Annotated in this window: 52 protein-coding genes and 5 tRNA genes (1 of these 57 running past the window's edge); 17 read left to right on the top strand and 40 right to left on the bottom strand. The window is 42.9% G+C overall.

What is annotated here, in order from left to right; all coding sequences use genetic code 11:
* On the bottom strand, positions 1-212 hold the 5' portion of the coding sequence (locus tag J7384_RS15745; RefSeq protein WP_209115486.1) for an outer membrane protein transport protein. It extends 1078 nt beyond the left edge of the window; only the first 212 of its 1290 coding nucleotides appear in the window; its start codon is at positions 210-212; its stop codon lies off the left edge, out of view.
* A 201-nt stretch (positions 213-413) separates the two neighbouring features.
* Between J7384_RS15745 and J7384_RS15740 the strand changes: the two genes are divergently transcribed.
* The gene (locus tag J7384_RS15740; RefSeq protein WP_209115485.1) at positions 414-1448 is read left to right on the top strand and encodes an AraC family transcriptional regulator; all 1035 of its coding nucleotides are present in this window, start codon (positions 414-416) and stop codon (positions 1446-1448) included.
* Positions 1449-1523: 75 nt separating this feature from the next.
* On the opposite strand, the gene nfsB is transcribed toward J7384_RS15740, so the two are convergent.
* On the bottom strand, positions 1524-2174 hold the full coding sequence (gene nfsB, locus J7384_RS15735; protein ID WP_209115484.1) for an oxygen-insensitive NAD(P)H nitroreductase: 651 nt from the start codon (positions 2172-2174) through the stop codon (positions 1524-1526).
* Positions 2175-2322: 148 nt separating this feature from the next.
* Positions 2323-3372, bottom strand: coding sequence for a zinc-binding alcohol dehydrogenase family protein (locus J7384_RS15730; RefSeq protein WP_348523882.1), 1050 nt, complete (start codon positions 3370-3372; stop codon positions 2323-2325).
* A 107-nt stretch (positions 3373-3479) separates the two neighbouring features.
* On the opposite strand from J7384_RS15730, the gene J7384_RS15725 reads away from it, so the two are divergent.
* Positions 3480-4400, top strand: a complete 921-nt coding sequence (locus tag J7384_RS15725; RefSeq protein WP_209115483.1) for a LysR family transcriptional regulator — start codon at positions 3480-3482, stop codon at positions 4398-4400.
* Here the strand turns inward: J7384_RS15725 and J7384_RS15720 are convergent.
* Positions 4397-5317, bottom strand: a complete 921-nt coding sequence (locus tag J7384_RS15720; RefSeq protein WP_209115482.1) for a sensor domain-containing diguanylate cyclase — start codon at positions 5315-5317, stop codon at positions 4397-4399. The genes J7384_RS15725 and J7384_RS15720 overlap by 4 nt on opposite strands.
* 100 nt (positions 5318-5417) lie before the next feature.
* On the bottom strand, positions 5418-6260 hold the full coding sequence (gene yghU / locus J7384_RS15715) for a glutathione-dependent disulfide-bond oxidoreductase (protein WP_209115481.1): 843 nt from the start codon (positions 6258-6260) through the stop codon (positions 5418-5420).
* 205 nt (positions 6261-6465) lie between these two features.
* On the opposite strand from yghU, the gene J7384_RS15710 reads away from it, so the two are divergent.
* The 7 genes from J7384_RS15710 (at position 6466) to J7384_RS15680 (ending at position 12983) form a co-directional block, all read left to right on the top strand.
* A complete protein-coding gene (locus J7384_RS15710; protein WP_209115480.1) occupies positions 6466-7254 on the top strand; it encodes a TIGR00266 family protein in 789 nt (262 codons plus the stop codon).
* A gap of 62 nt (positions 7255-7316) precedes the next feature.
* Positions 7317-7790 (top strand): isoprenylcysteine carboxylmethyltransferase family protein, encoded by a 474-nt coding sequence (locus J7384_RS15705; protein ID WP_209115479.1) that lies wholly within the window; start codon positions 7317-7319, stop codon positions 7788-7790.
* Positions 7791-7912: 122 nt separating this feature from the next.
* On the top strand, positions 7913-8287 hold the full coding sequence (gene rcsF, locus J7384_RS15700) for an Rcs stress response system protein RcsF (RefSeq protein WP_209115478.1): 375 nt from the start codon (positions 7913-7915) through the stop codon (positions 8285-8287).
* A 34-nt stretch (positions 8288-8321) separates the two neighbouring features.
* Positions 8322-9092, top strand: coding sequence for a tRNA (N6-threonylcarbamoyladenosine(37)-N6)-methyltransferase TrmO (gene tsaA / locus J7384_RS15695; protein ID WP_247741826.1), 771 nt, complete (start codon positions 8322-8324; stop codon positions 9090-9092).
* A gap of 28 nt (positions 9093-9120) precedes the next feature.
* Positions 9121-10017: a DMT family transporter gene (locus J7384_RS15690; protein WP_209115477.1), complete on the top strand. Its 897-nt coding sequence runs from the start codon at positions 9121-9123 to the stop codon at positions 10015-10017.
* 1 nt (position 10018) lies between these two features.
* Positions 10019-10381: a hypothetical protein gene (locus tag J7384_RS15685; protein ID WP_209115476.1), complete on the top strand. Its 363-nt coding sequence runs from the start codon at positions 10019-10021 to the stop codon at positions 10379-10381.
* A 229-nt stretch (positions 10382-10610) separates the two neighbouring features.
* A complete protein-coding gene (locus tag J7384_RS15680) occupies positions 10611-12983 on the top strand; it encodes a TonB-dependent receptor (protein WP_209115475.1) in 2373 nt (790 codons plus the stop codon).
* Between the two features lie 55 nt (positions 12984-13038).
* Here J7384_RS15680 and J7384_RS15675 read toward each other — a convergent pair whose 3' ends face one another.
* The 10 genes from J7384_RS15675 to sbcD all read right to left on the bottom strand — a co-directional run bounded on the left by J7384_RS15675 (position 13039) and on the right by sbcD (position 25885).
* Positions 13039-13530, bottom strand: coding sequence for a hypothetical protein (locus tag J7384_RS15675; RefSeq protein ID WP_209115474.1), 492 nt, complete (start codon positions 13528-13530; stop codon positions 13039-13041).
* A 27-nt stretch (positions 13531-13557) separates the two neighbouring features.
* Positions 13558-14997: a peptidogalycan biosysnthesis protein gene (locus tag J7384_RS15670; RefSeq protein ID WP_209115473.1), complete on the bottom strand. Its 1440-nt coding sequence runs from the start codon at positions 14995-14997 to the stop codon at positions 13558-13560.
* Positions 14998-15054: 57 nt separating this feature from the next.
* Positions 15055-16443, bottom strand: a complete 1389-nt coding sequence (locus J7384_RS15665) for an amidohydrolase family protein (RefSeq protein WP_209115472.1) — start codon at positions 16441-16443, stop codon at positions 15055-15057.
* A 258-nt stretch (positions 16444-16701) separates the two neighbouring features.
* Positions 16702-16911, bottom strand: coding sequence for a hypothetical protein (locus J7384_RS15660; protein ID WP_209115471.1), 210 nt, complete (start codon positions 16909-16911; stop codon positions 16702-16704).
* 82 nt (positions 16912-16993) lie between these two features.
* Entirely contained in the window at positions 16994-17839 is an 846-nt protein-coding gene (locus J7384_RS15655) for a 2OG-Fe(II) oxygenase (RefSeq protein WP_209115470.1), read from the bottom strand.
* 192 nt (positions 17840-18031) lie between these two features.
* Complete coding sequence (locus J7384_RS15650) at positions 18032-18514, bottom strand: peptidylprolyl isomerase (protein WP_209115469.1); 483 nt, start codon at positions 18512-18514, stop codon at positions 18032-18034.
* Positions 18515-18614: 100 nt separating this feature from the next.
* Positions 18615-19499, bottom strand: a complete 885-nt coding sequence (locus J7384_RS15645; RefSeq protein WP_247741825.1) for a DMT family transporter — start codon at positions 19497-19499, stop codon at positions 18615-18617.
* Between the two features lie 105 nt (positions 19500-19604).
* Entirely contained in the window at positions 19605-20456 is an 852-nt protein-coding gene (locus J7384_RS15640; RefSeq protein WP_247741824.1) for a PhzF family phenazine biosynthesis protein, read from the bottom strand.
* 75 nt (positions 20457-20531) lie between these two features.
* On the bottom strand, positions 20532-24422 hold the full coding sequence (locus J7384_RS15635) for an AAA family ATPase (protein ID WP_209115468.1): 3891 nt from the start codon (positions 24420-24422) through the stop codon (positions 20532-20534).
* Positions 24419-25885 (bottom strand): exonuclease subunit SbcD, encoded by a 1467-nt coding sequence (gene sbcD / locus J7384_RS15630; RefSeq protein ID WP_209115467.1) that lies wholly within the window; start codon positions 25883-25885, stop codon positions 24419-24421. The genes J7384_RS15635 and sbcD overlap by 4 nt, the downstream gene beginning before the upstream one ends.
* A 134-nt stretch (positions 25886-26019) precedes the next feature.
* Between sbcD and J7384_RS15625 the strand changes: the two genes are divergently transcribed.
* Positions 26020-26394 carry a VOC family protein gene (locus J7384_RS15625; RefSeq protein WP_209115466.1) on the top strand — a complete coding sequence of 125 codons (375 nt, stop codon included), beginning with the start codon at positions 26020-26022 and terminating at the stop codon, positions 26392-26394.
* Positions 26395-26650: 256 nt separating this feature from the next.
* Here J7384_RS15625 and J7384_RS15620 read toward each other — a convergent pair whose 3' ends face one another.
* Positions 26651-27379, bottom strand: coding sequence for a glutathione peroxidase (locus tag J7384_RS15620; RefSeq protein WP_209115465.1), 729 nt, complete (start codon positions 27377-27379; stop codon positions 26651-26653).
* A 231-nt stretch (positions 27380-27610) separates the two neighbouring features.
* Between J7384_RS15620 and J7384_RS15615 the strand changes: the two genes are divergently transcribed.
* A complete protein-coding gene (locus J7384_RS15615) occupies positions 27611-27979 on the top strand; it encodes a hypothetical protein (RefSeq protein WP_209115464.1) in 369 nt (122 codons plus the stop codon).
* Between the two features lie 8 nt (positions 27980-27987).
* On the top strand, positions 27988-29802 hold the full coding sequence (locus tag J7384_RS15610) for a DUF4105 domain-containing protein (RefSeq protein WP_209115463.1): 1815 nt from the start codon (positions 27988-27990) through the stop codon (positions 29800-29802).
* 18 nt (positions 29803-29820) lie between these two features.
* Here the strand turns inward: J7384_RS15610 and J7384_RS15605 are convergent, their stop codons facing one another.
* The 22 genes from J7384_RS15605 to J7384_RS15500 form a co-directional block, all read right to left on the bottom strand.
* The gene (locus J7384_RS15605) at positions 29821-30069 is read right to left on the bottom strand and encodes a DUF3081 family protein (protein ID WP_209115462.1); all 249 of its coding nucleotides are present in this window, start codon (positions 30067-30069) and stop codon (positions 29821-29823) included.
* 17 nt (positions 30070-30086) lie between these two features.
* Positions 30087-31127, bottom strand: a complete 1041-nt coding sequence (locus tag J7384_RS15600; protein ID WP_209115461.1) for a zinc-binding dehydrogenase — start codon at positions 31125-31127, stop codon at positions 30087-30089.
* 170 nt (positions 31128-31297) lie between these two features.
* Positions 31298-33439, bottom strand: a complete 2142-nt coding sequence (gene pta, locus J7384_RS15595; protein ID WP_209115460.1) for a phosphate acetyltransferase — start codon at positions 33437-33439, stop codon at positions 31298-31300.
* Between the two features lies 1 nt (position 33440).
* Positions 33441-34649: an acetate kinase gene (locus J7384_RS15590; protein ID WP_209115459.1), complete on the bottom strand. Its 1209-nt coding sequence runs from the start codon at positions 34647-34649 to the stop codon at positions 33441-33443.
* A 206-nt stretch (positions 34650-34855) separates the two neighbouring features.
* Positions 34856-34943: transfer RNA gene (locus J7384_RS15585), tRNA-Ser, on the bottom strand.
* A gap of 105 nt (positions 34944-35048) precedes the next feature.
* The gene (gene nadA / locus J7384_RS15580) at positions 35049-36086 is read right to left on the bottom strand and encodes a quinolinate synthase NadA (protein ID WP_209115458.1); all 1038 of its coding nucleotides are present in this window, start codon (positions 36084-36086) and stop codon (positions 35049-35051) included.
* Between the two features lie 421 nt (positions 36087-36507).
* Positions 36508-36583: transfer RNA gene (locus J7384_RS15575), tRNA-Lys, on the bottom strand.
* Positions 36584-36744: 161 nt separating this feature from the next.
* A tRNA-Lys gene (locus J7384_RS15570) sits at positions 36745-36820 on the bottom strand.
* A 64-nt stretch (positions 36821-36884) separates the two neighbouring features.
* A tRNA-Lys gene (locus tag J7384_RS15565) sits at positions 36885-36960 on the bottom strand.
* A 254-nt stretch (positions 36961-37214) separates the two neighbouring features.
* A tRNA-Lys gene (locus J7384_RS15560) sits at positions 37215-37290 on the bottom strand.
* 144 nt (positions 37291-37434) lie between these two features.
* Positions 37435-38235, bottom strand: a complete 801-nt coding sequence (gene ybgF, locus J7384_RS15555; RefSeq protein ID WP_209115457.1) for a tol-pal system protein YbgF — start codon at positions 38233-38235, stop codon at positions 37435-37437.
* Positions 38236-38244: 9 nt separating this feature from the next.
* The gene (gene pal / locus J7384_RS15550; RefSeq protein ID WP_209115456.1) at positions 38245-38796 is read right to left on the bottom strand and encodes a peptidoglycan-associated lipoprotein Pal; all 552 of its coding nucleotides are present in this window, start codon (positions 38794-38796) and stop codon (positions 38245-38247) included.
* 45 nt (positions 38797-38841) lie between these two features.
* Positions 38842-40188 (bottom strand): Tol-Pal system beta propeller repeat protein TolB, encoded by a 1347-nt coding sequence (gene tolB, locus J7384_RS15545; protein ID WP_209115455.1) that lies wholly within the window; start codon positions 40186-40188, stop codon positions 38842-38844.
* 51 nt (positions 40189-40239) lie between these two features.
* Positions 40240-41175, bottom strand: coding sequence for a cell envelope integrity protein TolA (gene tolA, locus J7384_RS15540; protein ID WP_209115454.1), 936 nt, complete (start codon positions 41173-41175; stop codon positions 40240-40242).
* Positions 41175-41597 carry a protein TolR gene (gene tolR, locus J7384_RS15535; protein ID WP_209115453.1) on the bottom strand — a complete coding sequence of 141 codons (423 nt, stop codon included), beginning with the start codon at positions 41595-41597 and terminating at the stop codon, positions 41175-41177. Before tolR ends, tolA begins: the two co-directional genes overlap by 1 nt.
* Positions 41598-41604: 7 nt before the next feature.
* Complete coding sequence (gene tolQ, locus J7384_RS15530; protein WP_209115452.1) at positions 41605-42288, bottom strand: protein TolQ; 684 nt, start codon at positions 42286-42288, stop codon at positions 41605-41607.
* A complete protein-coding gene (ybgC, locus tag J7384_RS15525; protein ID WP_209115451.1) occupies positions 42278-42688 on the bottom strand; it encodes a tol-pal system-associated acyl-CoA thioesterase in 411 nt (136 codons plus the stop codon). Before ybgC ends, tolQ begins: the two co-directional genes overlap by 11 nt.
* Before the next feature lie 618 nt (positions 42689-43306).
* Positions 43307-44311, bottom strand: a complete 1005-nt coding sequence (ruvB, locus tag J7384_RS15520; RefSeq protein ID WP_209115450.1) for a Holliday junction branch migration DNA helicase RuvB — start codon at positions 44309-44311, stop codon at positions 43307-43309.
* An 80-nt stretch (positions 44312-44391) separates the two neighbouring features.
* Positions 44392-45009, bottom strand: coding sequence for a Holliday junction branch migration protein RuvA (gene ruvA / locus J7384_RS15515; RefSeq protein ID WP_209115449.1), 618 nt, complete (start codon positions 45007-45009; stop codon positions 44392-44394).
* A 199-nt stretch (positions 45010-45208) separates the two neighbouring features.
* The gene (gene ruvC, locus J7384_RS15510; protein ID WP_209115448.1) at positions 45209-45736 is read right to left on the bottom strand and encodes a crossover junction endodeoxyribonuclease RuvC; all 528 of its coding nucleotides are present in this window, start codon (positions 45734-45736) and stop codon (positions 45209-45211) included.
* Between the two features lie 167 nt (positions 45737-45903).
* Positions 45904-47664, bottom strand: coding sequence for an aspartate--tRNA ligase (gene aspS, locus J7384_RS15505; protein WP_209115447.1), 1761 nt, complete (start codon positions 47662-47664; stop codon positions 45904-45906).
* 172 nt (positions 47665-47836) lie between these two features.
* On the bottom strand, positions 47837-50668 hold the full coding sequence (locus J7384_RS15500; protein ID WP_209115446.1) for a transporter substrate-binding domain-containing protein: 2832 nt from the start codon (positions 50666-50668) through the stop codon (positions 47837-47839).
* Between the two features lie 100 nt (positions 50669-50768).
* Here J7384_RS15500 and cmoA point away from each other — a divergent pair, with 100 nt between their 5' ends.
* Genes cmoA through J7384_RS15485 form a run of 3 tightly spaced genes read left to right on the top strand, consistent with a single transcriptional unit; the run spans position 50769 to position 53406 of the window.
* Positions 50769-51503, top strand: a complete 735-nt coding sequence (gene cmoA, locus J7384_RS15495; RefSeq protein ID WP_209115445.1) for a carboxy-S-adenosyl-L-methionine synthase CmoA — start codon at positions 50769-50771, stop codon at positions 51501-51503.
* On the top strand, positions 51500-52465 hold the full coding sequence (gene cmoB, locus J7384_RS15490) for a tRNA 5-methoxyuridine(34)/uridine 5-oxyacetic acid(34) synthase CmoB (protein ID WP_209115444.1): 966 nt from the start codon (positions 51500-51502) through the stop codon (positions 52463-52465). The genes cmoA and cmoB overlap by 4 nt, the downstream gene beginning before the upstream one ends.
* A 32-nt stretch (positions 52466-52497) precedes the next feature.
* Positions 52498-53406: a LysR family transcriptional regulator gene (locus tag J7384_RS15485; protein ID WP_209115443.1), complete on the top strand. Its 909-nt coding sequence runs from the start codon at positions 52498-52500 to the stop codon at positions 53404-53406.
* Here the strand turns inward: J7384_RS15485 and J7384_RS15480 are convergent.
* Positions 53400-54149, bottom strand: coding sequence for a transporter substrate-binding domain-containing protein (locus J7384_RS15480; RefSeq protein WP_209115442.1), 750 nt, complete (start codon positions 54147-54149; stop codon positions 53400-53402). The two genes, J7384_RS15485 and J7384_RS15480, sit on opposite strands and share 7 nt — an antisense overlap.
* 107 nt (positions 54150-54256) lie before the next feature.
* On the opposite strand from J7384_RS15480, the gene J7384_RS15475 reads away from it, so the two are divergent.
* Together J7384_RS15475 and J7384_RS15470 are read left to right on the top strand one after the other, a co-directional pair.
* Positions 54257-55600, top strand: coding sequence for an anti-phage deoxyguanosine triphosphatase (locus J7384_RS15475; protein ID WP_209115441.1), 1344 nt, complete (start codon positions 54257-54259; stop codon positions 55598-55600).
* Between the two features lie 59 nt (positions 55601-55659).
* A complete protein-coding gene (locus tag J7384_RS15470; protein ID WP_209115440.1) occupies positions 55660-56739 on the top strand; it encodes a patatin-like phospholipase family protein in 1080 nt (359 codons plus the stop codon).
* Between the two features lie 10 nt (positions 56740-56749).
* On the opposite strand, the gene J7384_RS15465 is transcribed toward J7384_RS15470, so the two are convergent.
* Positions 56750-57163 (bottom strand): hypothetical protein, encoded by a 414-nt coding sequence (locus J7384_RS15465; protein ID WP_209115439.1) that lies wholly within the window; start codon positions 57161-57163, stop codon positions 56750-56752.
* Positions 57164-57671: the final 508 nt, after the last annotated feature.

The following is a 57671-nucleotide window of genomic DNA, read 5'->3' as shown; positions in this document are numbered from 1 at the left end:
ACACTCACTTGTGCTTGATCAAATTCGGTGATGGCCGCAGGGTTTGCCACTAATACACTGGCGTTTTCAGGCTTTGCTGCTTGGCCAGCAAATGCACGGCCCAAACCGTTTGCACTGTGTTCGTTAAGATAAAAGCCGGCAGCTAATGCTGATGATTGACAGGCGAGCACTGCGCTAGTAATGGCAACCGATAGTAAACTCTTTTTGTACATATAACACTCATAGGGGCAAACAACCTTCGACAACTGCGATAAAAGTTGTTTGCTAAATCAAAATTGGTCGCGGATTATTTCAAAAAACCACAGCGCAAATACAGACATTTAAGCTCACATAAATAATCTAAAAGGTTTAAAAATTAGCAGAAAACCAAATAAAGCAGTAAAATAGCACCACTATAGCGTGCAAATTAGCTCATGATTAAAATAATTACTCTAGAATCGCCTTCGTTTGCGTGGAATATTCACCCAATACAGCTCTACTTATTAGCTCAGAACTACCAAATCTCCGTAACAGAGCTCAATAAAGCACTAGCGCTCAGTTCAATTGAGCTGAGTGATTTGTCGTTAAAAATTAACTGGCAGCAGTACAGTGCGATGTTGGCCGTGGTTGAACAACATGCGCCAAAAAAATGGCCATTAGATTTAGCTAAGCGACTCGCGCAACCGGTCTACGGTTTGCTGAGTTTAGCGATTCAAAGTTGTGAAAACTGGCGGCAAGCTTTACAGCTACTGGTAAAATTCAAGCCATTAATGACCGCACTGTTTGAATTAAAGATTACTGAGACCAAACACTACATTATTGTCGATGTCTTACCGGAGTTGTCTCGCGATTCAATCATTGACCGTATGCACCAAGTCCTGGCCATAGTTTGTCATCAAGTATTTTGTTCAATTAGCCAATTCGAACGCAGCTCTTTGCGTGCTAGCGGGCATATCAAACTATTTCTAACCAGCTCAAAGCCCAGTTATCACGATGAAATTTGTGACTACATTGGCGACTCAGTAACTTATAACTGTCCTACCAATTTTCTTCGCCTAGACAAACGATTGATTGATGAAAAGTTGTTGTCTGCCGACCCCAATACAGCCCGCAGTATTGCAACCTTAATGACCACACAACTCGGTCAATTGCCATTAGCAAGTGGTTTATTAACCCTACTGCGCAGAGCATTTGATCGCGGTTTCTACCAACAATCAAAATGCGCTAATAGACTCAATATGAGTGTTGCCACTCTCAAGCGCAAGTTAACCCAGGCCAACACTAGTTTTAGTCGTGAACTGATGCATTATCGCTTGACTAATGCCTGCCATTTGTTGGCCTACAGTAGTTTAAATATCGACGATATTGCCGACAAACTTGGTTTTCAAGATCAAAGTAGTTTTCGACGTATGTTTAAACAGCAAACGGGTCAAACACCTTTGAATTACCGAAGCTGTAATCAACAATAAAAAAGGCAGAACCGCATTCGGCTCTGCCTTGTGTCAGTAATACGAGGTAAAAAGTTACCTCAAATTAACGGTTTTTTAGATAAGGGTAATAAGCTCATCTTGGTTAAGACGCGATTTTGGCAAACTGGCGTTAAAATCGGTCTCTTTTCGATAACCTAACGCGACGGCACAAACTGCGGTTAATCCTTTTTCTCGCAAGCCAAATTCTTGATCAAGCGCTTTCATATCAACACCTTCCATTGGTAGTGCGTCAATACCCAAAGCTGCTGCCCCCAGCAGTACACCACCAATATTGAGGTACACTTGTTTTTCCATCCAGTGCGGCAAGTCTTTTAAGTCATAACGGTGGATGTCGATAAACATTTTGCGAGCACCGTCCATCATGCCCTTAAACTCGGCATCCGCGTAACGACCGTCGCGGTCTTCTTGCTCAAGCACATGCGCTAAGTATTCATCATCAATGTCTGTCTTACTGCAAAAAACAATCACGTGTGAGGCGTCCAGTATTTTCGACGTGTTAAACGGATAAGCTTCGGTCGCCTTAGCAATACGCTCTTTACCCGCTTGGCTGTCAGCAATTAAAAAGTGCCAAGGCTGTAAATTGACGCTATTAGGACTTAACTGAAGTAATGCTTTAATTTGCGCCATGTCATCGGCAGAGATTTTTTTGCTGGTATCAAATTCTTTGGTGGAATAACGGTGTTTTAATACATTGATAAGGTTCATAATTTACTCTCATTTATAACTGCACTAGCAGGCTGAACGGTTAACCGCGAGCTGGTAACGCTGTTCAACAGGCTAGTAATAAACTCAAACTAACTGAGTAATGGGTTTGTATAGGTTGTGTCGTTGTGGCAAATTTCAATGGCTGAAATTAAAAACCAGCTAAAACAAGCTTGCCAATTGCCGTACCCGATTCAAGCTCGGCATGAGCACGGACTAAATTTTCGGCGTTAATGATGCCAATGTGCTTGCCTACCGTAGTTTTGATTTTGCCCTGTTCAATTAAGTCACTAACGCGATTCAACAACTGGCTTTGCTTGGCAATATCCTTGGCATTAAACATTGAGCGGGCAAACATAAACTCAATGTGCAATGACTGGCTTTTGGGCTTGAGTTTCATTATATCTAACGGCTTTTCAGGGTCGTCAATTAGGGCTACCTTGCCAAACGGCGCCAATATCTCAGGATACTGACCAAAGTAGTCTTGGGTATTGGTTAAGCTCGCGATGTGAGTCACTTGTTCAATGCCAAGCGTTTGCAATTGTTCAGCTAGTGGCTGACGATGATTAATTACATAATCAGCGCCCAACTCTTTCACCCAAGCGGCTGAACTTTCTCTCGATGCCGTAGCAACAACCTTGGCGTGAGTTAAGGTTTTGATCAACTGAATTAACATTGAACCTACGCCGCCAGCAGCGCCAATAATTAATACCACTGGCGCTGTTGCCAATTCGTTGGCACTCAATGACTCATCATTTTGTTCAGCAATAGCAAAGTGCTCAAACAACAACTCCCACGCGGTAATACTGGTCAATGGCAAGGCAGCAGCTTCAGCGCTGGTGAGACTTTTTGGCTTATTGCCGACCAAGCGCTCGTCAACCAATTGATATTCCGCGTTGCTGCCTTGACGATTTAAATCGCCAGCGTAATAAACCAAGTCACCCGGCTTAAAGCCCTTGGCCAGCTCACCAGCAGCAACCACTTCACCAACAGCATCCCAGCCAATAACCTTATGCTGGCCAAGCTCTGGAGCAACATTTTGTCTTATTTTAAAATCGACCGGATTGACCGCAATTGCCGACACTTTCACCAATAAATCACGACCAGTGGCGACAGGGACATCAACAACAATATCCTCTAATGCCTTTGCATCAGTAATCGGTAAACAACTTTGGTAACCAACAGCTTTCATCGTATTCATATCAAGACTCCAACAAATCTATTTCAGTAAGATGCGGTGATGATAGCGTTTGATTACTCATCCAAAAACAGGGTATTATTTGAATTATTTTCAAATATTTTTAGATAATGTTAATTGAAGACTTACAAGTTATTTTGAAAGTAGCGGAATTTAAAAGTATTACTGCCGCGGCAACTCACTTAGATATGCGCACGGCAACGGCGAGTGCTGCGGTAAAACGCGTTGAAAAAATGCTAGGGACCGAGCTATTTATTCGCACAACCCGTCAGTTACGGCTATCGCCAGCAGGTGAGCGCTACCTGCCCGAGTGCCAGCAAGCACTAAATTTACTCAACCAAGCAGAGCAAAACGCCAAAGGTGAGCAAGCCAATATTGAAGGTGAATTAAGAATCGCGGCATCGTCAGACTTGGGGCGAAATTTATTGGTGCCGTGGTTAGATGAATTTATCGAGTTGCACCCTAAAATCAGTGTTAAAGTAAATATTAGTGACAGCAATATCGACTTTTATCGCGACGCCGTTGATATGGCACTGCGCTATGGCTCGCCAACTGATAGCAATTTGTATGGCTTTAAGATTTGCGATGTTCCCGGTATTTTATGTGCCAGCCCTGATTATATCGCCAAACACGGTCAACCAAGCCAACCAAAAGACTTGGCAGAACACAATGGTTTGTTTTACCAGCTCTACGACATCATTCACGATATTTGGCAGTTTGATCGCGACGGTCAAACTACTAAAATTAAAATAAAAGGTGACCGCAGCGCTAACGACGGTGATTTAGTACGCCGTTGGTGTGTTGCAGGTAAAGGTGTTGCAGTGAAATCTGCGCTCGATATTGCCGATGACTTATTGTCGGATAAATTAGTGCAGCTGTTACCCGAGTATCAAGCGCGACAAACTGAACTTTGGCTGGTGTGTCCAAGCCGGCAATTGATTACGCCAGCAATGAGGTTACTACGTGATTTTCTACAAGAAAAGTGTCAATCACTGCAAAACCAACTTGAGCATAAGGTAAAATTGACCTAGCACACTTGATTGCGGCCAGACGCTTTGGCCTTGTATAGCCGTTTATCGGCACGCGAAAACATCAATAATTCTTCTTGGTCTGTTTTTCGATACTCACTGACACCAAACGATGCAGTCATCGACAAGTGTTGACCGTTATCGAGCAAAAATGGCGATTTTTCAATTTTTTGGCGTAAACGGTTGGCGAAAATACTGGCATCAGCTAAATCAGTGTTGGGCATTAAAATCGCAAATTCTTCACCGCCAATACGGCCAAGCATATCGGTGGTTCGAATCGCATTGGCAATGAGTGCTGCAAAGTGTTGAAGCGCTTTATCACCAATATCGTGACCATAAGTATCGTTAATCCGCTTAAAGTAATCGATATCTGCCAATACAATTGAAAATTCAGAGCGATAACGCTTAGCGCGGCGAAACTCTTCCTCAACTTTTAACATAAAATGGCGTCGATTGGGGATATCAGTTAAATCACAGGTATGCGCTAACGTATCGAGTTCAGATAACGCTTGTTCAAGCTCTACTTGTGTGTGTTTTAGGTCGGTAATATCGGTGCCAACAATCACATGTTCACCAGAAGACAAACGAATGCGGTTCATCTTGTAGTGCTTATCGTCAACCGTATGCGTAAAAAACTCGCTTTCTTCTAAATTGCGTAAACGGCACTCTTTAATTGACATCCACGTTTTGAAATCGCCTTGGTCAACAGCGATACCTTTGTGTTCATCATGCGCTTGGCGCAGCACTTGTGCTGGTGTTCGAGACAATATCTGCTCAATGGGTAAGCCAATCAAGTTAGCCATTTCGCTATTGCAATAAATGTATTGATATTCTTGATTGAGAACACAGACTGGGTTTAGCGAGCGTTCTAGCATTTCACTAAAAATTGCCACTAAATCTTCGGAGTTTTGACTAAACACTCAAGATCCCATTGTTATCTACTCAGTATAATATATATACTTTGGCATAAACTCAGTGAGAAAACACTATAGCACCGAGTTTATGCCTAAAATAACCGACTTAGTCTAAGTCGCTAGCATCGTGACGCTCTGGCACCTGCTCGTCTTCTTCGCCCCAAAAGCGATTTACTTTAATGCCGCGTTTTACCGCTTCACGGGCAGCTATTTGCTCAGTCCAGCGATTGAGGTGTTTATAGCTATCTACTGATAAAAATTCCGCTGCTTCGTAGAGCTTGCCTTGTACCAAAGCACCGTACCAAGAAAATACAGCAATATCGGCAATGGTGTAATCATCGCCACACAAGTAAGTGTTGTTAGCCAAACGCTTATCTAAGACATCTAGTTGACGTTTTACTTCCATCGCGTAACGGTTAATTGGGTATTCGTATTTCTCTGGTGCATACGCATAAAAATGCCCAAAACCACCACCCAAAAATGGCGCGCTGCCCATTTGCCAAAATAGCCAAGACAAGCACTCTGCTCTCGCCGCGCCATTGCTCGGCAATAACACATCAAACTTTTCTGCTAGATACATCATAATCGCACCAGACTCAAAAATGCGAGTTGGCGTTTCAGTGCTGTGATCCATCAAGGCTGGTATTTTTGAGTTAGGGTTAACATCAACAAACCCTGACGAGAATTGGTGGCCTTCGGTAATATCAATTAACCAAGCGTCGTATTCGGCTTCTTTGATACCAAGTGCCAATAACTCTTCCAACAGAATAGTAACTTTGACACCGTTTGGCGTGCCCATTGAGTAAAGTTGAAATGGATGCTTACCTACCGGCAAGTCTTTATCATGGGTTGCGCCAGAAATAGGTCGATTAATATTGGCGAACTTGCCACCACTTTCACTGTCCCAAGTCCATACTTTGGGCGGTGTGTATACTCTGTTATCACTCATGATGTTATTCCTGTAAAACGAAAAGTTACTATTTTTTATGGGTACCAAAAGAGACTATCTCAAGGCCAATAAAATTTCATTATTTATGACTACAGCTGACCAATTGTCGATTTAACACCCTGTAACACTAAAAGGCTATCTAAATCATCGAAAAAACATTAACGTATCAGCAGGATAAATCTAACTGCAACAACAGGAGCAGGTTATGCAATGTCACGAAATTGATTACGAAATTATTGGCCATTCCATGCAAATGGTCGAAATTGAACTCGACCCCGGTGAAACCGTGATCGCTGAAGCAGGCGCAATGAATTACATGGAAGAAGGCATCAGCTTTGAAGCAAAAATGGGTGATGGCTCTGAGGTCAACCAAGGCTTTATGAGCAAATTATTCTCTGCTGGCAAGCGCATGATCAGTGGCGAGTCGTTGTTTATGACTCACTTTACTCATTGTGGTCAAGGCAAAAAGCGGGTCGCTTTCGCCGCCCCTTTCCCTGGCTCAATTGTACCAATTAACATGGCAGAAATTGGCGGTGAAATTACCTGTCAAAAAGATTCGTTTTTGTGCGCAGCGCTAGGTACCAAAATAGACATTGCTTTTAATCGCAAACTCGGTAGTGGCTTTTTTGGCGGTGAAGGCTTTATTTTAGAGCACTTACAAGGCGACGGCATGGCCTTTATTCACGCTGGCGGTACCGTAATTGAAAAAGAGCTCAATGGCGAAACCCTGCGCTTAGACACCGGTTGCTTGGTTGCCTTCAGCAGTGGCATTGATTACGACATTGAAATGACCAAAGGCCTTAAGAGTATGTTCTTTGGCGGTGAAGGCTTGTTTATGGCGACACTTCGCGGTCACGGCAAAGTATGGATTCAAAGTTTGCCATTCTCTCGCCTTGCCGATCGGATTATAGAACACGCGCCAAAAGTTGGCGGCAGTCGCCAAGGCGAAGGTTCAGTACTCGGCAGTATTGGTGATATGGTGAGTGGTGACTGATCACACCGAAGTAACTATCAATAAGACGTAATTAACCAATAAACGAAAGATCAGGTAGTGATATGGCCAGCTCAGTTTTTGAATATTTGCAACTGAAAATACCCCCACTTGCAGTGCTAGTGCTATTCGCGCTGGTTGCATATGGTTTGGCATATTCACTACCTTATCCTTGGCTCGAACAGTCAATCGCTATCGTGCTGGCAATACTGTTGCTTTGCACTGGTGTGCTGGTTGCCCTTGCTGGCGTCTTGGCTTTTAACCAAGCAAAAACAACCGTCAACCCAACACAACCAGCACAAGCCAAACAGCTGGTGATCACTGGAGTTTATAAATTTACTCGTAACCCAATGTATCTCGGTTTTTTGTTAGTGTTAATGGCGGTTTGTTGCTATCTAAACAGCTTACTAGCCCTGCTAGCTTGTCCGCTGTTCGTCGTCTATATCAATGTTTTTCAAATCACTCCTGAAGAAGGCGTACTACGACAAAAGTTCTCGGATTTTGATGATTATTGTCGTCAAGTCAGACGTTGGCTATAACGGCTTGTTGCCATAATTTGCAAATATAATGACAAAAACCTTACTGTTTATTTTATCGATAACCGTTACAATTCTCGGCTATCGAGTTTCTTCATCACTTAATACACCGTACATAACACACTATGATCAAATCACTAGCCCTATCGGCTTTAACGCTACTGCTCGTCAGCTGTGCGCCAATAACTAAAGTGACCACTAATCTAGACGCAGAAAACTTTCGTCACTACTTTGCGCCAAGCCAAGTCACTATCTACGAACGTATCGCTGATTTGCCCACGCAGCACAAACTCATTGGTTTGGTTGAAGGGGATAATTGCCAAGAAAAGCCTCATCACGCAATACCAGATAAGCTTCAGGCGCGCACAATGGCAAGGCGCAACGCTTTCGAACAAGGAGCTAACGCCATTGTATTTTCGAGCTGCGTAGAGATTCAAACAAAAGCCTGCCACGCCAATATCGTCTGTTATGGTCAAGCATACCAAGTTGCTAGTGAGTAACGACCAAGCACCGAGCGATAAGATAACGAATAAGATGACGGATAAGATGACCAATCAAAACTGCGCTCAAGAGGCAGGTGCCGAGCCTTTAACCTTAACGCCAATTGCCTGCGTGCATTCCCCTTTTGCAGAGAAGTTCGCGATACCGCGTCAACCCGGCTTAGCGAATGCCGCAAAAGGCGAAATTATCTTTGAAAAAGGTTTTGACAACCCAGACATGGTCAGAGGTTTAAGTCAATTTAGTCACTTGTGGTTGGTATTTGTTTTTCACGGCACTCAGGCACAGGGCTGGAAACCCTTAATTCGGCCGCCTCGCCTTGGCGGTAACGAAAAAATCGGCGTATTGGCTTCACGCTCAACATTTAGGCCAAACCCTATTGGCATGTCGGTGGTTAAACTTGAACAAGTATTGCCAGCAACCAAACAAACACCGCTGAAATTAATTGTCTCTGGTTTGGATCTATTAGACCAAACGCCAATACTGGACATTAAGCCATACGTACCTTACAGCGATGCAATCGTCGACGCCAAAGCAGGTTACGCGCAAACTGAACCGAGTAGGCAAAAACAGGTCTCGTTTACCGAACACGCATTAACCCAGCTAGGTCAATATCACAAGAATCACCCTGAACTCAAAACATTAATTGAGCAAGTACTTTGTCAAGACCCAAGGCCGGCATACAAACAAGGTAAAATCGATGAAAAACATTATGGTATGCAACTTTATCAGCTCAATATTAGCTGGCACATGACGGGCTTAGAAGATATTCTAGTGACGGAAATCACGCCAATAACTAACTCTTAAAATACTAACGAATACACGCGCTTTTATTATGATCATGACTCGTTCGGCTTCTTTTGAACTTATGTTACTCGCTGCCATTTGGGGCGCGTCGTTTATGTTTATGCGCATTGGCAGTCCAGAGTTTGGCCCAATTGTTTTTATGGCATTGAGAACATCGATCGCGGCACTATTTTTACTGCCATTGCTGTTTATTCGAAAACAAGCCAGTGCATATCATGGTTACTATCGACATATTTTTATTGTTGGCCTGTTTAACACCGCAATTCCGTTTCTATTTTACGGCTACGCAACACTCAGTTTGTCAGCTGGCGTCAGTTCTATCCTCAACGCGACCACACCGATGTTTGGCGCTATTGTCGCTTATCTTTGGCTTAAAGATAAAATGTCCAAAACCGCGGTCGTTGGCTTAGTTGTTGGCTTTATTGGCGTTTACTTATTGGTCTTTGACAAGCTTCAAGGCGGCTCAAATAACACCAGTATATGGCCTGTGCTTTTTGTTTTGGGAGCCACCTTGTGCTATGGCATTTCAGCCAATTACACTAAAAAATACTTATCAGCGGTCAGTCCACTAGCGCTTGCAACCGGCAGTCAAATAAGTGGCAGTATAGTACTGGTACCACTGAGTCTATTTTTCTTGCCGCAATCAATGCCATCACAACAAGCAATTTGGTCGGCGATATTACTCGGCGTGGTCTGTACAGGTATCGCCTACATTTTATTCTTTAGATTAATCAGCCAAATCGGCCCAGCCAAAACCATGTCAGTGACCTATTTAATTCCAGCTTTTGGCGTTTTTTGGGGCTGGCTGATATTATCGGAAGCGTTTAATTTGTCGATGCTGTTAGGTTGCAGCTTTATTCTACTCGGTGTTGGTTTAACCACAGGTGTGATAAAACCAAGACTAAGCACGGCAAAATTATCTTAATATGCGGATCTGGGTTCACATTTTTCGCGCGCCAAAGCGCGTCATTGTTATTGGTAAACGACGACAAACGATTAAATTGCGTCGCCAATTAATTCGCGTAAAGTTTGCCCTTGCCCAAGAAACTGTCGAAACCAAAGAAATGCTCGATATTTATCGACGCTATACGGTAAAACAAGCAAGCGTTGAAGAGATGAAATTTGCTAATCAGCAATTTCTCGATGTCTTAAAAGGCTTAGGTATTGGCGTTGTAGCTGTGTTGCCATTTGCGCCAATCACCTTACCAATAATCATCAAAGCCGGTAAATGGGTTGGTGTCGACGTACTGCCCAGTTCATTTAACAACTCAGACAAAAAGTCTCAATAAAACAGCCCTCTCGTTAACTTTCCCAATAATTCCAAGTCAATAACGTACAAAATTCAACCAAACACCCATACATAAATATTTATTCACTTTTTTTATATAAAAAACCATTGAGTTTCACCTTTGATTATTTTATATATAGGTCGTTTTAAGAATTTACATAACAATAACAAGACATTCCTAAAATTATTTTTAAACAATAAAGAATTCAGAGACTCCCCAAGGAATAAACATGTTAAAAAAAGCTCGATTGCCTATATTGATCAGTGCAGCACTGGGTACGTTATCAACACCGTTATTTGCCCAAGACGCTAACGAGAAAGACGTTGAAAAGATTGTTGTCACAGCAACTAAACGGGCCGCAAGTATTAAAGAAGTGCCGTTTTCGGTAAATGCGCAAACTCAAGCCGATATTGAACGCGCTGGCGCAACTAATTTAGAAGAGTTATCTCGCAACGTTGCCGGTTTAACCATTCAAAACCTAGGTCCGGGTCAAAGCCAAGTGGCACTGCGCGGTGTTTCTGCTGGTCAAATCGTCCGCGACCAACCTGGGGTAAAAGAACAAGTCGGTGTTTATCTCGATGAAAGTGTTATTTCACTGTCGCTGTTTACGCCAGATCTCGACTTATACGATCTCAACCGCGTAGAAACTTTGCGCGGTCCTCAAGGTACCTTATTTGGTTCAGGGTCAATCGGTGGTACGGTTCGTTACATTACCAATCAGCCTGAACTCGACACCTTTGAAGGCAGTTTTGAAGCAAACCTCAACACCTTAACCGACGGCGAAACCGGTGGTCATGTTAAAGGCATGATCAACATCCCATTAATTGACAATACACTCGCCCTGCGCGCAGTTGCCTATTCAACTGAATATGCCGGTTTTATTGATGCCCACACCCCAAACGGCCTTGACGAAGACGTCAACAGTGGCAACCGCAGTGGTGGTCGTATCGCGCTGAAGTGGCAACCTCTAGATAACGTTACCATTACGCCACGTATCGTCTTTCAAAACATTGAAACCGATGGTTTCAATCGCCAAGAGGCGTTTAATGTTTTTGCTAATCCGTTCACCACCACAAGACCGGCCATTACCTTTAATGAGCGCGAGCAATTTTTATTGCTCAGTGAGAGCTTTGAAGACGAAACAACTATTTTTGACTTAACGTCTGAAGTCAATTTTGACAGTTTCGATGCGACCTTTGTTTATAGTTACACCGACCGAGACATTTTAGTGAGCCGCGATGCCAGTGCTCTTACTGGTAGTGTTAGTATTGATTTGGACTTTCCTGACCAAGCTGCGTTATTGCCGTCTAACTTGCGCGACAGGACCCAAATTGAACAAGACACGTACGAGCTGAGATTTAGCTCGAACACCGACAGCCCACTGCAATGGTTAGTTGGTGCTTTTTACTCAGACACCCAACGCGACTACAGCCAATTCTTGCCAACGCCTGGCTACGATGCAGTCGCCGATAGTGTCTTGGGCGCAGGTACCTCAGCAGGTGCGGCTAATGGTTTCCCATCTGACTCGCCGTTTAACTCGCGCTTGCCTTACGATTTAGAGCAAACGGCATTTTTTGCTGAATTCAATTACGATGTTACTGACAAGCTAGTAGTAACGCTAGGTAGCCGTTTTTACGATTACGAAGAAACCAGACGTTTTACCACAGGCGGCGTTTTTTCTAACGCGGATGATCAAACCGACACGACTGAATCCGATGGTTTTACCTCGCGTTTAATCGCCAACTATACCTTGAACGAAACCGTAAACTTAAATGCTCAAATCTCTCAAGGCTTCCGCCTTGGTGGTGTAAACGACCCGCTTAACCGAGGCTTGTGTAATCAGCAAGATTTAGCGGTATTTGGTGATTTTCAAGACTACGATGATGAAGAGTTAACGAACTATGAAGTTGGCGTAAAGGCACAAAAATCAGGTTGGAGCGCTAATGTTGCGGTATTTTATACCTCAATCGACAACCTGCAAGTGACCCTAGATGCCGGTTCATGTTCATCGAGAATTTCGTTTAACGTTCCTGAAGCTCACACTGGCGGTGTCGAGTTTGAAGTTACGCGTCAAGCAACTGAGCAGCTTTACCTAACCTTCGCTGGTTCATTACTAGAAGCCGAGTTCGACTCAACAGTGCTTGATTCATCTGGTGCAGTATTAGGTGGTGTTGAAGACGGAAATCGCTTGGCATCAGTACCTGAACTGCAATTTTCAATTGCTGGTACGTATGACTTAGCAACACCATTATTTGGCTCTGACTACACCTATGTTTCAGCGTCTGTACAATATGTTGGCGATCGCATTACTCAACCGAGTGACCAAGTTGCCGGTGCCGGTGACTTTCGCTCTGGTCTAGCATTTGGCGGCGCTACTGGCAATGAACTTACCAGCTTAGATTTGGAGCTTGATGCCTATCAAATCTTCAATATTAGTACCGGGTTGGTTTACGACGATTGGGAATTGGTCGCTTACATTAACAACCTTACCGATGAAAATGCCAACCTAGCATTAGATCGCGAACGCGGTGGTCGCGCCCGTTTAGGTTTTAGCACCAACCAACCTCGCACTTTTGGCGTTACCTTTAGAAAGACTTTCTAATCAAAGGCTGAGATTATAAACGATGACTTGGGAGCTCAATGAGCTCCCTTTTTATTTATTGGCTGTTAACAAAAGTATCTTCAAAGTATTTAACCCACTGGCCGTCAACTAAACGCTCTCCGTATTCTCGAAATCCGCCGTTTGCGGTGCTAGTAAAAATAAACCGATTGGTTTCGCTGCTATTTACAATAAATTGGCCATTTTGGTAGTTGGCTGGATATTTACCCGCGCCATTACTTGAGAATGGGTAGTAGTAATAGGTCTGGTCTTTTTCATCGTACCGAATCACAGTATGAAGCTGTAACAGCTCAGTATTTAATTCAATAACTAAAACGTGCTGATTTAGATCGTATTGAATATTTTGGTAAGCAGCCCCCTGTTTCGATACTTTGCCCTCTTGATAGACCCTAGTGGTGCCAATCCATTCTCCAACCATAAAACTGAGCTGTGCCATTTTTTGCTGCTTTATCGATTCAGCAAAAGCACTGCTCGATAGTGTAGTTATGACCAGTACCAATAAAATACATAAGTGTTTTTTAACATTCATCGCGTTTTACTCGATTGTTGAATTTAATTATTCAGATTCTGATTTATACGGCAGTTTTTTCTCTAATTCTTGTCGATATAAACAGTGGTGGTGTTTTTCACGCACTAAAAAGTCCTCTATCGCGGCCGAAAATGGCGAGTCATTTAATAAATAATGACCATAAGTGATGACAGGTTGAAAACCCCGTGCAACTTTGTGTTCACCTTGTGCTCCGGCATTAAAACAGCTCAGTTTGCGGTCAATCGCTAGTTCTATTCCGCGGTAGTAACAAGCTTCAAAATGCAAAAAATCAAATTCTTGGTCACAGCCCCAATAACGACCATAAAGGGTACTTTGATCGTGAAAGAACAAAGCACCTGCGATCATTTTTTCTGCTTGCTGATCAGCTGAGTTATCAGTTGAGGATTTTTTATAGGCGGCAACTAACGTAATGCGCTCTGCTAAGCGCTGGCCCCATAACCAAAAGCACTTAAAATTAAGGTAGCCCAAATGCCCCGAACGCTTAGCATAAGTCAGTTGATAAAAGGTAAAGAACTGTTGCCAAACTTCTTTAGTGATTTGCTGACCCGATAACTGACGAAAAACAATGCCTTGCTGCGTAACCCGTTGGCGCTCTTTTTTAATTGTCTTTCTCTTTCGAGCGGTTAAGCTCAACAAGAAATCATCAAAGCTTTGATAACCTTGATTAAACCAGTGAAATTGAACATCTTCTCGCTGCAGCCATTTAGGCTTAGTCTGCGGCTTCGATGAGCTATCGACGATTTCACCATCATCAGCATCACAGCAACGGTTAAAAAGACTTATATCTTCTGCTTGATTAAACAAGCACTGAATATTACTCAATGAAAGCTTGTTACTCGCTTCAAGCAGTGCCGCTTTAACTAAGGAAATAACGTTTGATTTTAATTTGAGATTGTCGGCAAGTGATTTAGCCAATGCCAACCGTTGGCCGCTCGCCGGTGTATATGGTATCGCATTAATCAACTTGGGATAGTACGCCAAGTTATGGCTTTGATAGGCCTCAGCCCAAGACCAATCGAACATATATTCGCCGTAAGAATGGGATTTAATGTACAGCGGCATTAAACCAACAACTTCGGCCTTTGGCTGGCAAAAGTTATCATTAACCGTGCCTTCGTTCGTTATATGTTCAATAACGAGGTGATAAGGTTGCCAGCCCTGCTCAGCGCCAACACAGTCACTTTGCTCTAGGCTCAACAAATAATCATAGTCGGTAAACGGTTGGCCTGAATCAAATAGCGCTTGCCAGTCGCACTTGGCAATTTTTTCAAGCGCAGTGACAAAGCGAATTTGCAACTGTTCAGGCCGAATATGCTTGCCTTGAAGTGATGATTGCGTATCTAGCTGATGTTTATCTGAATGGAGAGTGTCCGACTGAAGAGTGTCTGACTGCTGAAAATTTGACTGCTGATTGCCATCAGCAGTCGTTAGCTTGGCTTTATTCATCTACTTTGTCGTTCGCGTACAATTTGTACTATTGTACCGACTGTACTGATTAATAGCTTAATTCAATTGGTTTTTAACGATTTTGCCGGACTTCATGACAAAATCGACGTCTAATAGTGCTTTGATGTCAGTTAACGGGTTTTCATCAAGGGCAATAACATCGGCAATTTTACCTACTTCAAGTGTGCCTAAACTGTCGCTGTAATCAATCAATTCTGCAGCATTAACGGTTGCTGATAGCAAAATATCTTGATTGGTCATACCGGCTTGTTTCATCAAAACCGCTTCTTGGGCATTGATACCATGTTTAGAAACACCGCTGTCAGTACCAAAGGCAATATTAACGCCGGCTTTATATGCTTTGCTAAAGTTTTTCATCATGTCGCCGCCAACGCGAATCGCTTTTGCTTTGATTGCAGGAGACATAAAGTCTGAGCTTTTCGCCATGCCAACAACGGTATCGCCGGCAAGTAAGGTCGGCACCAAATAAGCGCCCGTTTGCTTAAACAATTTAATGCTTTCTTCATTGGCATAACTACCGTGCTCGATGCTGTCAACGCCAGCGCGCAAAGCGGCGTTTATGCCGGCAGCGGCATGTGCATGACTAGCCACTTTGCGCCCCAAACCATGAGCAGTATCAATCACTTCGCGAATTTCATCGTCATTCATTTGCTGGCCGGTACCTGTGTTCGTATCAGATAAAACGCCACCCGTTGAGGCAATTTTTATCACATCGGCACCAAATTTAATTGCGCGGCGCGTTGCCCGCCGGCAATCATACGGACCATCACAAACAGTTTTTTCAGTTTTTAATTCAAGTAAGTCAGGACTCATGCCATCAACGTCAACATGGCCACCGGTTATTGCTACTCGGCCAGAGGCGATCACTCTAGGGCCATCAACCCAGCCTTTTTCAATGGCGTCTCGAAGTGCATATAGCTGCTCTGGCGCCGCGCCTAAATCACGAACTGTGGTAAAGCCGGCATGTAAGGTTTTTTCAGCAAAATGAACACTGCGCATCGCGGTGTCGGCATCTGACATACGCAGCGCTTCACTGTCGTTTTTAGGGCCAATTTCACCTTGTAAATGAACGTGCATATCCATCAAACCAGGCATAACAAAAGCACTAGACAAATCCACCAGCGTTGCACTTTTGCCAAACTTACTGGCAGAAACAAAGCCTTTTTCAAGCGCGCTAACCTTGCCGTTTTCAATGACCAAGGTGTACTTATTTAATGGCTTTTGCCCTGGCACAGCCAATAATTTGCCGGCGTGGATGACTTGAACGTTAGCAACTGACAACGGCTGGGCTTGCGCACTAACATTGGCAAAGCCAGCCAAAGCCAAAGCGCTAATAAGCAACGTCCATCGGCGCTTAGCCCCGTGTTTATAACTTTGTTGACGACCTTGCTTAGTAAAGCCTGATTTCACTATGAAGCTGCTCATGTTGACACCTTAATTGACTGACAATTGTTATTATTGATTTAAGTTTAACGGTTCAAGACAAGTTAGCAGTTTGTTAACAAATTAAACAGAACAAACGAGATAAATTGCCAAAAATTAGCGTGGAGCAGCGTAAATAATAATTGCAAAAGGACCAATATTGGCGATATTGGTCGCTTTTGTTGTAGATAGTTTTGAGTTCAAGGACTAATTGTTGGTTATTTCTAAGATAAGTCTTAGAGAGTATTAGGCAGCTTGCATTTAACTATTTAAGTCAACTTTTGGAGCTAGTAAATTCATTATAGCCAAGTAGAGCCAGCCACCAAAGCCGGTAAAGCCTAAAACAAAACACAACACACCACTGGTTAGCGCCGACCGCTTCTGCTTTTTAGCCAAACGCACAGCAAGTAATGCAGGAATAATTGCGAAAAAAATAAAGAGATAAGGCACCATTGAAACATTGATATCCATTTGTTTTCCTTTGAACTATGATTCAATTATTTGCCCCATCATAGCTTCGATCACGAAATTATCAATGAGTTTTCACGGCTATCTAACCAGATAAATGTGGATTCTGTTTAGTTCTAAACCACTTGGTAATCACGTATTTTTCACCTTGTTCAACCGGCTTGGCGTGGTGAATGGTTTGAAAGTTAACTTCGCCATTGGCTTTTAAGTTGTTCCAAATCACAGCGGTGCCGCGTTTAGGCGAAAATTCAGCCCCTAAGCGAGTAAAATGAGTTTGGCCGCCCTGCTCGGTATCGTTTAAATAGACCATAAAGGTCCAAGTGCGCTGACCAAGTTCACTGGCAAATTTATTGTATTCGTCTGAATTGGGCTCAAAATAATCGGTATGGGCCTTAAACTCTTGACCTATTTGATACTTTTGGCCTTGAATAATTTCCGAGTAGCTCACTGGTATGCCAAGTGTATCGGCAATTTTATTGTCGAGTTCAACAATAAACTCACTGTCTTGAAAACCGAGATCACAGGTAGTGCTCGTGCGAAAAGCATTGTCGCCATTAAACACTGTCACTTCTGATGGTCTGAGCTTTTTATTCATTAAGTCAATGGTTTGTTGGCATTCCTCAGCGCTCATAAAGTCGGGCAAAATATAAAGCTGAGCATTTTGAGTTTGCAATTGCTGTGCATTTGCATTCTGCGTAATGGCAACGTTAGCCAGCTGCTGAAAATCAACGTTTTGGTCGGCCTTATCTATACCTTTATTGCTATGGTTGAGCACAGCAAAAGGCATGTTGGGAAAGTTACCTTTCATTTCAGCTTTAATACTGGCCAAGCTGAAACCGTGTTGCAGTAGTGTTTGTACCAACTGCTCTGGCTGACAGCCGCGTATTAAATTCTCTGTTAACCACTGACGCCAAGCGTGATCAAATTCCATTGCCTTCCTCTGTTATCGGTAAAACACATCACCATAAAATGCTGAAGTTATCAGTTTAGCCATTGGCTGTTCAAGTATAAGTTAAATAAGAATTGTTATTTTTCTTATCAAAACTGTAATACCAATGAATAACAAACAAAAAAGCCCTGCTAATTTGCAGGGCTTAAATAAACGCGATATTAAATTTGTGCGTTAGTGCTGGTGGCCGCCAACACCGTGCGCGTGGCCGTGAGACACTTCTTCTTCGGTCGCTTCGCGGACATTAACCACATCAATATCAAAAGTCAGTGTTTGTCCTGCTAATGGGTGGTTGATGTCAACCGTTACCATAAACTTGCCAACTTTAACAACACTGACTTGACGTTGACCTTGCTCAGTGTGAACGGTTGCAATCATACCCGGCTTCCAAACTTTTGCACCTTGCAAGTGCTTGGTTGGTACGCGCTGAACTGCATCTTCTTGACGCTCACCGTAACCTTCTTCAGGAGTTACAGTAACTGAAAAGCTATCGCCTTGTTCTTTGTCGGCAAGCGCTTTTTCTACGCCAACAATCATATTTTTGTGACCGTGTAGGTAAGCAACTGGATCGCCATCGCGCGAGCTTTCTACTTGCTCACCGGCTTGGTTGGTCAAAGTGTAGTGAAACTGAACAACAGTATTATCAGTAATTTTCATAACTTGGTTCTCTCAATAAAATCGGCGCAAGTCTACCAAAATCCGCCTCATAAAGCCTTATTTTATCGAACTAAAAAGAGCGGTAACCAAGCTCGAGAGTTTACGCCCAAAGCAACAGCACTAAAACGCTTAACAGTACTAACGCCATACCAATGTACTCTTGAATACTAATGCGTTCTTTAAACACCCGATAGGTTAAAATTAAGGTGATAAAGAACTCAACTTGACCAAGTGCCTTGACATAAGCAGCATTTTGAAAACTGGCGCCAGTAAACCAACCAATAGACCCTAATACGCTTGTGACACCAACGAACAAACACAAACGCCAATGTTTTACCACCAATGGTAATTGCGCGGGTTCACGCCACCATAAGTAAAGCACTGATAACAGACTTTGTACTGTTATCATAAAAACTAAGGTCACCGCGGCGCTTAACACTAAATCGGTATTTAACGCTAAGCTCGACTCGCGAATCAGTAAGGTGGTAATGGCTAGCCCTAAACCGGAAGCTAAACCAAAGCCAGCACCCGGATTAGCAATGATATCGGCAAGTTTGAATTTCACTTTTGACAGCAATAACACACCAACGACCCCAATAATCACAGAAAACCAACCGTAGAAGCTCAAAGGTGTAGCAAAAACAAGGGCACCGACAATTGCTACCTGAATAGCTTCTGTTTTTGCTAAGCTGGTGGCGACGGCAAAATTGCGATAACTAAACGCTGCCACTAAACAAACCGTGCCAATGATTTGCATCACACAAGCAATTAATGCATAGGTCAAAAACGATGAATTAAGTACCGGCAGCTCAATCCCTTGGTGTTGGTGAATAAACATCAAGTAAAGCCATGCAAACGGTAAAGCATATAAATAGCGCACGCCAGTGGTTGCCATTGCACTGAGTTTGCCAGAGAGCTGTTTTTGCCCAGCGGTTCGCACGGCCTGCATAAACGCAGCGAGCAAAGTGAAATAGATCCAGGTCAAGGTCCTTCCTTAATAACGTTTAGTCACTTAAGTGATTACTTTTATTTAAAAAGCCCTTTGAAAAAAGGGCTTTTTGTCGTTTCGCGTGTTATCTACAGGGTAAAATTAGCCTTGGCTTGGAATATAGATTTCACCTGCGAGATATTTAACGGCTTGGCCGGCAATTAATACGCGGTCTGCCACTAGCTGGCAGTGTAATTCACCGCTGCGAGCAGAGACTTGGCGCGCTAAAATTTGTGATTTTTCTATGCGCTCACCCCAGTATGGCGCGATAAAACAATGGGCAGAACCAGTGACTGGATCTTCTGGTACGTCAAAGCTTGGCAAAAAGAAGCGCGACACACAGTCGTATTCAAGTGCTGGGGCCGTTGTGATGACACCGTATGGATGTAACTGAGTCAATTTGGCCATATCAGGCGATAATGACACGACTTGATCGTGATCTTGAAAAACGACCAAATACTTATCAGCACTCACCCCTTGGTAGATCTCAAGCGGCATAATCCCCAAGCCATCGATCAATAGTTGTGGCCATTGGTCTTGCTCTAATGCGCGATATTCAATGCGAGGAAAGTTCAACTCTAGCAGTTGCTCGCGCTTGGCGACTTTCAACAAGCCAGATTTTGAGCTAAAGGCAATTTCTTGAACGTTGGCAAAATGCTCAGCCAATTCACCTGCTAACTCATTAAATAAGACAAACGCCGTTGCCAATGTTGCGTGACCACAAAGTGGTACTTCGTACTTAGGCGTGAACCAACGCAGAGTTAACGGTGCTTCTTCAGTACCTGCAGCTTCTGTTGGCACCACAAAAGCAGTTTCCGATAAATTATTTTCGGCTGCGATTAGCTGCAGCGTTTTATCATCAAGCCAATGGGGTAATAAGCAAACGGCAGCGGGATTGCCCCTAAAGGTTTCACTAGCAAAAGCATCAATTTGAAAAATTTTAATGGCTAACATTGGCTTTCCTTTTAACAGTTTGAAGTGGAACGGATAAATAGAATAAAACAAAATAATACAACAAAACTTTCTCAATTAGCGAGTAAATTCAAAGCACTTATCTAATCTGCTAATACCTAAACCAGCATTTTTGTGCACTTTAACTTGCACTGCAATGCGCTCTTTGAGTGAATCAATATGGCTGATCACCCCGATCATTTTGCCGCTGGCGTTAAGGTTATCTAAGGCATCAAGCGCCACTTCTAACGTATCGTTATCCAATGTGCCAAAGCCCTCATCGAGAAATAAGCTGTCGATACTGGTTTTATTACTGACTAAATCTGATAACGCCAGCGCTAGTGCTAAACTGACCAAAAAGCTTTCACCACCTGACAAGGTTTTTACATCGCGTTGGTTATCTGCTTGCCACGTATCTATCACCACCAAGGATAAACTCTCGCTGCTGTCTCTCGCCAACAAGTATCGACCGTGCAAACGCTCAAGTTGTTGGTTGGCTAGCGCTACTAAGTGACCAAGCGTAAGGCTTTGAGCAAAACGTCTAAATTTGGCGCCATCGGCAGAACCGATTAAGTGATTAAGCTCAGCAAGACTCACTAAGGCTTCGCGTTTTTGTTCGATTTCGCTCAGCAAAGTTTTTTGTTGAGTGCGCGCTTGTTTGTCTTGCTCAAGCTGCTGCTGCAGTTGCCCTTGTTGCTGTTGCAATTGTTTTAACGCCTGTTCGGAATTACTGAGCTCTGCAGCCAAAGCGTCATTGCTCAACGCCTGATGTTCGGCGTTTTTTTCTAATTTGCCTTGGTGCTGGCTTTGTTGCTCGCTAACTTGCTTAACTAACATCTCAGCCTGTTCAATTTCCTGCTCGATTGTTTTCGCCAGTTGTTCTAAGCGCTGCTGCTGGTCGGTGGGTAACAACGCGCGCTGAAACTCTTCAGTAGTAGTAAATACACTTTCTGCTAATGCTTGTTGCCACTGCGCTGTTGCTTGCTCAACTTGCTTGGCCAGCTTTTCTCGTTGCATTTGGTTAGCGCTGAGTTGCCCTTGGCTTTGCTCTTCAATTTGCTGCGCCGCTTGTAGCTGTTGTTGCCGATGGTCAAGTTGGCGCTGACTCTCAGTGATCAATTGTTTAAAGCGTTCGCGCTCTGCTGCCACTTGTTTGTCGGCAAATAACTGTTGTCGTGTTTTCAGCAAGGTTTGATATTGTGCTTGCGCTGTCTCTAACTCGGCTTTTTGTTGACCCAATTGTTCAGATAATTGTTTGAGTTTTTGTTCAACAACCGCTTGCTCTTGTAGCGTTTGATTAAGTGCCTGATTATTTTGTTCAAGCTCTAACTGTTTAAGACTGTATTGCTGCGCCGATTGGCTCATTTGTTCGAGCCATTCTTTGAATTGACTATAATTAAACTGACCAAGACTAAACTGGCTAACATTATCCCCATTAACATTAAACTCGTTGCTAGCAGTTTCCGTCATAAACTGGTCGATACTCACCTGATTGCTCTCGGTTAGTGACTGACGTAACTGGGCCACAATATCTTGTGACTGGGAATGGCTTTGCACCATTAACTTGCCAATTTGGTTTTGTTCTAACTGTAAGTTTTGCAGTTGCTGCTGCGCCTGCAAATCAGCCTGTTGCGCTTGGCTGAACGCCTGTTCGTGCTCAGCTGCGGTCTGTTGCAGTATTTGTATGCTTTGCTGGGCTTGCTGCTCTGCTCTTTGCGCCATGTTAATCACAGATAACTGTTGCTCTGTGCTATTTTTTACTTGCTCGAAAACCTCAGTCATTGATAAGACTAGATCGTGGCTAAGTAAGGGAGCTAATAGCGCTAATATAGTTTCTGGCACAGGCTCTGAGACAGATTCAGTGATAAGTTCACCTCGCTGACTGAGATCATTGCGCATTAACAATTGCTCAATTTTTGCCTTTGAATCCTGCCAGTGTTGTTCTAGCTCAGAAGCTCTGGTTTGATTTTGCTGATACTGCTGCGACAAACTTTGCTGTTGAGCATTAATTTCTAGCTCTTGCTGACTAAGTGCTTTACCTTCTAGCTCTAGCTGGCTAAGCATTTGTTTTGCCTGTTTGAGCCTGACTTCAGCATTACTGTCGGTTTGCGCTAACGACTTGTATTCTGCTATCGCCGGGTGTTGCTGGCTACCGCACAGCGGACACGCTTGTTCTGGCTGCAATTTATCGCGATGAGCAGCTAACGCCATAATGGTTTTTTCGTGACTAACTATGGTCTCTAAATCAGTAACGTGCTGCTGCTGAGTTTTGTAATCTCGTCGCTTGTCACTGAGCTGTTGCGTCACCTGAGTTTTTTGCTCAGCAAACTCGGTTAATTGTTGGTTGTAACCCTTGTTACTTTGGTTTAACTGGTCAAACTCAACGGCGTGCTGATGAGCTTGAATAACACTCGGCAATGCTTGCTGTAAAAGTTCGCCACAAACCAGCAGTGAAGATCTGCTAGCAAAGCCAAACTGTGCCAAACTAGCCTTGGCACTTTGCTCTGCGGTGACTATTTCTTGCTTTATTTCGTTAATGGTCGCTTGCGCATTCGTTAGCCTTGCTTGACTATCACTGACCCGTTTTTGATGACCAGCGATTTGTTCAGTAATATCACTGAGCGTATCTTGTTGAGATTGGTGATAACTCATTTGTTCAGAAAACTGCTGAGCAAGGTTTTGCCAAAGCGGCAATTGTGCCGCTGAGCTGTGCGCACTTTTGTGTTGCTCAAGCTCGTTTTGCAATGATGTTTGCGCTGACTTTTGCTGGTTCATTTGCTGCTCAAGCTGTTGCTGAGCGTCTTGCACTTGACTTACTTGCTGCTCAAGCTGCTGGCAATGCTGACTAATCTGCTGACCTTGCTCACTGAGTTGTTCGAGCTGATTATCGAGCGGGACGACTTGCTCATTAATTAATTGTTCACTCGTTTGCTGCTCGTTAACGAGTGCTTGATGGCTAGCTTGCTGCTCGGTAAACACTTGCTGTGCTCGCGCTTTGTCTTTTTTGAGCTCAGCTAATTGTTGATGGCCGTGTTCAACCGCTTGATCGAAGGCTTGTTGCTGCTCAGTTAACGTTTGTAGCGGTTGGAAAATCGCTCTGAGCTGCTCGGCTGGTTTGGCTTTTTCGAGCTTGGCAAGCTCATCTTGCTGGCGCTCTCGCTCAGCCAATGCTGTTTGTTGTTGCTGTTTAGCGTTTTCTAATTGCTGAGTAAGTTCCAGCTGACGCGTGCGCCAACTGGTTAATGCTTGCAGTGAGCGTAGCTGAACTGAGAGCCTTTTATCTTCGTCCTGTTGTCTTGTAATTTCTGCTGTTAATTCAGCAAGCTGCTCGGTGCTTAACAACTGCACCGCCGATTGTTTGGCCTCTAACAAAGAGAGCTGTTGCTGCTCCGCTTTGTAGTTTTGAAAAACTTGTTGTGAAACTACGCCATAAATTTCGCTGCCAGTCAGTTCTTCTAAAAGCTCAGCGCGATCATTCGCGCTTGCATTTAAAAACGCTGCAAACTGACCTTGCGAGAGCATCATAGATTTAGTGAATCGGCCAAAATCTAGTCCAGTAATTGAGGCTATTTGGCTGCGCACCGCTTGTAGTTTTTCAGCGATGATAGTGCCATCTAGTTTGGCAAGCTCCGCTTTCGGTGTTTGCAGATTACCATCAACGCTGTTTTTCGCTCGGCGCTGACTCCAAAAGGCGCGATAACCTTGTCCTTTAACCTCAAATTCCACCTCAGCTAAACAGCTGCTGGTACCGCGAGTCATCAACTGATTTTGTTTGTCAGATACCGTGAGCCTCGGTGTTTGGTGATAAAGTGCCAAACAAATCGCGTCTAAAATCGTGGTTTTACCGGCGCCAGTAGGCCCTGTGATGGCAAAAAGGGCGTTGTCATCGAATGGCACAGCAGTAAAATCGAGCCGCCAAGCCCCTTGCAGTGAATTAATGTTTTCAAAACGCAGGCTCAAAATTTTCATGATTTTGACTCCTGCCCGTTAGTTTGAACAACACTGCCTTGCCTTTCAGTTTGTCGAATTTGAGCTGATAGCTCCTCAGCCATGACGGCGACATTATTTTGCTCGCGAACTTGCGCAACAACTTGATTAAAAGCGTCAGACAACAGGGCGCGTTTGCTAGTGTTTTGCTCTGAAGACAATTCTGATGACGGCTCAGTTTCAAGCTCTAGTTCATCGAGTTTACTGCTAAACACTTCTTCAAGGCTGAGCTCCGACAACACTAACTTACTCGACGTTTGAGTCATTGCCTTACGCGCTTGTTTGCTGCGACGAACCAGCAAAATTTCAACCGAAAAATCAGCCAAAAGTTGATTTAATCGGCTTTGTAAATCACTTAAATAATCACTGGCACTCAACTCTATATCGAGCCAAGTGGTTGTCGCTTGCTCGGAACTCTTAGGTCGCTCAAGGCTGTTTACTTGCTCAGGGCTGTTAGCGTGCTCAGGGCTATTTTTTTGCTCAAGGCTGTCGGCGCGCTCAAGGCTGACAGCTTGTGATTGCTGTTCAAGCTCGGCAGCAACATCAGCAACTAAATTGGCTAAATCGGTTTTGACCATGGCAAGGGGCTGATAAACCGGAATTGAGATGCTCTCTACCTGCGTTAAACGCCCCTGTTCAAAGTTCGCAAGCAATACGGTTTTGGTTTGCTTGGCTTCGTCGAAACTCAAGGCAATTGGCGAGCCGCAATAACGAATATGCTCTGTTTTAGCTATTTTTTGCGGTTGGTGGATATGACCTAAAGCGAGATAATCGAACGCCGGCATCAGTTTAGCGGGATAAGCATCTAAAGTGCCAATATAAAGATCGCGCACTGATTCAGTGGTTTTAGCGCCAACCACGGTTAAATGTCCAGTGCCAATTATCGGCAGCGCTTGCTTATCAGTGGCGAGTTCATCCGCCAATTGTTGTGCCCGTTCATATAAACCTGAGTAACGAGCCGTTATCGCTTGTTGTAAATCCTGCTGTTTTTCTTGTGACGATTGCCCTGCCTTGCTAATTAGCACATCTCTCGGGCGAATATAGGGCAGCGCACAAATAACGGCAGCGGGCTCTCCATCTCGATTGTTGACGGCAAACACCATATCGTCGTCGGCTTGATTGGCTTGACTGACTACATGACAGCCCAGTGGTTTAAGCACTTGTTTAGCTTCTGACAACACCGCGACAGAATCGTGATTACCGGCAATGATCAGCAGCTGGCAACCGTGCTTATGTAGCTCAACAACAAAGTTAAAATACATTTCGCGGGCATAGCTTGGCGGTGTTCCGGTATCAAAAATATCGCCTGCGACAATCACTAAATCAATTTGTCGGGTGTCAACTTGGCTCAATAACCAATTTAGAAAATTTTGGTGCTCAACGGCGCGACTCTTGCCGTAAAAATTCTGCCCTAAATGCCAATCGGACGTGTGTAAGACTTTCATTGATAAGTATATTTAACCTGAATTCTGGTTAAGAAATTAATTAAATTGTATCGGAAAAATAAAACCCGCGCAGATTTACTTGTACAAATTATCCGTTTAGCTATGGTTATAAGTATTGATTCGGAGGCGTAAAAATGACAAATCAAATTGTTTGGGTGGACATTCCAGCGACTGACCTAGATCGCGCTATCGCATTTTACAGTGCATTACTTGGCACAACGGTAAAAAAAGAGTCCTTCAATGACTGTAGTTTTGGCCTACTCCCTCATGCCGATACTAATATATCGGGTTGTATTATTCCGGCACAGGCAGACGATATATCGACCAAAGGGCCTTTGGTATATTTAAACGTCAGTGGTCGAATCGATCAAGCGATAGCCGTCGCTGAAAATCAAGGCGGGCAATTATTAGAGCCTAAGCTAAATATGGGAAACCACGGTTTGAGAGCCGTGATATTAGATTCAGAGGGTAATCGAGTCGCCTTACACAGCGCGCCAACCAGCCAATGAAATTATACCAATTTCAATAAATATGTGTTCGTTCTAGCTGGTTATAATCGTCATTAACTGCGTTATTATTTTTGAAATTAGAACAACTAGTTACGAAAAATAATGCCTTGTTACTGAACAATTTTGCCTGCGCTATAATTGCTCGCCTAGTTAATTCAAATGGTATTACTAAAAAATAAGGCCGCTAGTTTAACAAACTAGCGGCCTTATTTTTACTGTTGGATGGTCATTCAGTGTCAGTGACTAAATGACAATATTAAGCGAAGTGCGCAGCTAAATCGTCGCTACCGCCGATGTGTTTACCATCGATAAACACTTGTGGCACAGTATCGCGGCCTGAAAGCGCGCGTAAGCTCGAGATAGAAACTTCTTCGCCCAAAGTTAATTCTTCGTACTTAAAGCCTTTTTCTGTCAATAGTGCTTTTGCTTTTGTACAGAATGGGCAGTTTGGTTTAGTAATCAAACTGACTTGTTCTTTTTGCACGGCGTCTGGGGCAAGGTAAGCAAGCATAGTATCAGCGTCAGAAACTTCAAACGGGTCGCCTTCAACTTCTGGTTCGATAAACATTTTTTCAATCACGCCATCATTAACCAGCATTGAGTAGCGCCAGCTGCGTTTGCCAAAGCCCAAGTTTTCTTTGTCGACTAACATGCCCATTTTTTCGCTAAACTCACCGTTACCGTCAGGTAAAAAGGTAATATTGTCAGCGTCTTGGTCTGCAGCCCAAGCATTCATTACAAAGGTGTCATTTACTGAAAGACAAATGATGTCATCTACGCCTTGTGCTTTAAACACATCAGCCAATTCATTGTAGCGCGGCAAATGAGTTGATGAACAAGTTGGCGTGAACGCGCCAGGTAATGCAAATAAAATGACTTTTTTACCAGCAAATAATTGCTCAGAAGTCACTGTTTTCCAATCGTCATTAACGCGAGTTGGAAAACTAACTTGTGGTACTGATTGTTGCTCTTTTGACACTAACATGGCTGTTCCTTTTGGATAAATATATAGGTGTTGTCTCAATCTCAAATAAGTATATCAATAAGACTTCACAGATAAAGATATATAAATTGATTAATTCTATAGTTTTTTTAGATTAGACGACGTAATTACCAATTTTTTTGAATAATTTGTTTTTAATTGTAAATTTTTTGTATAATCTTGAGCGGAATAAAACAGGAAACCCAATACTTGGGATTAAATATAGGAAAAATAATGAAAAAAGCAGTTATTACTAGTATTGCAATGGCAACGTCTCTTTTAGCTTCAGGTTGTGCAACAATTCTGACTGAAGATGAACATAAAATTAATGTTTCTACTAGCACAGGCCAAGAAGTTACCGTACAAGTAGATGGGAAATCATTCCAAGCGCCTGGTATCGTTAGTGTCAAGAAAGAGAAAAATGACAAAGTTCTAGTTACAGATGCTGAAGGCTGTACTAAACAAACTAACTTAAACAAAGAAGTTGAACCTACTTTCTTTGTTAACATTTTAAGTGGCGGTGCGTTTGGTTCAACGACTGACTACGCTTCTGACAAAATGTGGAAATACCAAGACTCAGTGACTATTACTTGTAAGCAGTAATAATTGCAATGCGTAAATCACTAACAGGAAGCATTTATGCTTCCTTTTTATTTTTTAGCCAATCACTATTTGCCTATTCCGCCGAAGAAATATCGGCACTTGCTATAGAAAAAAACTTACATCAATCGAAAACTTGGCGAGCTTTGTTGCACACCCAAAAAAATGAGCCTAGTATTCACGACCAAAAGTTCTTGTTATCTCACAAAAACTTTTCGCTAAAGCAAGAGCTTGTCGAAACAATAAATTACCTAACAAAATTTGAAAGTTGCAACTTTCCTGCAAGACGAATGTTTATCCTAAACAGTTTGTCTTTGCCAAGCAGCAGCTTTAGGACAGGTAATTGTCCCGATTATCAAGAATTTCTAGAACAAGTTCCCATTGATAACATAGATCTCGTCTATACCTCTGAAAACTTGACCCAACCAAGTAGTATGATGGGACACATCATGCTCAAAATGTCTGGTGCACGAAAAAATAACGTCAACGTTAGTCATGCCATTTCATTTTTCACTGAACTCAACAGTATTAATGTTCCCAAAATTATTTGGGACAGCTTAGTTACGGGAAAGGAAGGCTATTTTCAAGTATCGCCATATCAGCCTAAAGTTGATTATTACCTCAATGAGGAACAACGAAGTATTTGGGAATATCAACTTGAATTAACAACCGCTCAAACAAAGCTAATACAAGCCCACCTATGGGAGTTAAAAACAGCTAAACTCGACTACTTTTTCCACACTTACAATTGCGCGACTGTAACACAACAAATCCTCGCGATAGCCAGTCCAGCATTAGAAAATGAATCGCAACACTGGTTAACTCCTGTCGATGTAGTAAAAAACGTTGCTGCTGCCGGCATGATAAACAAAACGCGTGTTATTCCCTCAAATAAGTGGCAATCAAAAATGCTACAGGAAGCATTAAGTAGCCCACAACAAGCAGTTGTTAACGAATTTATTGACACAACATCTCATGATAATTTTTCCAAATACGACGAGAAAACACAATTTCTCATGTGGAACCTTGCCAAGTCAGTAAATGACTTAAACTATCAAAAACGAGAAATATCACAACAGCAATGGCATGAAAAAAAACAAGAAATAACTCGTAAAAAAAGTCAATTATCTAAAGACTATGTTATTGATCTTACAGATTACAGAACGCCATTGCTAACGCCTCCTGATAGTCAACTTTCAGCTGGTTATGTGCGCCGACAAAACAAAAACTGGTTAAAACTAAGTTACTTGCCGGCATCTCATAAAATTGAAGACGACAACCGACAATTTTTTAGTGAGAACGAATTGTCACTTTCTTCTATATCCTTACTTGTTTCTGCAGACGACAATAACGTCAAGCTTGACGAGTGGCTTCTATATTCGGTGAGATCTCTTGTCCCTTGGGACAAATTTACTCGCGGCGTTTCAGGAAATTTGAAATTTGGCTTTGAGCAACATCACGATCAAACCTTAGATACTAGCTTAGCGGCAAATATATCTGGAGGCTTGGGGTATACTTATGCCTTGTCAAAAGATCTGAATGTGTTTGCCATGCTTAATTTAGGGGTTGGCGTTCGCGATAAACCTTACTTATACAGCTTTCCAGAGGTTGGCGCTTACATATACGAAATATTTGATATGAAAACCCAATTGTCATTTAAGTTACTGGACAACCAACGCAGGTCTCAATTTGTCCAGAAACAGTTTTCGTTAAATCAATCACTGTACTTTGAAGACGATATATCCTTTATCGTTAAATACCAAAAAACTTGGAATAATTACAACGACGATAAACAGGTAATTGCAGAAGTGAAATATCAATTTTAGCACCTTGCTAAAATTGATTTATTTCAACCGGATTAATTTCTTCATAAACTTATCGAGCTCTTCATCACTGTCGTAGTCAAAGTGATATTTGTTGTGAAAATAAATGGTTAATGTCACTTTGTTGTTGGCTATTTGAAGTGTATAGCCATCAAAGTCTGACCAAGCTTGTAAGCCTTGGTAGTGATAATTGACGTCCCGTTTGTCGCCGTATTTGGTGATAATGTTAAAGGCATTTAACGCCAGTTTTATATCGAGTTCGTTCTGCATTCAAATAACCTTTTTGCCTAAACATTAGGTTTTAAAATAACTTTGCCATCACTTTTGTTATCTGCGTAATGATCGAGGGCGGGACCAAAATCGTCAAAATTTACTTCTGCGTAAATATCGGTCTCAAAAATGCCTTGAGCAAACAGCTTTTGCACCTTTCGGCTTAAACTAATCACTTGCCATGGTTTGGCGCGTTTCATATAGGTTAAGAGCCAAAAACCTTCAATGCGAATATCTCTAAAGATAACATCTGCAATACTGAACAAACCGCCTAATGGATCATGTGTTTCGGTTAATCGGCCGTAAACAATTGCCGTTGAACCCGTCGGCATTGCCGATAGTACGGTTGGCGTATCATCAACAGCGACGGCATCGAGCAACACTTTTGCGTGAAACTCTCGACAGCTTGCCTTCAGCACTTCTTTGTAATCATCGGCACTGGTCAATAATACTCTATCGGCTCCTAGTGCTTTTAGCGGTGCAATGTTGCTTGATGATCTAACCGTTGCGATGGTTTTTATACCTTTGAGCTTAGCGTAGCGAATCACTCCTTTACCCACTTGGCTGGCGGCAGCATTTACCACTATAGCTTTACTGCCAAGCTCTATTGCTCGCTCAACTAGACATACTGATGTGCAGGGATTAACAATAATGGTTGCCGCTTGGCTATCGGGAACGTCATCGCGAAGTGGCAAACAAAAGCTCGCTTTAGTGACTGCATATTTAGCCCAAACACCATCACATTGTTGATCAGCAGAAACAGCCACTCGTTTACCAACTAACCACTTGCCATACAGCCCCGCATTGGCTTTAACAACAATGCCACAGCCTTCAAAACCTGCATAGGCATTAGCTTTTGGTGGTAATCCGTATTTGCCCATCAAATAAACAAGATCCGATGGATTAACTGGTGCCGCTAGCATTTTAATTAATACTTGCCCAGGCGCTAACGTTGGAATGTCTTTCTTAACTAAGGCAATTCGTTGTGAAGACGGGATTTTATCCTGTGTGCTATCATCCGCATTTGTATTGACCAAGGCAAAGCCGAGATTATCCATAAAGTTAATAATAGGTTAATGAACGTGATGTTCATCATGAATGAAACTTGGATATTTGTCTAACTTACCAGAAGGGAATAAAAGTTTGCGTCATTGAGCAACTAAAAGCAAAGTGATAAACAACCCAGTATTGGTTGTTTATCACTTACGTCTATATTGATAATAAATAGTTAGTGTTGCGCGGCTTGAATCGCGGTAAGTGCTATGGTGTAAACGATATCTTCAACTAAAGCACCGCGAGATAAGTCGTTTACTGGCTTGCCCATACCTTGCAGCATAGGACCAATACTGACCAAATCGGCGCTACGTTGAACCGCTTTATAGGTTGTATTGCCCGTATTCAAGTCAGGGAAAATAAATACTGTTGCCTGCCCTGCTACTGGGCTGTTTGGCGCCTTTTTACGAGCGACATTAGCCATAACGGCAGCATCGTATTGCAGAGGGCCATCAATAAGTAAGTCCGGACGCTTTTCTTTGGCAATCTCGGTCGCTTTTCTCACTTTTTCAACATCGTCACCCTGACCTGATGTCCCTGTGCTGTAGCTAATCATTGCAACTTTCGGTTCGATACCAAAAGAAATAGCCGATTCAGCTGATTGAATCGCAATGTCAGCCAATTGCTCAGCGGTTGGGTCTGGGTTAATCGCACAGTCACCATAAACCAATACTTGCTCAGGTAACAACATGAAGAAGACTGAAGAAACTAAACTGCAATCTGGCGCGGTTTTAATCAACTGCAGTGGTGGACGAATAGTATTGGCGGTTGTGTTTACTGCGCCAGAAACCAAACCATCAACCTCGTTTTCGGCTAACATCATAGTGCCAAGAACGACAGTATCTTGTAATTGCTCTTCGGCAACAACATCGGTTAAGCCCTTGTGCTTGCGAAGCTCTACCATTGGCGCGACGTATTGGTCGATTATCGACTCCGGTTCAACAATGCGAACATAATCGTTGAGTTCAACACCTTGGTGCTCGGCAATACGCAGTATTTCTTGTTTGTCGCCCAACAACACAGTGCGAGCAATTTTTCGTTCACCACAAATTGCCGCTGCTTTTATCGTTCTTGGTTCGTTACCTTCCGGTAATACGATAGTTTTATTGGCTTTGCGGGCGCGCTCAGTCAATAAGTACCTAAATGCAGGTGGTGACAATTTGCGATGTTGTGACTCGGCCTCTGCAAATGAAGTAATCCACTCTTTATCGATGTGCTGAGCGGTGTGGTTCTTCACTTTTTCAATGCGTTGCTCATCATCAACTGGTACTTCAAAATTAAAGTGTTGAAGCTTAATTGATGTTTGCCAGGTATCGCCATCGGTCAGTAATAAAGGCACGCCAGTGCCTAACGCTTGCTGACATAACTTCATAATTTTATCGTCAGGGGTAATACCACCCGTTAATAAAATTGCGCCAATCTTAATACCGTTCATCACAGATAAACAGGTCGCGACAATGACATCACTGCGATCACCCGGTGTCACAATTAGTGTGTTCGGGTTAAAGTGACTCAACATATTTGATACTGTGCGGGCACAGAAATTGATTGAACGCAAACGCCTGTGTTCATAATCACCTTCATTGAGAACTTCAGCATTCATAAATTCGGCGAGATCTTTCACTCGCGGTGCCACCATATCAAACTGCCATGGCACTATGCCCAACAAGTTAAAATGAGATTTGATGAACAACGGTAGTGATTTGATGCGTTTCACTTCTTGTAAAAAGTGCTGCTCAGTTGGTAATTCTTTAACATCTAAGCCGATGTGGCCGTATTTGTCTGTTGGCGGTGCTACTTTGTTAAAAATACAACCGAGCACTTTTTCGTTGTTGATACCGCCATAGTGATTAATCGCAATTTCCAACAAATCTTCCAAATGCTCATTTGAATAAGTACTTGGCGTTGTCACAAAAACAACATCAGCACCAATGGCGCCGGCAATCATACGGTTTAAGCGGTTGATATACCCCTTGTCTCTGGTTGGTACTAAACCTTCAACGACAACGATTTGACCATCGCCAGCATAAGACTGCAAACGACCGACAATTTCTTCAAGTAAGACATCAGCGCGACCGTCTGAAAACATTTGCTCGGCAAATGATAAATCCAGTGGTCTTGGTGGTTCGATGTTACTGGTGTTACGAATAATTTCTGTCGATTTTTCTGGCCCCATGTCATTGTCGCGAGGCTGAGAAATAGGTTTGTAAAAACCAACATCTATCGCTTGTTGTTCAATAGCACGAACCAAACCTAAACTAACAGAGGTTAAGCCAACACTACTGCCAACGGGAATTAACATTATTGGTTTCGCCATGTTATTTCTCCTCGCTCAATTGCGCTAATCTCAATGCGTCACTGGCAATAACAAATTCTTCATTAGTTGGAATCACCAACGCTTGAATACCGTCATTACGACAAATGCTGCCGGCAGCACCAAAACGCGCGGCAACGTTAGCAGCGTCATCCAACTCTAAACCTAAAAAGCCAAGCTGGTTAATCACCTGCTCGCGAATATAGTCAGAATTCTCGCCAATACCGCCGGTAAAAACCAAGGCATCTAGGCGGCCAACGGCGACCATATAAGCGGCAATTTGCTTGGCAAGTTTATAGCAGAAAATATCAAGCGCTAACTTGGCTGCCTGATTGCCATCGAACATGGCTTCTTCAAGTGTGCGACAGTCGTTGCTGATTTCAGACAGACCTTTCAAACCACTTTCTTTGTTAAGTAAGTTGTCGAGCTGTTGAGTCGAGTAATCAAGCGTTTCCGTTAAGTAATAAATAATACCCGGATCAATATCACCGCTACGCGTGCCCATAACAACACCCGCGAGTGGTGTTAACCCCATCGACGTATCAACGCTCTTACCCGCCTTTATCGCCGCCACTGAGCAACCATTGCCCAAATGCGCTGTAATCACGTTTGTTTGGTCCAGTGGCTTTTGCAACATTTTGGCGGCTTCACCACTGACATAGCTATGGCTAGTGCCGTGAAAACCATAACGGCGAACCCCGTGGTCGCGATACAAACTCTTAGGCAATGCGTACAAATACGCATGCTCCGGCATAGATTGGTGAAAAGCGGTATCAAACACCGCAACTTGCGGTAAATCGGCAAAACTTTTTTGTGCTGCTTCTATGCCCACCAAATTAGCTGGGTTGTGAAGCGGTGCCAACTTAGCAACCTTGCTAATTGCTGCTTTAACGTCATTATCAATCAAACTAGATTGTGTAAAAGTTTCACCACCGTGCACGACGCGGTGACCAACGGCCGTAATTAACTCAGTCAGTTCAAATTGATGAATTAATGCAACTAGGCTGTCAATAGCTTGCTGATGCGAAGCGCCCTCAGGCAAGTCTTGTTTGGTTTTTTCATTGTTGAATAACCATTTTAACCTTGCATCGCGCTCCCCCAAGCACTCAGCTAAACCTGAAAAAATACTTTCTCCAGATTGACCGTTAATAATGGCAAACTTCAAAGAAGAACTGCCACAGTTTAAAACCAGAGCATGGGGTGTTTTCGACATTAGATCCTCAGCAGAAACAGCAAGATAGATAAAAAGACAATTATAGAGTAATTACTCGGCAAATACCCGAAAATAGATCAAAAAAATTGCTTTTAAGTATAGAAGATGATTGTAAGTATATAACCAATAATTAAGCGCAAATTTTAACGTGATAAAGAAAAAAGAATTAGGCTTTATTGGAAAAAGGCGGTTAAACAAGAAAACAATGGCGGTGAAGGAGGGATTCGAACCCTCGATACCTTGCGGTATACACACTTTCCAGGCGTGCTCCTTCGGCCACTCGGACACTTCACCACTATGGCTTTTAACGGGCGTTAAAAGCTGCGCTATGTTAGAAAAAAAGCCTTGCTAGTGCAAGGCTATTTTACTGAATAACAAGATATTCTTTATTGTTGCTTACTATTTATTCGCAGCGGAGAAATCAAGCATGCGATTAAGCGACTTTAACGCGCCGTCACGTAATGACATATCGACAAACACTTCTTTACCTTCTGGGTTAATTAGTGCCTGTTCAATTTCAGCCAAGCCATTCATCGCCATCCAAGGACAGTGAGCACAGCTACGACAGGTTGCACCATCGCCTGCAGTTGGCGCTTCAAAAAATTCTTTTTCAGGGCAAAGTTGCTGCATTTTGTAGAAAATACCGCGGTCTGTTGCAACGATAAATTTTTTGTTTGGCAATTCTTGCGCCGCTTTAATTAGCTGGCTTGTTGAGCCAACCGCATCGGCCAGGTCAATAATTTCTGCTGGTGACTCAGGGTGAACAAGCACGGCAGCGTCTGGATGTAAATGTTTCATATCGTGTAACGCTTTCGTTTTAAACTCGTCGTGAACGATACAAGCGCCCTGCCACATCAGCATATCAGCACCCGTTTGCTTTTGGATGTAGTTGCCTAAATGGCGGTCTGGGCCCCAGATAATTTTTTCGCCATTGTCGTCAAGGTGTTCAATGATTTCTAGCGCACAAGACGAGGTAACAATCCAGTCAGCACGAGCCTTGACGGCTGTTGAGGTATTGGCATATACCACAACTGTGCGATCAGGGTGTTGATCACAAAAAGCATTAAACTGCTCGATTGGACAGCCTAAGTCGAGCGAACAGGTGGCTTCTAGCGTCGGCATCACTACAGTTTTCTCCGGTGTTAATACTTTTGCTGTCTCCCCCATAAAACGGACACCGGCAACAATTAACATATCAGCAGAGTGCTGATTACCAAAACGAGCCATTTCAAGAGAGTCAGCAACACAGCCACCAGTTTCTTCCGCCAACGCTTGAATTTCAGGGTCTGTGTAGTAATGGGCAACTAAAACCGCATTTTTTTCTTTTAACAAGCGTTTAATACTTTCTTTGTATTGTGCTCTTTGATCGCTAGTTAACGGTTTTGGCTTTGCAGGAAACTGAAAATCTATGTCGACTGCAAGGTTGCTTTGTGCCATATCAACTCTCTTGGTAATAAAAATGAAACCGCGGAATTATACGCGAGATAGCGACGAAAGTGTATATACGGATAGAGAATTTAGGATAACGGCAGGCTATAGCGACCCAAATAGACATGGTGGTTTACTATGATTGAGTTAGCATCAAAATTCGATCTAAGCTATTTAAGCGTAAAACTTAGCTTAGATTTTTGTATTTTTAGGAGAGTTAAACAATGTAAAAAAGCAGCTAGACAGCAATAATCTGGAAATTTAACTTAGATTAGGACCAAGCGTTAAAAGCCTTGGCTTTCACTGCTTACGCTTATGCTCACTTGAATAAGTGGTCGGTCGTGAAAGCTTTGAACCCTCGACCGTAAATTAGGTATAAGTGTTAAAAGCCTTGGCTTTTACTATTTTAAAATAAATTATTTCAAGAAGGTGGTCGGTCGTGAAGGATTTGAACCTTCGACAAATTGGTTAAAAGCCAACTGCTCTACCAACTGAGCTAACGACCGATGATAGATATTTATATTCTGAAATGTCACTCTTTGAACTAATACACAAATTAATCTAAAAGAGTGTTCGATCGAGAGGTTTGTCCTTCGACCTTTAATTTGAATAATAGCGTTAAAAGCCTTGGCTTTACTTTACTCAAACTATTTCACTCAAAAAAGAGTGGTCGGTCGTGAAGGATTTGAACCTTCGACAAATTGGTTAAAAGCCAACTGCTCTACCAACTGAGCTAACGACCGATGATAGATATTTATATTTTGAAATGTCACTCGTAAAATTAATGCAAAGATTAATCTAAAAGAGTGGTCGGTCGTGAAGGATTTGAACCTTCGACAAATTGGTTAAAAGCCAACTGCTCTACCAACTGAGCTAACGACCGATGATAGATTTCATATTGTCCGGTATATTACGCTGACAATTAACGCAAGGATTAATCTGAAAGTGTAATAATTTGAAGACCTTAATCTTCAACCTTAACTTTGATATAAAAGTTAAAAGCCTTAGCTTTAATTCTTTATACACTCCACTTTAATAAGTTTTCAGTCGTAACGGTTTAAACCTTTGACTTTAATTTAGGTATAAGTGTTAAAAGCCTTGGCTTTCATTACTTATAACTAAATCACCTTAAGAAAGTGGTCGGTCGTGAAGGATTTGAACCTTCGACAAATTGGTTAAAAGCCAACTGCTCTACCAACTGAGCTAACGACCGATACCGAATTGCGCTGAACGTCTCCGTTCAACGCGGGGCATATAATACTGATAATTTTTTTTAGTGCAACAATAAATTCATCTTTTTTATCAATATTTGTTTGTTCGAACAAAAACAGAACACAATGAACAACTTATAAACAAACTACTGACTAATTGATGCTAATCTTGGTTTTGCAAGCTGCGCTGCACTGGTGTTTGGGTATTGTTCAATCACTTGGCGATATAAGACAATCGCTCTAGCGTTATCACTTTGCTTTTGAGCAACCATTGCCAACTTCAACAAGGCATCGCTGCGTTTGTTTGAGTCTTGAAATTGATCAACAACTACTTCAAATTCTTGCTTAGCTTCGGCGAGTTCGCCTTTATTAAACAACAATTGCCCTAACCAGTAATGAGCATTGGCTGCATAAGTAGAGTTAGGATACTTTTTGTTAAACGCTCTAAACTCTGGAATTGCCTGCTCGTAACGCTTGTCTTTTAGTACCATATTGACAGCGCGATCATATGCTTCGTTTTCAGTTAAGTTATCGCTATAACTCACCTGCGGTGTCGCACTCGCTGGCACATTGGGTGCGGCGATAGTGGCGGGAACAGGTGCACTTGCAGCTTGATTAACTGACTGCATGCGGCGATCTATTTCTTGGTAGAGTTCACGCTGACGATCGAGAATTTGACTGAGTTGGTGAGTATGAAGCTCTGTCACCCCTCTAAGCTCATTTACTTCGTCTTGTAGTTCGTTAAGCTGACGTTGAATGGTAACTTGAGCTCGATTACGAGCGTCGAGCTTGCGCTCAAGTGAAGATAATCGGTCTGTTACGCTGGCTTGTGGTAGGTTGTTGTTAGCGCCACTAACATCGATAACCGGCGCCGGAGACTGAGCTGCCAAGACAATAAATGCCCCAGCAGCCAGTGGAGCGCCCAATAAAACTTTATTCAGTTTCATTCAGGTCTCTTATTTGTATACTAATACCGCACGACGATTTTTAGCGAACGCTGCTTCAGAGCGATCTTTTACCATAGGCTTTTCTTCGCCGTAGCTAACGACAGATAATTGGTTAGCATCTACGCCTAACGCTTCTAAGTAGCTAACAACTGCTTTTGCACGACGCTCACCTAAAGCAATGTTGTACTCAGGTGTACCGCGAGCATCAGTGTGACCTTCAACCAATACACTCTTGTCGCTGTTAGCTGATAAGAATTTTGCATGAGCGTCTAATACGCGAGCAAACTCGTCACTTACTGTAGACTTGTCAAATTCAAAGTAAACAATGTTTTTAGCTTTTAATTCAGCAATTGTCTTGCGCTTGATTTCTTCAATACGCGCTTGCTCAGCTGCCGCAGTAGCTTGAACAGTTGCTTGTGTTTGAGCAGCGCTGTTAGCTGCTGAATTAGTGTCAGTTACTTGAGCATCTGTGCTATCAGAACCAGTGTTTGATGAACAAGCCGCTAATGCCATTAAAGGTAAAGCTACAGAGATAGCTTTAAGAGTTTTATTCAAGCGCATTTCTTTTTCCTTATAATTCATGTAATTCAATAAAAATTCATATTGTTATAAATAGGGTGACCACGCTGGTGATTTAACTTCACCATCGAGTGCCGGCAATCGCGCTTTAAAGCGACCATCAACCGACACTAAAGCCAGTACTTGACGTTGATTGTGTAAAGTACTGTAAATAATCATACCGCCGTTAGGCGATACACTTGGCGATTCGTCCAAGCGCGTTTTAGTTAGCACTTGAAAGATTCCTGAGCCTAATTCCTGTTTTGCTAAATGGTATTGCCCACGGGTGCGATTAACCATAATTAGTTGACGACCGTCAGGTGTTAAAGAGCCACCTAAGTTCATTTCGCCGTCAAATGTTAATCGTCGCAATTTACCATCGACTAAATTTACGCGATATAGCTGCGCTTTTCCACCCCGTTCTGAACTAAATACCAAAGAATTTCCATCTGGACTCCAACTTGGTTCAGTATCAATCGCACGGTGACGAGTAATTTTACGTAATTGCTTAGTATTCATATCCATAACAAAAATGTCAGGGTTGCCATCTTTCGACAATACCATTGCCAACTTGTTACCATCAGGAGACCACTGTGGTGCGCCATTTATTCCCGGAAATGAACTGACTAACGTTCTACGCGCGGTGTAAATATCCATGGTGTACACTTGTGCTTGGCGATTTTCAAATGTCACGTAAGCCAAAGTATTGCCACTTGGGTGCCAGCTTGGCGACATCAGCGGCTCTTTTGAGCGCAGCAGTACAACTTCGTTAAAACCGTCGTAATCTGAAATCGCTAATTGAAATGGAAACTCTTCTTGGTCTCGAACAATCACGTACGCAATTTTGGTTAAAAACGCGCCCTTAGTGCCTGTTAGCGTTTCATATATATTGTCGCTAATCTGGTGCGCGTATTGGCGGAATTGACTAGTACTAATTTCAACCAAACCTTCATCAAGAACGTGATCATTGGCGGAAACCAATTGACCATCACTTAACATTTGCGACTGGCCACCGGTAATTTGGCCTCGAATAACATCAACGAGTTGGTATTCAACTTGAAAACGGCCAATTGATACTTCTTTAATGGCACCAACGACAACCGCTTCTACCCCTTGACTTGCCCACGCGGCGTAATCGAGTTCAGCATCGGTATAAGCCAATTGTGGAAATTGATCTGCCGCAACCGGACGAAACTTACCACTTCTGAGTAAATCATCACTGACCACTTTGCTAATATTTTCCGGCATTGGGTTAATGCTATCCCATTTAAATGGCAGCACAGCCACTGGTCTTGCATCGTCAACACCACCGGTAATGACAATTTCTAAGGTGGCGAATGCTTGGCTTATAACCAACATGGGTAAACAAAGTATTGCTAAAATAATCTTTTTCATAAATTTTTAGTACGCTTAAATTATTGTCTCAATAGGTTTAGTTGAACTCGATTAAAAGTCTGGGCTAAAGGTGATACTAATGCGCTTCATTTCTTGATAAACATCAGGATCTTGCGATACAGGTAAAGTCCCTGCCTTGTATATCGCTTTTTTCGCAGCGTCACATACTATAGCGTCGCCACTGCCACTAATAACATTGGTGACAAAGCCCGATGATGCTAGAGTGATGACCAATTTACAAGACTTACCTTCCATTGTACTGCGGTCCTTAATAAAGTGTCGATCTATGGTCTGTCTGATCAAGGCAGCAAAACGGTTTACTTCAGACTGCACTTGTTGACGCCGCGCTTGCTGACGAGTCGCCATCTCCTGCGCCATTTGCTCCGCTAATAAACGCTCTTGTTCAGCTTTTTCTCTCGCTTCTTTTTCTTTGCGCTTGCGCTCTTGCTCACGCCTTTTTCTGAGCTCGGCTGCTTTTTTAGCTTCAGCTTCTTCTTTTAAGCGCTTGGCTTTGGCATCGGCGGCGGCTTTATCTGCTTTGCGCTTTTCAGCTTCTTTGCGTTTGCGCACTTTCTCAGCTTCTGCCGCTTTTGCCCGCGCTTTTTTAGCCGCTGACTCAGCTTGTTTCTTCTCGCGCTCTTTTTGCTTGCGCTGTTTTTCGAGCGCTTTAATGCGTTCTTGCTCTTTAGCGCGTTTGCGCTTTGCGGCAGCAGCTCGCTCTTCAAGCTCTTTAATACGCTTTTGTTCACGCGCTTTATCGGCAGCTTGCTGCTGCCTAATCTTATTCACTTTGGCTTCGAGCTTTTTCTTGTCCACCGCGACCGCTTTAATCGGCTCAACGGTTTCAGGTAAATTGGTTACCTGCATCACGCTCGGTTTTGGCTTTTCAAGTTCATAGCTAAAATCGCCGGCAAACAGCACAACAGCGATAGCCGCATGAACAGCAAAACTCAAAGATAATGGGGTTAAATACTGCTTAGTTAACATTAGGACTCCGGGCTATCTGTCATCAAGCCCACTGACGGTGCGCCAGCTTTTTGCAATAACACCATCAACTGCACTACTGCATTGTAAGAAACTGCACCGTCTCCGTTAACCACAACTGGCGTTTGAGGATCAACCGCTAACCTGGCTGCCACTTCTAATGCAACATCTTCAGCTGACATCGGCTGGTTTTCACCACCACCAACCGCTAAATAGTACTGACCGTTAGCATCAACTGACGCTACCATTGGCGTTTTACTGTCTTTATCGAGGGGTTCGGCTTCCGCTTTAGGTAAATCAACTTTGACACCTTGGGTGATTAGTGGCGCCGTTACCATAAAAATAATTAATAGCACCAACATCACATCGATGTATGGCACTACGTTAATTTCAGCGACCTTACGACGTCTGACTCTCTGATACATAGGCTATTTACCCCTTGTTTTCAGCAGTAACTTGTCGTTGCAAAATACTTGAAAATTCTTCCATAAAGTTGCCGTAACTGTTTTCGAGCTTCTCAACTTTATGACTAAAACGGTTGTAAGCCATAACGGCTGGAATTGCCGCAAACAGGCCCATCGCCGTAGCAACCAAGGCTTCAGCGATACCAGGCGCGACCATCGCCAAGGTTGCTTGTTTTACTGCACCAAGTGCTATAAATGAATTCATGATCCCCCACACGGTACCGAACAAACCAATATATGGGCTGATAGAACCAACGGTCGCCATAAACGGTAAATGGGTTTCTAAATCATCGACTTCTCTCGATAATGCGACGCGCATTGCTCTATGGGTGCCGTCCACTATCATCTGTGGCGATTGCAACTGACTTTGACGAAGACGAACAAACTCCTTAAAACCAGCGACAAATAAGCTCTCGATCCCTTGAATGTGAGCGCGTGCCGATACTTCATTGTATAACTTGGTTAAATCGGCGCCGCTCCAGAACTTATCTTCAAACGCCTGCAGCTGATTGTGCGCAGTTGTTAGTGCCTTGCGGCGTTGAAAAATCATGGTCCAGCAAATAACGGAAAATGCGAGCAGTAAAATCATTACCGCCTTAACTAATAAGCTCGCTTGTAAAAATAAATCAAAAAAAGATAACTCAGCTGACACGCTTTAACACTCCTAAAATCGGTTCTGGGGTAGCACAAGGCTTGGCTTTACTTAAATCAACGCAAACAACGACAACTTCAGCTTGGCAAATTAACTTTTGGTCTTGATCAACTATTTGTTGAAAAAACACCATGCTTGAACGTTTTAATTGGCGAATTTCACTTTTTACCGTCAGCAAGTTATCAAGCTTAGCGGAAGCTAAATAGTCCGTTGTTACCTTTCTGACGACAAAACCGATGTTTTGTTGCAAAAAAATTGATTGATTTATGCCTAATTCTCTAAGCCACTCGGTACGGGCGCGTTCAAAAAATTTTAAATAATTTGCATAATAAACGATACCACCAGCGTCTGTATCTTCATAAAAAACGCGTATCTGGTAGTTTTGTGGAGAGGTCGACATATCACCGCTTAATTGATCACTGTTGTAAGCCTCTATGTTAATAACAAAGCGGTGCAGCGACAAGCGTTTCTTATAACCTAAAGACAACTTGGTTGAGCAGTTTTGAGACGAGTAGAGTTGAAACTATCGAAAAATACTAAAATCAAAAAAATATTAATCTGTATGTAAGCTTTATTAACTCACTAATGGCGCAAAACCCCTATGTTATTTATGCGCTACAACAACCTAAAAACAAGGTTTAATTCACCTATCGTGAATAAAAATTCGGTTTCCAACCCAAAGCATAAAAAACCACAATCGCATTAGAAAAACTAATGCGAAATATCAGTTTATTTAGTTTGTGACCAATTGGTTAGATAGATAAAATAACTTTGTTTTCTGAGCTAGCGCAGTGACTTACCCCAGTCATTAGCCAGATCACTTTTGAAAAGATGTTTTCATCTCTTCTCTCTGACATGTTTCCTGGAATTTAACTTCCTTCTATCAACTGATTATTAGTTGGCCCGCAATAAGTATTGCGGGCTTTTTTTTGTCTGAAATTTACCTATAACTCTGGTTAAGAAGAGAAAAGAATGGCAGGTCGCTAGCAAAACCTGCACAGCATACGAGGTGACTTGGCTAACTTTTACTATCGTAGCCAAAATGTTGAAATGCACGGTCAGTGACGACTCGGCCACGTGGTGTGCGTTGTAAAAAGCCCTGTTGGATCAAAAATGGCTCTATAACATCTTCAATGGTTTCTCGCTCTTCACCGATAGCTGCGGCAACATTGTCTAAACCAACAGGGCCTCCCATGAATTTTTCGATAATGGCGAGCAACAGTTTGCGGTCCATAATATCAAAGCCTTCACTGTCAACTTCTAGCATATCAAGTGCTTTTGCTGCGGTTTGCTGGTCAACTATGCCATTGGTTTTAACATCAGCATAGTCTCTAACGCGGCGTAATAAGCGATTGGCAATACGCGGCGTGCCACGAGATCGGCGCGCGACTTCAAACGCGCCCTCTTGTTCAATGGTTAAATTTAAAAAATGTGCCGAGCGACTAATAATGTCGGTTAAATCTTTGGTATTGTAAAATTCTAAGCGCTGGACAATACCAAACCGGTCTCGTAATGGCGATGTGAGTGCGCCAGCACGGGTGGTGGCACCAATTAGAGTAAACGGCGGTAAATCGAGCTTAATAGAGCGAGCCGCAGGACCTTCACCAATCATAATATCGAGTTGATAATCTTCCATCGCCGGATAGAGTACTTCTTCTACCATAGGGCTCAGACGGTGAATTTCATCAATAAACAACACGTCGTTTTCTTCTAAATTAGTCAGTAAAGCCGCCAAGTCGCCAGCTTTTTCAAGCACAGGACCAGAGGTTGTCCGAATATTCACTCCCATTTCATTAGCAACAATATTCGCCAGCGTTGTTTTACCTAAACCAGGCGGACCAAAAATCAACAAGTGATCGAGCGGTTCATTGCGCTTTTTGGCCGCTTCAATAAAGATTTCCATTTGCGCTTTAACGTGATCTTGGCCAGTGTAGTCAACCAGCATTTTGGGTCTAATTGCGCGATCAACATGCTCTTCTTCAAGGCTTGCGGTTGGCTGAATTAAGCGATCTGCTTCAATCATGTTAAATACTCTATTGCTCTTATATTAGTGGTTATTGCTGAGTGCTTTTGCGACGTTATTAGTTAGTTTAACGCCATTGTTTATATCATGGCTTTGAGCGCATCGCGAATCAGTACTTCGCTACTGCTACCCTGTTGATAAACCGATTTTACGGCTTTGTCCGCTTGGGCATTGGTATAACCGAGTGAAATCAATGCGTTTATCGCATCGCCTTTGGCATCACTGATGACAAGTGTATTTTCAATCACGTTGTCGATTGGCATTGCATCTGTCGCTGGCGTACTGTCAGTTTGCCAGTCTTTTAAACGGTCGCGCATTTCAATCAGTAAACGCTCTGCTGTTTTCTTGCCAACACCGGGGATTTTAACAATGGTGGTAACATCGTCATGGGCTACACAACTGACAAACTGCTCTGCCGACATTCCCGATAGAATCGCTAAACCTAACTTAGGGCCGACACCGTTGACTTTGATCAACAGCCTAAACAACTTTCGTTCCACTTTATTAGCAAAGCCGTAGAGTAATTGAGCGTCTTCACGGACGACAAAATGAGTGTAAATCGTTGCTTCTTGATTGAGCTCAGGTAAGGCATAGATGCTAGTCATAGGCATTGAAACTTCATAGCCGACGCCTTGGCACTCAATGACAATCTCTGGGGCTGTTTTTTCAATCAAGGTTCCACGTAAACGACCAATCATAACTTTTTAATCCGCCTTTTCATTCACTCATACTCATTAGCGACAGCTTAACACTGTATATATACTCAGTCCACTTGAAAGCGTGTCTTTCCAATAAATTTAAAAAGCTGTTTGAATCACTTGTGTATTTCGTGGGGCAAACTAATGATCATATCAGTGCTGCCGAGCAGATGATAACGGTATTGAAAAACGCGGACGGCTAACGCAAACGTCGGCGCACAGTTTTAGTCGCTTGGCCAGCTAACTTACTCAGTGAATCATGGCTGTGACCATGACAAAGCGCAACAGCTAAGGCATCGGCTGCGTCTGCTTGCGGTGTTGCCGGAAGTTTTAAAATAGTTTTAACCATGTGCTGAACTTGGCTTTTATCTGCACCACCAGTGCCAACGACAGATTGTTTGATTTGTCTGGCTGAGTATTCGGCTATTGATAAACCCGCTTGAGTTGCCGCGACTATTGCCGCCCCTCTCGCTTGTCCCAATTTAAGTGCCGAATCTGGGTTCTTGGCCATAAAGACCTGCTCAATAGCAAACATATCTGGCTGAAACTGAACGATTAACTCACTGACGCCAGCAAAAATAGTTTGCAAGCGCGCCCCCAGGTCATCACCAGCGCTAATCGCTTTAATGCAGCCACTGCCCAAATAACTAAACTGACGTCCGGTTTGTTTAACGAGACCGTAACCGGTCAATCGAGAACCGGGATCTATACCTAAAATAATAGTCACGTGAGCACTTTGTCCAAAGTATTGTAATGTTCCACAAATAAAAAGCCAGTTAAAACAATCACGTTTTAACTGGCTTAAGGTTATCATTTATCAGCTCAAGGCTAAATCACTTCCACACAAGGCTGATATAGAGTCTAGCTTCTGAGTAAGTCAAACCTGCTCAAAAATTAAGCTTGCTCAACTTTAGCGATAGCTAGCTCTTCAAGCTGAGTTGGGTTAGCTTCACCTGGCGCATTGGTTAATGGACACGCGGCAGTTGTGGTTTTCGGGAATGCCATTACGTCGCGAATTGACGAAGCACCGGTCATTAACATCACCAGACGATCCAGGCCAAAGGCAAGACCTGCATGCGGCGGCGCACCATATTGAAGTGCTTCTAACAAGAAGCCAAATTTCTCTTGTGCTTCCTCATCGCTGATCCCCAAAATTCTAAAAACAGCAGACTGCATGGCTTGGTCGTGTATACGCACTGAACCACCGCCTAATTCACAACCGTTAAGCACCATGTCATACGCATCAGAAAGCGCGCCGACAGGATTGGCTTCTAGTTGTTCTGGCGTCAAATTCGTTGGCGCAGTAAACGGGTGGTGTAAGGCGTGCATGTGACCATCGATTTCTTCAAACATCGGGAAATCAACAACCCATAATGGTTTCCACTCGTCGCTCACTAAGCCTAAGTCTTCACCCAATTTCAAGCGCAATGCACCCAGCGCCTCAGTCACTACATTGTAGCTATCAGCACCGAAGAAAATAATATCACCTGACTCAGCTTCAACGCGAGCGAGCAATTGATTAACCGCGTCTTCAGGTAAGAACTTTAAGATTGGCGACTGTAAACCTTCAAGGCCAGCAGCGATATCATTTATTTTCAACCAAGCTAAACCTTTAGCACCGTAGATACCAACGAACTTGCCGTAGTCATCAATATTCTTGCGCGAAAGCTGACTAGCAGCACCAGGTACTTTAATGACTGAAACACGGCCGTTGTCATCATTAGCTGGGCCTGCGAACACTTTAAATTCAACATCTTTCAAAATGTCTGCAACATCAACGATTTCTAACGGGTTACGCAAATCAGGCTTGTCTGAGCCAAAGCGAGTCATTGCTTCGCTGTATGGCATGCGCGGGAAATCACCTAAGTCAACGTTTAACAACTGTTGGAACAAATCGCGAATCATGGTTTCTGTCACCGACATCACTTGTTCTGCCGACATAAACGAAGTTTCGATATCGATTTGAGTAAATTCAGGCTGACGGTCAGCACGTAAATCTTCATCGCGGAAACATTTTACGATTTGGTAGTAACGTTCCATACCCGACATCATCAACAACTGCTTAAACAATTGCGGAGACTGTGGCAATGCGAAGAACTTACCTTTGTGCGTGCGGCTCGGCACTAAGTAATCACGAGCACCTTCAGGTGTCGCTGCCGTCAAAATTGGCGTTTCAATGTCTAAAAAGCCTTGCTTTTCTAGCGACTGACGGACAGCAGAAGTGACCTGAGCACGGAAGCGCAAACGCTCGCTCATTTCAGGACGACGTAAGTCTAAGTAGCGGTATTTTAAACGGTTCTCTTCTGAGTTCTCTTGGTTAAAATCAAGAGGGAGTGGCGCTGACTTGTTTAAAATCTCAAGCTCTAGACCCAAAACTTCAATAGCACCAGTCGCCATATCTTTATTGACTTGGCCTTCAGGGCGAGCGCGAACTTTACCCTTGATTTGAACGCAGAATTCGTTGCGCAACGTATTTGCTTTAGCGAGCACTTCTGGTAGGTCTGGATCGTAAACAACTTGGACAATACCTTCACGGTCTCTGACATCAAGGAAGATTACCGCACCTAAATCTCGACGACGATTAACCCAACCGCACAAAGTGACTTCCTGACCAATATGAGATTCATTGACCTCACCACAATAAAGACTACGCATCTAGCAAATACCCTGAAAAAATATACGTTAAAAGAGTTGTTAACCACAGCTAACAACCAAAATACTTAAAAAATTGGCGTCATTATAAAGGAATGGCAATTGTTGGCAATCCATCCCTTGACTAAATCACTCAATTGCCAAAGAAATGATCATTAAAACAGCTTTCGATAAACTAATTAAAGGTGTAATTGTTTTTACCTTTCGCTTTCACTTTGTACATTAGTGTATCAGCAACCTTCAAGAGCTCATTGTCGCTATCACCGTCGTCTGGATAAACGGCAATACCAATACTACACCCCACTTGCGCACTACCCGCTGATAATTCAAACGGTTGCTGACAAAGCATCAGCGCTTTTTGCGCGACGAGCGCCGCTTCTTCTTTTTGATGCAAGCCAGTTAACAATAAGACAAATTCATCACCACCAAACCTGACTACGGTATCTGATTTTCGAACGCAACCTTTTAAACGCTCAGCAAGTTGTACGAGTAATTCATCACCAACATCGTGACCATGGGTATCGTTAATACTTTTAAAACCGTCGAGGTCGATAAACAATACAGCCATATTGAGCTTTTTGCGTTGATGAAAATTTATGCTTGAGTTAATGCGCTCTTTTAATAAAACGCGATTGGCAAGGCCGGTCAATTCATCGTGAGTTGCCATGTGCTTCATTTTTAACTCTAGACGCTTACGGCGTTTAACCTCGATATATAAACGTCGATTCCAAAAGATAATAAAGGCGATAATTAAGACAATAACTACGGCCACTTGCACGGTTAAGCGAACCACAACATCGCGGTCTAATCCGGTGTTAACATTCACGTTAAGCCATTTTTGATAAATAAACTGACGTTCACCATCGCTGATCGTAGCAATACCTTTGTCGACAATTGATTTTAATTCTGGCAACTTCTTGTTCATGCCCATTTGCCACGCGTCTTGTTCAAGTTCTTCCAAGACAGAAATTTGCAGACTCATTAAGCTCTCGCGATAAAACAACTGAGTTGCCGTTGCCAGCGCCTCTAGGATGCCATCAACGCGACCTTGCTGCAGCGCAACCAAGGCTTCTTCTGTGCCGTCAACTTCAACCAGTTCAATATTGGGGTAACGCTCACGCATGAGTTTTATCCAATGGTAGCCTTTGACGACGGCAAGGCGTTTGTCTTCAAAGTCCGTTAAGCGAGCGCGAGCAGTATTAGTCGCTTGATGTAAAATTACCCAAGGCATGTTTAAGTAAACATTTGAGAAATTGATGATTTCTTCGCGCTCTGGTGTTCTTAATATCGTACCAAGCATGTCAACTTCACCATTGAGTAAAGCTTGATACAACCCTTGCCAATTGTCATAACCGCGATAACTAAAGCTCAAACCAGTACGTTTAGCGATCAAATCGAAAAAGTCGGGGTTTAGTCCCTCGTATTGCCCTTTTTTGGCTAGGACTTCCACCGGCGCCCAGTTTTTCAAAACGCCAACCGTGACGCTACCGTGTTGTAAAAACCAGCTTTGCTCGTCAGCCGTCAGCTGAACTTGATCAGCGAGCTCTTTAAAGTAGTGATATTTATCTTTATTAACCCACTGGGCTTCTAATTCAGTGAGTTTGTTCAGTGGTATTTTGTCAAAACCTTGTTGAATACGGCTCGCTAATGCCTCTTGTTCTCGGTTGACAACTGAATAAAGCCCTGCCTTGACAACAGCAGCAGGATTCATATGATAACTAGATAGTAATCCATGCTCTGATAACAGTGCTTGCATGCTCGCCGCTGCGCTAATCATGCCATCTAGCTTCCCTTCGCGAATACCCACAACAACTTCCTGACTGGTGCTAACATCGAGAAAATTAATTTCTGGGTACTGGGCGATTAGCCGCTCACGATAAGAAGCGGCTTTAAAAACCCCTACGGTTTTGCCCGACATTTGCTCGAGCTGTGTTGCTTCGTCAAAGGAGTTTTTTAAAAACAAATAGGAATTAACCTGATACAACTTATAAGCAGGAATTAAGTTTTCGTCTCGCTGGGCATAAAAAGGGTGAGCGATATGAACATCGGCACTACGTTGATTGACCATTTCAAGTGACTGGTAGACATCACCACTCATAAACTCTACGGGCTGTTGATTATACTCAGACCACAATCGCCAGGCATCAATAAACAGGCCTTGAGGTGTTCCATCAGGGCCGGTATTCATATAGGGGGGCACACCATCGGTATACACTAGCTGCAGTGCTTTTGACTGACTATTAATACCTAGCCAACGTTGCTCAATTACCGATAACTCGGCCGAACTAATATTTGCCTTGCCCTGCTCAATATCACGCAGTAACTGAATATTGTTTTTGGCAACAGCTGACACTAAACCAACTTGATTGATCTGAATGCGTTTACTGTAGGGAAACAAATTAACGATTTTATTCGCTTCGGGATAATTTTTCGCAATTTGCTCAACGCCAGTGAAAGCGATAATCTCCCCCTTCAGTGCCGCATCATACATCTCTATTGTCGAGCGATACGGCTTCAAAATTAAGTTGGGATATAAGCGCTGTAACGTGTGCTCACTTTCGGCATTGGCAATAACGCCAACCAAAAACGGTTCAAGTGACTCAATGGTTTTTAAACTGGGGTAATCTCTGTGTATATGAATATAGCGCGCCAGTTCAAATAGCGCTTTGGTTAAACCGTATTTTTCATTTCGCGGTTCGGTATAAGACATCGCAGCGTGAATATCTGCTTTGCCTTGCTCGAGCATATCTAAACTATTTTGCCAGTTGCTAGCTTTGATAAAAGATATCTTTCGATTGTTTTTCTCGGCCCATAGTTGCCAGTAATCAACCATTAAACCGGCAACACGATTGTTTTGATCAATAAAGTGATAGGGATAAGAGTATGGGCTAACAATAATTTTAAGGTTGTCTGAATCGCTTAGAGTAGCAGGCGAATGGTCATCTTGAAAGGCCAAGACACTGGTTGGCAATAATAAAAACATCAACCAGTAAAAAAACAACTTCAAGACCATACTCCCCAGATTTCGACCAAAACTAACTGCACTTTTCACTCACTAATTTGATATAATTGATAAATTCAATTTGAATTGCAACCCATTCATTATCATGCAGTCATCAGATAAAGATATTATTTTTTCCAAGCCGCAAAGCCAAGTAAAAGATTTTTGCTTTGACGCACAAGTTGTCGAAGTATTCCCTGATATGATCTCTCGCTCGGTTCCCGGCTATAGTACGATTATAGATACTATTGGTCGCTTAAGTCAGCAATATGTTACCGACAATAGCCATGTCTACGACCTCGGCTGTTCGCTAGGCGCGGCCACCTTGGCGATGCGCAAAAGTATTAGTGCCGAAAACTGCCAAATTATTGGTATCGACAACTCTGCTGCTATGGTTGAGCGCTGTCAGCGACATATCCAAGCATTCCGTGGCAAAACCCCAGTTGAAATAATCCAAGGCGATATCTTAGAACAAACATACTCGCCAGCATCAATGATGGTACTCAACTTTACGCTGCAGTTTTTAGAACCGGAAAAGCGCACCGAATTACTGGCGCAAATATATAACGCTTTGCTACCGGGTGGTTTACTGGTTTTATCTGAAAAAATCACCGCAGATGATCAAACCTGTAACCAAGTGATTACTGACTTGCATCACGACTTTAAGCGCGCCAACGGTTATAGCGAGCTCGAAATTGCCCAAAAGCGCACTGCGCTTGAAAATGTCATGCGTACAGACACGCTTGCAACTCAGCTCGATCGCCTCCAAAAAGTTGGCTTCAAACACATAACACCTTGGTTTCAATGTTTTAACTTTATGTCTTTAATTGCGATAAAATGAACAACTTCAATAAGTTTTACCAACAAATAGCCGCCAATCGCTTGAGCCATTGGCTTGAATCACTACCTGCTCAATTGTCACAATGGTCGAGCCAACACCTGCACGGCGAATATGCCCAGTGGCAAAAAACACTCGATGGTCTGCCAGAGACCCAAGTCAATCAAATTGATATTGTTAACAGCGTATCAGTTGGACAACAAGGCGATCTGAGCAGTGGCGAATACAAACGCCTAAAACATATGTTGAAAAAGCTAAAACCTTGGCGCAAAGGCCCATATCAGATTCATGGTTTGGATATAGATACTGAATGGCGATCAGATTTTAAGTGGGACCGCTTAGTTCCCTTTATTAGCGACCTCTCTAACCGCTATGTTCTAGATATCGGCTGTGGTAGTGGTTATCACTTATGGCGAATGCGCGGCGCCGGCGCTAAATTTGTTGTTGGTATCGACCCGACACAACTTTTTTTAATGCAGTTTAACGCTATCCAGCACTTTATTAATGATAATAGTGTAAACTTACTACCTCTGGGTGTTGAACAACTGCCTGAATTAAAAGCATTCGATACGGTTTTTGCCATGGGTGTTTTATACCACAGACGTTCGCCAATCGACTTTTTGTACCAATTGAAAGCTCAATTAGTGCAAGGTGGCGAACTTGTGCTTGAAACCTTAATTGTTGATGGCGACGAAAACACCGTATTAGTGCCTGGCGAACGCTATGCCAAAATGCGCAACGTCTGGTTTTTACCCAGCGGTAAAGCCATGGTGGCATGGTTAAAGCGTTGCGGCTTTAAAAATGTTCAGTGGGTCAATACCGACCAAACTGCTTTTGAAGAGCAGCGTAAAACCGATTGGATTGACAGTGAGTCACTATCAGACTTCCTCGATCCGAACGATGCCAACAAAACCATCGAAGGTTACCCAGCACCGAAGCGGGCGATTTTTATCGCTAATAAGTAGCCAGCAACAAAAATTCGCAATAGTATTGAGCTATGGACAAGTTATTTCGCGCAAAATCAACCATAGAGCAATGGCGAATATTACAAGCCGTGGTTGATTATGGCGGCTACGCTAAAGCCGCCGATAAACTCAATAAAAGCCAAAGCTCTCTCAATCACGCCGTCGCCAAATTACAAGCGCAACTCGGGATTAGTCTACTAGAAGTACAAGGCCGCAAAGCAACCTTAACCCAACAGGGTGAAACCATGCTTAGGCGAGCTCGACAAGTGCTGCAAGACATTGAAGCATTAGAAGGATTAGCCGGAACCTTGAACCAAGGTTGGGAGCCAGAGATTAGGCTGGCAATTGAGATTATTTACCCAAGAGCAGATTTATACCAGACCTTAAAAGCGTTTTTGCCGCTAAGTAAAGGCAGTCGATTAAAAATTACTAATGAAGTGATATCCGGCAGCGCAGAAGCCATCTTGCAGAAAAAAGCCGATATTGTTATTAGTAACATTGTCCCACAAGGTTACTTGGCCAATACCTTAACAACTGTCAAATTAATTGCCGTTTGCAGCGCTAATAATTGCGACATTGATGACGATGAAATTACCCTAGAGCAACTCGCTAGCCACTTGCAAGTAGTCATTGGAGAAACAGGGGTTAGTGAAAACAAGCAAGGCTGGTTAAAAGCAGAGCAACGTTGGACAGTAGCTAACTTCCAAGAAGCAATCATGATATTACTGGAGAATATTGGTTTTTGCTGGCTACCTGAAGACTTAGCACAACCCTATTTGTCGTCAGGCCAGTTGCGCATTATCAATATTGCCAACTATTCAAATAGAGTGGTTCCGCTCAATTTAGTGATACCAGATAGAGATGGCGCAGGCCCCGCGACAAAACTGTTAGAGCAGCTTTTTTATCAGCGACACGGTGTTGAGATCAACAGTCATCAATAGATATATTTATTGATGATTTCCCGATACTGGTCTGTCGCTTTTAGCTGCAAAATACCTTGGTTAAATTTGTCGGCAAGGGTTTGGCTCTTAAAGCCAGCTACATAGTTAATTTCAGGGAAGATTTTGTGAACAATATAAGGCTTTTGATAAAGCGGACCATCTTGCTCACGAGTTAGATATTCGAAGATGTGATGCTCTAAAACAATGACATCAGTGCGCCCAGAGAATAGCATGCCAATTTGCTGCTTTTGATTGGCGACTTCTCGATAATCCGTTGAATACGCCGTGATCTCTTTGTATTTACTGCCAAGAAAGTTTCGAGCCCCTTGAAACGCAACAATACTTCGACCAATCAATTGATCAATTTCATTAATATCAAAGTTGTTATCGGCTAGCGTCACCGCAACGTTTTGATAACGTACATACGGCGCAGATAAATAAACTTGGCTATGAGAAAAATGTGGAGGTAAAGTAATAATACCGTCAAAGTCCCAGCGCACAAAGCTGTTCACATTTCTGCCTAAGGGCATTAAGGTAAAATTGACTTCTATGTCTTGTGATGCAAGCGCATGGGTGATCAACTCAATTTGAACCCCCTCGTGCTTATTGACGATAAACGGAGGCTTGGCGAGCCCTGTTAACAATTCAATTTTCTCTGCTATCGCATATCTAGCGCTAACTAGCGACAACACTAACGCACAAACTAACAAACCATTAGCAATCGGCAATCCAAAAATATTCATTATTAAATCCTTTTGCTTTACCACGTTATCAAAATTAGGTTAGTGTTATTAGCAACATAGCGCAAGTAGTATTTATAAGACAGTGGTTATAAGGAACGGGACTCTCTATGAAATTAGACTGGCTTGAGCGTCGGCTGGCAAAAGTTGCAAAACGACAACACGATCATCGTAGCCCTTATCAGCGCGACCGCGCAAGAATACTGCACTCAGCGGCTTTTCGTCGGCTACAGTCAAAAACTCAAGTGATGGGTAGCGGTCAAAGCGATTTTTACCGCACCCGATTGACTCACTCACTAGAAGCGGCTCAAATCGGCTCGGGTATATCAGCGCAGCTCAAATCAAAGTACCCTGACATAACTCGCGAATTACTGCCCAATGACGATGCGTTAATTGAAGCGCTGTGCCTTGCCCATGACATTGGTCACCCTCCCTTTGGTCACGGCGGTGAAGTTGCACTTCATTACATGATGCGCAATCACGGTGGCTTTGAAGGTAATGGCCAAACCTTCCGAATCGTCTCTCAACTAGAGCCATTTAGCGAGCATTTTGGTATGAATCTCGCGCGTCGAACTTTACTCGGCTTACTCAAATATCCTCAAACAATCGATGCCCTTCAAAGTACTGAGCAGGTTGACGATGTTAAAAGTTTTAGACAACTCAAGGCTGATGTTTGGCACCCTCCCAAGGGCTTATACAAAGACGATAGTGAGATGTTAGCTTGGGTGCTTGAGCCCTTATCAAATAGCGACAAAGCACTTTTTCAAAGTGTTAAGCAACACAATAATAAACACAGTAAAACCAAATTTAAATCTCTCGACTGTTCAATGATGGAACTCGCCGATGATATCGCTTATGGCATTCACGATATGGAGGACGCTATTGTTACCGGTGTTGTCAGCAAGACCGATTTTGAGCAGCAAGTTGTCGATAAGCTTCTCACAATAAACGATTCAACGGTTAAAGCCCTGGCGATTAATCTGTCAGCATCATTATTTAGTGAACATCACTACCAACAAAAAGAAGCCATTGGCGGTTTAGTCAACTATCTCATTACTGAGATAGTACTAATCGACCTCAACGAACACTTAGCAACTGATTTTACTGAGCCATTATTGCGCTATAACGCAGCGCTTCCTGAGGTACCAAATAAGGTCCTCAACATATTTAAACAGTTTGTTTTACAATACGTTGTTAAACAAACGGCGATTCAGCGTCATGAATATCGCGGTCAGCAAATAGTTATGGAATTGTTTGAGGCGCTTGCGGCTGATCCTGAGCGTTTACTACCCAACGCAAGTGTCAAGCGCTGGCAACAAGCCGTAGCAAGTGGTGACAATCAGTATCGCGTTATCGCTGATTATGTTGCTGGAATGACCGACGATTATGCAACTAAGCTATACAAAAACTTATTTATTCCAAACATTAATGACACCATTAGAGAATCGCTATAATCACTGCTGCAATAGTTAATCAGAATATATCAAAGCATTAAGGACACCAGTAAGAGAACATGAATAAAGGAACATCGCCGAATTTAGAAATTTACGCAGGCCCCAAAGCCTTAGAAAAAATCAAACAAGAAGGCTTTAAACCACAATTATTTGATCACTTTCTAGGCGCCAGTGGCGGACCAAAATGGTTCACGTTATTTGGCTTAGACAAGTATTTATTTGGCGAGTTTTTTAACGGTACTAATCAGCCCCTCAACTTGGTTGGCTCTTCTGCCGGAGCTTTTAGAGCGTCATGCCTTGCACAAGCAGACCCTGTTGCCGCCATTACTCGACTGGCAGAATCCTATTCTCAAACAATTTATAGTCGCAATGCCGACCGCGAAGAAATAACAGCAAAAGCGAGTGATATTCTCGACTATAGCCTAAGCCAAAATGGCATTGAACAAATTATCAATCACGATACGATTAATGTTCACCTACTGACAAACCTATGTCGAGGTTTAGTTTCATGGGAATTTAAACCGCTGCTGTTTGCAGGTTTAGTCAAAAGTATGTTGAGCAACTTAGTGTCGCGCAAGCGGCTCCACAGCCAATACCAACGCGTTATCTTTCACACGCCAAACCAGCAACTACAATTTAATGATCAATACAACTTTCAAACACAGTACGTTGCGTTAACAAAAGAAAACTTTAAGCCAGCGTTAATGGCCTCTGGTGCAATTCCAATTGCTATGGAGGGTATTAGTAATATTCCTGGTGCTCCCCCTGGTATGTATCGCGATGGAGGTATTATTGACTACCACTTTGATTTACAGATCAATAACAATGACGCGTTAACGCTTTACCCTCATTTCAATCATAAGCCCAAGGCTGGTTGGTTTGATAAAAACCTCAACCGTTCAGTTAATCCAAACAATTACGATAATATTGTCATGTTGATACCTTCTCGCAACTTTATCGAAAACCTGCCGATGAAAAAAATTCCAGATCGAAAGGATTTTAGTTTACAAGAAGACAAAACGCGGATACGTAACTGGCAAGATGTGCTAGTTGCAGGTGACTTGCTTGCCGAAGAGCTAGATGACTTTATTAATCAACAACGTATTGATGACATTAAGCCCTTCGAGATACTGCAATAACAATATTGCGTTAGGAACCACTTTGCGTTGTGATTTTGTTTTGAGGGATAATTTGTTTAGCGAGATTTTCTGCTTGTTCAAAGGACTGCACGATTTCAAAAGGGCGATAAACTTCGTCAGCCGTCGACAACATAAATTCAACTAGGCGTTGCGGCAGAATAAAAATAACGTAAATACAATTGTGTTGCTTCGCCCAACTTTGCAACTTAACCAGTTCGTCAGTCACTTCCTGGCCACCACCTTCAAAGTGTTCTAAATCAACGATTCTGAGCCAAGGTTTAGTATAAATGTCTTGGGCGCTATTCTGAACATCAATTGCGTATGACTGAGTTGCTTCTCTATTCCATATTCCTAGCATACTCGTATACAGCCACTGCCCTTGGCAACGAATATCAAATTGTCCATGTGCTGTAAACTGAGTCAAAACTAAGTTCCCGAAATTCTTTATCTTTTAGTACGGATAAAATGTAAAAAGACAGTGAAACCCTAAAGTTAGAAACACTAGGTTAATATAAAAACAACAAAAAGCAAAAAAAACGCAGCGTCAGCTGCGGGTTTGACGTGCATGGAAGCACTAATGTCGTGAAGGCATGGATGCCTAGGAACGACCTATTAATAAAAGCTTAGCGATGACCTACTCTCACATTAAGAGCAACCTACCCACACGCTCTCAATTCGGCGCAGTGGCGTTTGACGTACATGGATGTACTAATGCCGCGAGAGCATGGATGCTCAAGAGCGGTCACTTCTGAGAATCTGTGACGGTATAAGCGCATGGATTCAGGTGTTGCTATCGCCGTAAAAACAAAAAACCCGCAGTGTTAGCTGCGGGTTTTTCTTAATAAGCGCTTAGCGATGACCTACTCTCACATGGGACCTCCCACACTACCATCGGCGCAGTTGCGTTTCACTTCTGAGTTCGGCATGGATTC

Source organism: Endozoicomonas sp. G2_1 (genome assembly GCF_017744155.1).
Lineage (GTDB): Bacteria > Pseudomonadota > Gammaproteobacteria > Enterobacterales > Alteromonadaceae > JAGHQT01.
Note: the sequence above shows the minus strand (reverse complement) of the source record. Positions and strands in the feature narration are given on the sequence as shown.

Excerpts from the sequence above, each read along its gene's own strand:
- J7384_RS15740 (WP_209115485.1), top strand. The coding sequence starts at position 414 with ATGATTAAAATAATTACTCTAGAATCGCCTTCGTTTGCGTGGAATATT.
- nfsB (WP_209115484.1), bottom strand. The coding sequence starts at position 2,174 with ATGAACCTTATCAATGTATTAAAACACCGTTATTCCACCAAAGAATTT.
- J7384_RS15730 (WP_348523882.1), bottom strand. The coding sequence starts at position 3,372 with ATGAATACGATGAAAGCTGTTGGTTACCAAAGTTGTTTACCGATTACT.
- J7384_RS15725 (WP_209115483.1), top strand. The coding sequence starts at position 3,480 with ATGTTAATTGAAGACTTACAAGTTATTTTGAAAGTAGCGGAATTTAAA.
- yghU (WP_209115481.1), bottom strand. The coding sequence starts at position 6,260 with ATGAGTGATAACAGAGTATACACACCGCCCAAAGTATGGACTTGGGAC.
- J7384_RS15710 (WP_209115480.1), top strand. The coding sequence starts at position 6,466 with ATGCAATGTCACGAAATTGATTACGAAATTATTGGCCATTCCATGCAA.
- J7384_RS15705 (WP_209115479.1), top strand. The coding sequence starts at position 7,317 with ATGGCCAGCTCAGTTTTTGAATATTTGCAACTGAAAATACCCCCACTT.
- rcsF (WP_209115478.1), top strand. The coding sequence starts at position 7,913 with ATGATCAAATCACTAGCCCTATCGGCTTTAACGCTACTGCTCGTCAGC.
- tsaA (WP_247741826.1), top strand. The coding sequence starts at position 8,322 with ATGACGGATAAGATGACCAATCAAAACTGCGCTCAAGAGGCAGGTGCC.
- J7384_RS15690 (WP_209115477.1), top strand. The coding sequence starts at position 9,121 with ATGATCATGACTCGTTCGGCTTCTTTTGAACTTATGTTACTCGCTGCC.
- J7384_RS15685 (WP_209115476.1), top strand. The coding sequence starts at position 10,019 with ATGCGGATCTGGGTTCACATTTTTCGCGCGCCAAAGCGCGTCATTGTT.
- J7384_RS15680 (WP_209115475.1), top strand. The coding sequence starts at position 10,611 with ATGTTAAAAAAAGCTCGATTGCCTATATTGATCAGTGCAGCACTGGGT.
- J7384_RS15675 (WP_209115474.1), bottom strand. The coding sequence starts at position 13,530 with ATGAATGTTAAAAAACACTTATGTATTTTATTGGTACTGGTCATAACT.
- J7384_RS15670 (WP_209115473.1), bottom strand. The coding sequence starts at position 14,997 with ATGAATAAAGCCAAGCTAACGACTGCTGATGGCAATCAGCAGTCAAAT.
- J7384_RS15665 (WP_209115472.1), bottom strand. The coding sequence starts at position 16,443 with ATGAGCAGCTTCATAGTGAAATCAGGCTTTACTAAGCAAGGTCGTCAA.
- J7384_RS15660 (WP_209115471.1), bottom strand. The coding sequence starts at position 16,911 with ATGGATATCAATGTTTCAATGGTGCCTTATCTCTTTATTTTTTTCGCA.
- J7384_RS15655 (WP_209115470.1), bottom strand. The coding sequence starts at position 17,839 with ATGGAATTTGATCACGCTTGGCGTCAGTGGTTAACAGAGAATTTAATA.
- J7384_RS15650 (WP_209115469.1), bottom strand. The coding sequence starts at position 18,514 with ATGAAAATTACTGATAATACTGTTGTTCAGTTTCACTACACTTTGACC.
- J7384_RS15640 (WP_247741824.1), bottom strand. The coding sequence starts at position 20,456 with ATGTTAGCCATTAAAATTTTTCAAATTGATGCTTTTGCTAGTGAAACC.
- J7384_RS15635 (WP_209115468.1), bottom strand. The coding sequence starts at position 24,422 with ATGAAAATTTTGAGCCTGCGTTTTGAAAACATTAATTCACTGCAAGGG.
- sbcD (WP_209115467.1), bottom strand. The coding sequence starts at position 25,885 with ATGAAAGTCTTACACACGTCCGATTGGCATTTAGGGCAGAATTTTTAC.
- J7384_RS15625 (WP_209115466.1), top strand. The coding sequence starts at position 26,020 with ATGACAAATCAAATTGTTTGGGTGGACATTCCAGCGACTGACCTAGAT.
- J7384_RS15620 (WP_209115465.1), bottom strand. The coding sequence starts at position 27,379 with ATGTTAGTGTCAAAAGAGCAACAATCAGTACCACAAGTTAGTTTTCCA.
- J7384_RS15615 (WP_209115464.1), top strand. The coding sequence starts at position 27,611 with ATGAAAAAAGCAGTTATTACTAGTATTGCAATGGCAACGTCTCTTTTA.
- J7384_RS15610 (WP_209115463.1), top strand. The coding sequence starts at position 27,988 with ATGCGTAAATCACTAACAGGAAGCATTTATGCTTCCTTTTTATTTTTT.
- J7384_RS15605 (WP_209115462.1), bottom strand. The coding sequence starts at position 30,069 with ATGCAGAACGAACTCGATATAAAACTGGCGTTAAATGCCTTTAACATT.
- J7384_RS15600 (WP_209115461.1), bottom strand. The coding sequence starts at position 31,127 with ATGGATAATCTCGGCTTTGCCTTGGTCAATACAAATGCGGATGATAGC.
- pta (WP_209115460.1), bottom strand. The coding sequence starts at position 33,439 with ATGGCGAAACCAATAATGTTAATTCCCGTTGGCAGTAGTGTTGGCTTA.
- J7384_RS15590 (WP_209115459.1), bottom strand. The coding sequence starts at position 34,649 with ATGTCGAAAACACCCCATGCTCTGGTTTTAAACTGTGGCAGTTCTTCT.
- nadA (WP_209115458.1), bottom strand. The coding sequence starts at position 36,086 with ATGGCACAAAGCAACCTTGCAGTCGACATAGATTTTCAGTTTCCTGCA.
- ybgF (WP_209115457.1), bottom strand. The coding sequence starts at position 38,235 with ATGAAACTGAATAAAGTTTTATTGGGCGCTCCACTGGCTGCTGGGGCA.
- pal (WP_209115456.1), bottom strand. The coding sequence starts at position 38,796 with ATGCGCTTGAATAAAACTCTTAAAGCTATCTCTGTAGCTTTACCTTTA.
- tolB (WP_209115455.1), bottom strand. The coding sequence starts at position 40,188 with ATGAAAAAGATTATTTTAGCAATACTTTGTTTACCCATGTTGGTTATA.
- tolA (WP_209115454.1), bottom strand. The coding sequence starts at position 41,175 with ATGTTAACTAAGCAGTATTTAACCCCATTATCTTTGAGTTTTGCTGTT.
- tolR (WP_209115453.1), bottom strand. The coding sequence starts at position 41,597 with ATGTATCAGAGAGTCAGACGTCGTAAGGTCGCTGAAATTAACGTAGTG.
- ybgC (WP_209115451.1), bottom strand. The coding sequence starts at position 42,688 with ATGTCGACCTCTCCACAAAACTACCAGATACGCGTTTTTTATGAAGAT.
- ruvB (WP_209115450.1), bottom strand. The coding sequence starts at position 44,311 with ATGATTGAAGCAGATCGCTTAATTCAGCCAACCGCAAGCCTTGAAGAA.
- ruvA (WP_209115449.1), bottom strand. The coding sequence starts at position 45,009 with ATGATTGGTCGTTTACGTGGAACCTTGATTGAAAAAACAGCCCCAGAG.
- aspS (WP_209115447.1), bottom strand. The coding sequence starts at position 47,664 with ATGCGTAGTCTTTATTGTGGTGAGGTCAATGAATCTCATATTGGTCAG.
- cmoA (WP_209115445.1), top strand. The coding sequence starts at position 50,769 with ATGCAGTCATCAGATAAAGATATTATTTTTTCCAAGCCGCAAAGCCAA.
- cmoB (WP_209115444.1), top strand. The coding sequence starts at position 51,500 with ATGAACAACTTCAATAAGTTTTACCAACAAATAGCCGCCAATCGCTTG.
- J7384_RS15485 (WP_209115443.1), top strand. The coding sequence starts at position 52,498 with ATGGACAAGTTATTTCGCGCAAAATCAACCATAGAGCAATGGCGAATA.
- J7384_RS15480 (WP_209115442.1), bottom strand. The coding sequence starts at position 54,149 with ATGAATATTTTTGGATTGCCGATTGCTAATGGTTTGTTAGTTTGTGCG.
- J7384_RS15475 (WP_209115441.1), top strand. The coding sequence starts at position 54,257 with ATGAAATTAGACTGGCTTGAGCGTCGGCTGGCAAAAGTTGCAAAACGA.
- J7384_RS15470 (WP_209115440.1), top strand. The coding sequence starts at position 55,660 with ATGAATAAAGGAACATCGCCGAATTTAGAAATTTACGCAGGCCCCAAA.